The sequence below is a fragment of the Cryobacterium sp. Sr3 genome, from assembly GCF_004402835.1.
In the GTDB taxonomy this organism is placed as follows: domain Bacteria; phylum Actinomycetota; class Actinomycetes; order Actinomycetales; family Microbacteriaceae; genus Cryobacterium; species Cryobacterium sandaracinum.
The window spans coordinates 1-57,671 of the sequence record NZ_SOFA01000024.1; the positions used below are offsets into that span (position 1 = coordinate 1).

The 57,671-nt window shown below is 68.6% G+C and carries 45 protein-coding genes and 1 pseudogene (1 of these 46 running past the window's edge); 23 read left to right on the forward strand and 23 right to left on the reverse strand.

Features of this window, described 5'->3' with window-relative positions; translation table 11 throughout:
- The coding region (locus tag E3N94_RS05355; protein WP_277870672.1) for an SbcC/MukB-like Walker B domain-containing protein at positions 1–1,642 on the forward strand (1,642 nt) is incomplete at its 5' end.
- Positions 1,643–1,678: 36 nt separating this feature from the next.
- On the opposite strand, the gene E3N94_RS05360 is transcribed toward E3N94_RS05355, so the two are convergent.
- Positions 1,679–2,455 carry an HNH endonuclease family protein gene (locus E3N94_RS05360; RefSeq protein WP_104099136.1) on the reverse strand — a complete coding sequence of 259 codons (777 nt, stop codon included), beginning with the start codon at positions 2,453–2,455 and terminating at the stop codon, positions 1,679–1,681.
- Positions 2,456–2,504: 49 nt separating this feature from the next.
- Between E3N94_RS05360 and E3N94_RS05365 the strand changes: the two genes are divergently transcribed.
- Entirely contained in the window at positions 2,505–2,867 is a 363-nt protein-coding gene (locus E3N94_RS05365) for a DUF2834 domain-containing protein (protein ID WP_104099135.1), read from the forward strand.
- A gap of 131 nt (positions 2,868–2,998) precedes the next feature.
- Here E3N94_RS05365 and E3N94_RS16805 read toward each other — a convergent pair.
- Positions 2,999–3,325 (reverse strand): annotated as a pseudogene (locus tag E3N94_RS16805) (cupin domain-containing protein); the annotation flags it as partial.
- A 361-nt stretch (positions 3,326–3,686) separates the two neighbouring features.
- Between E3N94_RS16805 and E3N94_RS05375 the strand changes: the two are divergent.
- Together E3N94_RS05375 and E3N94_RS05380 are read left to right on the forward strand one after the other, a co-directional pair.
- Complete coding sequence (locus E3N94_RS05375) at positions 3,687–4,778, forward strand: TerC family protein (protein WP_104099665.1); 1,092 nt, start codon at positions 3,687–3,689, stop codon at positions 4,776–4,778.
- Positions 4,775–5,131, forward strand: coding sequence for a winged helix-turn-helix domain-containing protein (locus E3N94_RS05380; RefSeq protein WP_134569929.1), 357 nt, complete (start codon positions 4,775–4,777; stop codon positions 5,129–5,131). Before E3N94_RS05375 ends, E3N94_RS05380 begins: the two co-directional genes overlap by 4 nt.
- A gap of 13 nt (positions 5,132–5,144) precedes the next feature.
- On the opposite strand, the gene E3N94_RS05385 is transcribed toward E3N94_RS05380, so the two are convergent.
- Positions 5,145–5,837 (reverse strand): Pr6Pr family membrane protein, encoded by a 693-nt coding sequence (locus E3N94_RS05385; RefSeq protein ID WP_134569930.1) that lies wholly within the window; start codon positions 5,835–5,837, stop codon positions 5,145–5,147.
- 168 nt (positions 5,838–6,005) lie between these two features.
- Here E3N94_RS05385 and E3N94_RS05390 point away from each other — a divergent pair, with 168 nt between their 5' ends.
- The gene (locus tag E3N94_RS05390) at positions 6,006–7,034 is read left to right on the forward strand and encodes a TerC/Alx family metal homeostasis membrane protein (RefSeq protein WP_104099663.1); all 1,029 of its coding nucleotides are present in this window, start codon (positions 6,006–6,008) and stop codon (positions 7,032–7,034) included.
- A gap of 60 nt (positions 7,035–7,094) precedes the next feature.
- On the opposite strand, the gene E3N94_RS05395 is transcribed toward E3N94_RS05390, so the two are convergent.
- From E3N94_RS05395 to E3N94_RS05405, 3 genes are read right to left on the reverse strand one after another with little or no spacing between them, the layout of a single operon-like run.
- Positions 7,095–7,910 (reverse strand): amino acid ABC transporter ATP-binding protein, encoded by an 816-nt coding sequence (locus E3N94_RS05395; RefSeq protein ID WP_104099662.1) that lies wholly within the window; start codon positions 7,908–7,910, stop codon positions 7,095–7,097.
- Positions 7,897–8,565, reverse strand: coding sequence for an amino acid ABC transporter permease (locus E3N94_RS05400; protein ID WP_104099661.1), 669 nt, complete (start codon positions 8,563–8,565; stop codon positions 7,897–7,899). The genes E3N94_RS05395 and E3N94_RS05400 overlap by 14 nt, the downstream gene beginning before the upstream one ends.
- 12 nt (positions 8,566–8,577) lie before the next feature.
- Positions 8,578–9,390 carry an amino acid ABC transporter substrate-binding protein gene (locus E3N94_RS05405; RefSeq protein WP_134569931.1) on the reverse strand — a complete coding sequence of 271 codons (813 nt, stop codon included), beginning with the start codon at positions 9,388–9,390 and terminating at the stop codon, positions 8,578–8,580.
- A 258-nt stretch (positions 9,391–9,648) separates the two neighbouring features.
- On the opposite strand from E3N94_RS05405, the gene E3N94_RS05410 reads away from it, so the two are divergent.
- Positions 9,649–10,659: an ADP-ribosylglycohydrolase family protein gene (locus E3N94_RS05410; RefSeq protein WP_104099659.1), complete on the forward strand. Its 1,011-nt coding sequence runs from the start codon at positions 9,649–9,651 to the stop codon at positions 10,657–10,659.
- A 32-nt stretch (positions 10,660–10,691) separates the two neighbouring features.
- Here E3N94_RS05410 and E3N94_RS05415 read toward each other — a convergent pair whose 3' ends face one another.
- Both E3N94_RS05415 and E3N94_RS05420 read right to left on the reverse strand, forming a co-directional pair.
- Positions 10,692–12,857 (reverse strand): DEAD/DEAH box helicase, encoded by a 2,166-nt coding sequence (locus E3N94_RS05415; RefSeq protein ID WP_134569932.1) that lies wholly within the window; start codon positions 12,855–12,857, stop codon positions 10,692–10,694.
- A 135-nt stretch (positions 12,858–12,992) separates the two neighbouring features.
- Positions 12,993–13,472 carry a PPOX class F420-dependent oxidoreductase gene (locus E3N94_RS05420; protein ID WP_134342014.1) on the reverse strand — a complete coding sequence of 160 codons (480 nt, stop codon included), beginning with the start codon at positions 13,470–13,472 and terminating at the stop codon, positions 12,993–12,995.
- 81 nt (positions 13,473–13,553) lie between these two features.
- Between E3N94_RS05420 and E3N94_RS05425 the strand changes: the two genes are divergently transcribed.
- A complete protein-coding gene (locus E3N94_RS05425; RefSeq protein WP_104099656.1) occupies positions 13,554–14,276 on the forward strand; it encodes a hypothetical protein in 723 nt (240 codons plus the stop codon).
- 60 nt (positions 14,277–14,336) lie between these two features.
- Here E3N94_RS05425 and E3N94_RS05430 read toward each other — a convergent pair whose 3' ends face one another.
- From E3N94_RS05430 to E3N94_RS05445, 4 genes are read right to left on the reverse strand one after another with little or no spacing between them, the layout of a single operon-like run.
- Positions 14,337–15,128 (reverse strand): DUF6671 family protein, encoded by a 792-nt coding sequence (locus tag E3N94_RS05430; RefSeq protein WP_134401945.1) that lies wholly within the window; start codon positions 15,126–15,128, stop codon positions 14,337–14,339.
- A 47-nt stretch (positions 15,129–15,175) separates the two neighbouring features.
- A complete protein-coding gene (locus E3N94_RS05435; protein WP_104099654.1) occupies positions 15,176–15,493 on the reverse strand; it encodes a DUF190 domain-containing protein in 318 nt (105 codons plus the stop codon).
- Positions 15,490–17,973 (reverse strand): DUF2309 domain-containing protein, encoded by a 2,484-nt coding sequence (locus tag E3N94_RS05440; RefSeq protein ID WP_134569933.1) that lies wholly within the window; start codon positions 17,971–17,973, stop codon positions 15,490–15,492. The genes E3N94_RS05435 and E3N94_RS05440 overlap by 4 nt, the downstream gene beginning before the upstream one ends.
- A complete protein-coding gene (locus E3N94_RS05445; protein WP_134569934.1) occupies positions 17,970–19,496 on the reverse strand; it encodes a proton-conducting transporter membrane subunit in 1,527 nt (508 codons plus the stop codon). Before E3N94_RS05445 ends, E3N94_RS05440 begins: the two co-directional genes overlap by 4 nt.
- Before the next feature lie 106 nt (positions 19,497–19,602).
- On the opposite strand from E3N94_RS05445, the gene E3N94_RS05450 reads away from it, so the two are divergent.
- Entirely contained in the window at positions 19,603–19,911 is a 309-nt protein-coding gene (locus tag E3N94_RS05450) for a winged helix-turn-helix domain-containing protein (RefSeq protein WP_104099651.1), read from the forward strand.
- A gap of 28 nt (positions 19,912–19,939) precedes the next feature.
- Here E3N94_RS05450 and E3N94_RS05455 read toward each other — a convergent pair whose 3' ends face one another.
- Complete coding sequence (locus tag E3N94_RS05455) at positions 19,940–23,119, reverse strand: beta-phosphoglucomutase family hydrolase (protein WP_134569935.1); 3,180 nt, start codon at positions 23,117–23,119, stop codon at positions 19,940–19,942.
- Positions 23,120–23,205: 86 nt separating this feature from the next.
- On the opposite strand from E3N94_RS05455, the gene E3N94_RS05460 reads away from it, so the two are divergent.
- Entirely contained in the window at positions 23,206–24,480 is a 1,275-nt protein-coding gene (locus tag E3N94_RS05460) for a M18 family aminopeptidase (protein WP_134342019.1), read from the forward strand.
- Between the two features lie 55 nt (positions 24,481–24,535).
- Here the strand turns inward: E3N94_RS05460 and E3N94_RS05465 are convergent, their stop codons facing one another.
- The 3 genes from E3N94_RS05465 to E3N94_RS05475 form a co-directional block, all read right to left on the reverse strand.
- Entirely contained in the window at positions 24,536–24,739 is a 204-nt protein-coding gene (locus E3N94_RS05465) for a hypothetical protein (RefSeq protein ID WP_104099648.1), read from the reverse strand.
- Between the two features lie 71 nt (positions 24,740–24,810).
- A complete protein-coding gene (locus E3N94_RS05470) occupies positions 24,811–25,542 on the reverse strand; it encodes an SGNH/GDSL hydrolase family protein (RefSeq protein WP_134342020.1) in 732 nt (243 codons plus the stop codon).
- A 9-nt stretch (positions 25,543–25,551) separates the two neighbouring features.
- Positions 25,552–26,454 carry an oxygenase MpaB family protein gene (locus E3N94_RS05475; protein WP_134401949.1) on the reverse strand — a complete coding sequence of 301 codons (903 nt, stop codon included), beginning with the start codon at positions 26,452–26,454 and terminating at the stop codon, positions 25,552–25,554.
- Between the two features lie 75 nt (positions 26,455–26,529).
- Here E3N94_RS05475 and E3N94_RS05480 point away from each other — a divergent pair, with 75 nt between their 5' ends.
- Positions 26,530–27,993 carry a cryptochrome/photolyase family protein gene (locus E3N94_RS05480; RefSeq protein WP_104099645.1) on the forward strand — a complete coding sequence of 488 codons (1,464 nt, stop codon included), beginning with the start codon at positions 26,530–26,532 and terminating at the stop codon, positions 27,991–27,993.
- Positions 27,994–28,406: 413 nt separating this feature from the next.
- Here E3N94_RS05480 and E3N94_RS05485 read toward each other — a convergent pair whose 3' ends face one another.
- Positions 28,407–28,697 (reverse strand): hypothetical protein, encoded by a 291-nt coding sequence (locus E3N94_RS05485; protein WP_104099644.1) that lies wholly within the window; start codon positions 28,695–28,697, stop codon positions 28,407–28,409.
- Positions 28,698–28,887: 190 nt separating this feature from the next.
- Between E3N94_RS05485 and E3N94_RS05490 the strand changes: the two genes are divergently transcribed.
- Both E3N94_RS05490 and E3N94_RS05495 read left to right on the forward strand, forming a co-directional pair.
- Positions 28,888–29,865, forward strand: coding sequence for a Pvc16 family protein (locus tag E3N94_RS05490; protein WP_134401950.1), 978 nt, complete (start codon positions 28,888–28,890; stop codon positions 29,863–29,865).
- A 211-nt stretch (positions 29,866–30,076) separates the two neighbouring features.
- On the forward strand, positions 30,077–30,367 hold the full coding sequence (locus E3N94_RS05495; RefSeq protein WP_134401951.1) for a hypothetical protein: 291 nt from the start codon (positions 30,077–30,079) through the stop codon (positions 30,365–30,367).
- On the opposite strand, the gene E3N94_RS05500 is transcribed toward E3N94_RS05495, so the two are convergent.
- Positions 30,339–31,202 (reverse strand): DUF429 domain-containing protein, encoded by an 864-nt coding sequence (locus E3N94_RS05500; RefSeq protein ID WP_134401952.1) that lies wholly within the window; start codon positions 31,200–31,202, stop codon positions 30,339–30,341. The two genes, E3N94_RS05495 and E3N94_RS05500, sit on opposite strands and share 29 nt — an antisense overlap.
- A gap of 9 nt (positions 31,203–31,211) precedes the next feature.
- Here E3N94_RS05500 and E3N94_RS05505 point away from each other — a divergent pair, with 9 nt between their 5' ends.
- Positions 31,212–32,783, forward strand: coding sequence for a sugar porter family MFS transporter (locus tag E3N94_RS05505; RefSeq protein ID WP_255570370.1), 1,572 nt, complete (start codon positions 31,212–31,214; stop codon positions 32,781–32,783).
- Here E3N94_RS05505 and E3N94_RS17560 read toward each other — a convergent pair.
- Positions 32,776–33,486, reverse strand: a complete 711-nt coding sequence (locus tag E3N94_RS17560) for an RNase H family protein (RefSeq protein WP_134401953.1) — start codon at positions 33,484–33,486, stop codon at positions 32,776–32,778. The genes E3N94_RS05505 and E3N94_RS17560 overlap by 8 nt on opposite strands.
- A gap of 253 nt (positions 33,487–33,739) precedes the next feature.
- Positions 33,740–34,921, reverse strand: a complete 1,182-nt coding sequence (locus E3N94_RS05515; RefSeq protein ID WP_134401954.1) for a MarP family serine protease — start codon at positions 34,919–34,921, stop codon at positions 33,740–33,742.
- A gap of 162 nt (positions 34,922–35,083) precedes the next feature.
- On the opposite strand from E3N94_RS05515, the gene E3N94_RS05520 reads away from it, so the two are divergent.
- Entirely contained in the window at positions 35,084–36,280 is a 1,197-nt protein-coding gene (locus tag E3N94_RS05520) for a DUF4192 domain-containing protein (RefSeq protein WP_134375053.1), read from the forward strand.
- A gap of 67 nt (positions 36,281–36,347) precedes the next feature.
- Here E3N94_RS05520 and E3N94_RS05525 read toward each other — a convergent pair whose 3' ends face one another.
- Together E3N94_RS05525 and E3N94_RS05530 are read right to left on the reverse strand one after the other, a co-directional pair.
- The gene (locus E3N94_RS05525; RefSeq protein WP_134401955.1) at positions 36,348–37,853 is read right to left on the reverse strand and encodes an aspartate aminotransferase family protein; all 1,506 of its coding nucleotides are present in this window, start codon (positions 37,851–37,853) and stop codon (positions 36,348–36,350) included.
- Positions 37,854–37,857: 4 nt separating this feature from the next.
- Positions 37,858–38,337, reverse strand: a complete 480-nt coding sequence (locus E3N94_RS05530) for an Lrp/AsnC family transcriptional regulator (RefSeq protein WP_104099637.1) — start codon at positions 38,335–38,337, stop codon at positions 37,858–37,860.
- 596 nt (positions 38,338–38,933) lie between these two features.
- Here E3N94_RS05530 and E3N94_RS05535 point away from each other — a divergent pair.
- The 9 genes from E3N94_RS05535 (at position 38,934) to E3N94_RS05575 (ending at position 57,225) form a co-directional block, all read left to right on the forward strand.
- Positions 38,934–40,022 (forward strand): FHA domain-containing protein, encoded by a 1,089-nt coding sequence (locus E3N94_RS05535; RefSeq protein WP_166790068.1) that lies wholly within the window; start codon positions 38,934–38,936, stop codon positions 40,020–40,022.
- Between the two features lie 37 nt (positions 40,023–40,059).
- Positions 40,060–40,857, forward strand: coding sequence for a protein phosphatase 2C domain-containing protein (locus E3N94_RS05540; RefSeq protein ID WP_233191185.1), 798 nt, complete (start codon positions 40,060–40,062; stop codon positions 40,855–40,857).
- A 118-nt stretch (positions 40,858–40,975) separates the two neighbouring features.
- On the forward strand, positions 40,976–42,430 hold the full coding sequence (locus tag E3N94_RS05545) for a serine/threonine-protein kinase (protein ID WP_134343316.1): 1,455 nt from the start codon (positions 40,976–40,978) through the stop codon (positions 42,428–42,430).
- A complete protein-coding gene (locus E3N94_RS05550) occupies positions 42,427–48,372 on the forward strand; it encodes an Ig-like domain-containing protein (protein ID WP_134569936.1) in 5,946 nt (1,981 codons plus the stop codon). The genes E3N94_RS05545 and E3N94_RS05550 overlap by 4 nt, the downstream gene beginning before the upstream one ends.
- Before the next feature lie 21 nt (positions 48,373–48,393).
- A complete protein-coding gene (locus E3N94_RS05555) occupies positions 48,394–49,365 on the forward strand; it encodes a MoxR family ATPase (protein WP_104099631.1) in 972 nt (323 codons plus the stop codon).
- Positions 49,362–50,735 carry a DUF58 domain-containing protein gene (locus E3N94_RS05560; RefSeq protein WP_233191182.1) on the forward strand — a complete coding sequence of 458 codons (1,374 nt, stop codon included), beginning with the start codon at positions 49,362–49,364 and terminating at the stop codon, positions 50,733–50,735. Before E3N94_RS05555 ends, E3N94_RS05560 begins: the two co-directional genes overlap by 4 nt.
- Positions 50,732–53,146, forward strand: a complete 2,415-nt coding sequence (locus E3N94_RS05565; RefSeq protein ID WP_241987070.1) for a transglutaminase-like domain-containing protein — start codon at positions 50,732–50,734, stop codon at positions 53,144–53,146. The genes E3N94_RS05560 and E3N94_RS05565 overlap by 4 nt, the downstream gene beginning before the upstream one ends.
- On the forward strand, positions 53,143–53,766 hold the full coding sequence (locus tag E3N94_RS05570) for an FHA domain-containing protein (RefSeq protein WP_134569937.1): 624 nt from the start codon (positions 53,143–53,145) through the stop codon (positions 53,764–53,766). The genes E3N94_RS05565 and E3N94_RS05570 overlap by 4 nt, the downstream gene beginning before the upstream one ends.
- A 435-nt stretch (positions 53,767–54,201) precedes the next feature.
- Entirely contained in the window at positions 54,202–57,225 is a 3,024-nt protein-coding gene (locus E3N94_RS05575; RefSeq protein ID WP_134569938.1) for an FtsK/SpoIIIE domain-containing protein, read from the forward strand.
- A gap of 91 nt (positions 57,226–57,316) precedes the next feature.
- Here the strand turns inward: E3N94_RS05575 and ald are convergent, their stop codons facing one another.
- Positions 57,317–57,671: the end of an alanine dehydrogenase gene (gene ald, locus E3N94_RS05580; protein WP_134569939.1), read on the reverse strand. 761 nt of this gene lie beyond the right edge of the window; the window shows 355 of its 1,116 coding nt (coding positions 762–1,116); the start codon falls outside the window, past its right edge — the gene reads right to left on this strand; its stop codon occupies positions 57,317–57,319.

Sequence of the window (57,671 nt, forward strand, 5' to 3'; positions counted from 1 at the left end):
GCTGCGGGCGGCCGAGGGCGCGGCCGGCCAGGTGCGGCGTCTCGACGCGGAGCTGGAGGTGGCGCACCGGGCCGACGCGGTCGCCGCCGGCGAGAACGCGGCGGCGGCGGTGCGCTACCAGACCCTTGTGGACCGGCGGCTGGCCGGCCACGCCGTCGAGTTGGCCTCGCACCTCGTGCCGGGGGAGCCGTGCGAGGTGTGCGGCTCGACCGCGCATCCGGCTCCCGCCACCGGCGATGAAGAACCGGTCACCGAAGCCGACATCGTGGCGGCACGGGCATGCCTGAAGCAGGCGCAGACCCGACTCGATCAGACGCACGTCGCCGCAGGCACCGTGGCCACCGATCTGGCCGAGGCCCGGGCCCGGGCCGGGGAGCGCACCATCGACGAAATCGTCGCCGAAATGGCCGCGTCCGAGGTGGCCCTCGCCGCGGCCGTGAACGCGGGCGTGCGGGCGGCAGCGCTCGGCCTCGACAAGAGCCGGCTGCGGGCCGAACTCGACGAGGCCGGCCGTGCCCTGGCAGGCCTCTGCTCCGCCCGCGATGTGGCGGCCGTGCAGCTTGCCGAGCGCCGCAGCGCCCGACAGGCCATCGACGACCGAGTGTCCGCCCAGCGCGGCGACTTCGCCTCGGTGGGCCACCGGGTCGATCGGCTGCGGGCAGAGCTGGCCTCCGCGCGGGCCCTCGGCGAGGCCCTCGACCACAGCCGTGAGCGCCGGAGCCTGCGGAACGCCGCCGGCGCATCCGTTCAGGCTCAGCTGGACCGCGAAGGTTTCGTCGACGAGCAGGACGTGGCCGCCGCCCACCAGAACGACGCCGACGTGCGGCAGCTGGAAGAGCTGATCCGCGGCCACGACGATTCGCGCGCGGCGGCGCGCTCGGTGCTGGCTGAACCGGCACTCACGGGTCTTCCCGCCGGCCTGACCGACGTCGGTCCGGCCCGGGAAACCCTGGTGACGGCGGCGGCGGAACGGGATGCGGCGCTGGCCGAACGCGGCTCCCTGGGGGAGCGGGTGGCCGTCATGACCGGCCTGGTCACGGATGCCCGCGTGCACTTCGACGCCGGCGCGGAGCTTCTGTCCACGCAGACGCAGGTTAGGGAGTTGGCGGCGGCCGTGCACGGCGACGAACCCAACACGAAACGGATGCGCCTGGAGACCTACGTTCTCGCCGCGCAGCTCGAGCAGATCATTGCAGCGGCCAACAACCGGCTACGCACCATGACCGGGGGCCGCTACACCCTCGAACACGACGACTCGGTGCAGTTCCGTGGTGGCCAGTCCGGGCTCGGGCTGATGATCCGGGACGCGCACACCGGGCGGGCCCGCCCCACCCAGTCGCTCTCCGGCGGCGAGACGTTCCTGGCGTCATTGGCCCTCGCCCTCGGGCTGGCGGAAATCGTGTCGAACCAGGCCGGCGGCATCGCCCTCGACACCCTGTTCGTCGACGAGGGCTTCGGGTCCCTCGACGGCGCCACCCTGGAAACCGCGATGAGCACCCTGGACGGTCTCCGCTCCGGCGGCCGCACCATCGGTCTGATCAGCCATGTCGACTCCATGAAGGAGCAGATCCCGGCCAAGCTGGTCATCACCGTCACCGACCAGGGCTTCAGCGAGATCGACGAGGTCCTCGTGTCGGTGTAGCCGGGCTGTGCCGGTTCGTGCTGTGCCGGCGCGGGACTAGTCCAGACCGGGCGTGGCCGAGTAGGCAGGCTGGCCGGGGCAGGTCGCGAGCACGCGCACCATGGCGTCGTGCTCGGCCGGGGCCACCCATAGGCCGTAGGTGGCCTTCACGGAGATCTGGCGGGCCACATATTCGCAGCGGAACGACTTCTCCGCGGGTAGCCAGGTGGCGGCGTCCCCGTCGCCCTTCTGCGAGTTGGAGACACCGTCGGAGGCCAGCAGGTTCAGCGGGTCGTTGGCCAGGGCGATCCGCTCTTCCCGGGTCAGTTGTGCGGCGCCGGTTTGCCAGGCGTTCGACAAAGCGACCAGATGGTCGATCTGCACGAGCATCGAGGTGGTCTCGCCGCGCTCGAACGACACCGATTCGCCCGTGTACGGCGCCAGCAGCTGGCCGCTCAAGACCCGGCAGGACGCGTCGGTCACGATCGCGGCCAGGTCGCGGGCCAGGATATCGTTGCGGGTGTCGCAGCCGTTGTCGTCCACGTCGCGCCAGGCGGAGCCGAACTCGCCGGTGCGGTCGTAGCCGGTCTTCGCGGCCTTGCCCTTGACCGGCAGGGTGGCGAGCAGGTCGGCCGCGTCGCCGGTCACCGGGGCCGCGGCCGTGGATCCGACCGGGAAGGGAACGGATGTCTCGCCCGGTGTGACGCCGGGCACGCCGACCACGATCGCCCAGACCAAAGCCAGGAGCGGCAGGACCACCATCAGGGCGGTGACGGGCCGTCGCCTGGAACGCCGGCTGCGGGTTGACGCAGGCTTGCGAGATGCGTGTGGCATGGTGCTCCCAGGGTCGGCTTTCGACCCTACCGGGCGGCAATAATGACGTATGACCAAAAACTGGACCCCGCTCGCCGCCGTCTACCTGGCGCTCAGCCTCGGCGGCCTCGTGGGCACCTGGACCTTCAACCTGCTGGCGATCGTGCAGCTACGCGACTTCGTCGGTGACTGGGTGAACAGCGGTCCGGCGGTGTCGTCACTGACCGTCGACCTGCTGGTGGTGGCGGTGGCCGGCAGCATCCTGATCATCGTCGAGGCCAGGCGGATCGGGATGAAGCGGGGTTGGCTCTACGTGGTGCTCTCGGGTCTGACAGCCTTCGCCTTCACCTTCCCGCTTTTCCTCGCAATGCGGGAACGCACGCTGCAGGCGCAGCGGGTGCGGCCGGCGTCTGCCGGAGCCCGGACCCGCTAGGCGCCAGCCAGGCGGACCAGCCAGGCGGTCTCGAACCAATTCGACGGAGATTTTGCTCAAAACCGGCCCCAAACATCCGTTTCAGCCCGAAATGCTCAAAATCTCCGTCGAATTCGTTAGGCCGCACTCAGCTAGTTGGTGTCGGCGGACCGCGCCCTCGTCGAGGGGCGCTTTGCCGCCGGCTTGCGTGGTGTCTTCGCGGCGGGCTTGGCGGCCGTCTTCGACGTCGGCTTTGCCGTAGCCTGCGTGGCGGCCAGCTTCGCCTGGCGTGATTTCAACTTCGGCTTCGGCTCCGTGATCCGCAGCACCTTGCCGCCCGTGTTGAGCACATTGTGCCGCGCGCCGGCGGGCACGACCATGGCCGAGTTCTTCCTCATCTTCGTCTTGGTGCCGTCGATCCAGATCTCGCCCTTGCCCTTCTCCACCCGAAAGTACTGGTCTCGATCCGGGTGCACCTCTTTCCCCGATGTCCTCGCCCGGCTCCAGCGCCATCACGACCAGCTGCAGCCCCGGGCGGTGTACAGCACCTGGCGGAAATTCGAGTTGCGGATGGCCGCGTCCTCGATCTTGTCGACAAAACCCGTCATGGGATCCTCCGTTGTTCCAGTGCGCGGTAGTCGCGGCGGCGGAAGTGCTCAACCGCCGCAGTCAACCCCGCTGTTTGCGCCAAAGGGTGAAGTATGCTTCACTTATTTTCGGAGGGGAGTAATCCCCAGCGTGTGGTCGTCATTACGGTTCCGTCATCGGAGCCCGGCCACAGGGACCCGATCCGGGTTGGACCAGACCTCCAGTCGAAAAAGTGACTGGAAGGCATTCCCCATGGACGTTCCCCTCTACGCCTGGCTGGCGGTGTTCGGCATCATCGCCGTCATGCTCGCCGTCGACCTGTTCGCCCATCGCAAGGCCCATGTGATCGGAGTGCGCGAAGCCGCGATCTGGTCCGTGATCTGGGTGCTCATCGGCATCTCCTTCGGCGTCGTGATCTGGGTGACGGCCGGGGCCGAGTTCGGGCAGCAGTATTACGCGGGCTACCTGATCGAGAAGTCCCTCGCGGTCGACAACGTCTTCGTCTGGGCGATCATCTTCGCCGCTTTCGCGGTGCCGCGCCAGTACCAGCACCGGGTGCTGTTCCTCGGCGTTCTCGGTGCGCTCGTGCTGCGCGGCATCTTCATCGCCGCGGGCGCCGTGTTGATCGAGAACTTCTCCTGGATTCTCTACGTGTTCGCTGCGTTCCTGATCTTCACGGGCTACCGCATGATCCGCACCCGCAACGAGCACGCGCACCCCGAGAAATCCCAAGTGCTGCGCCTCTTCCGCCGCTTCATCCCGATGACCGAGACGTTCCACGGCCAGCGCTTACTCGTGCGCAAGAACGGCATTCTGCTCGCCACACCGCTGCTGGCGGTTCTCGTGCTCGTCGAGGTGACGGATGTCGTGTTCGCCGTGGACTCCATCCCGGCCATCTTCGCGGTCACCAGTGAACCGTTCATCGTCTTCACCGCCAACGCCTTTGCAATCCTCGGCCTCCGGGCGATGTACTTCCTGCTCGCCGACCTCATGCACCGATTCGTCTACCTGAAGATTGGTCTTTCGCTGGTGCTGATCTGGGTGGGCGTCAAGATGCTGCTGCTCGACGTCTTCTACATCCCGACGACCGTTTCCCTATCTGTGATCGCGCTGATCATCGCGGTGTCGGTCATGCTCAGCCTCCGGGCCACGCGGGGCCAGGGGCGGCGCGAGTTCGAGGCCGCTCCCGTCGGCTCGTTCCGCGAGGCCACCCCTGAGGAACTCGCCCAGATGGAGCCGGTCTGGCGCCGATCGGCCCGCACGCCCGAGCAGAAGGCACAGAATGCCGAGCAGAAGGCCGAACAGAAGGCTGAGCAGAAGAAGGTGAACGAGACCCTCCGATGACCGAGATGCTGCCCGAACCGCCGCCCGTTCCGCCGCCTGGACCGACGGATGCCCCCGGCAAGCCGTGGACGTTCCTCACCCACCACGCGCACCTGCTCCTGGCTATCGCGGGGAACCCCGATGCGCGGGTGCAGGAGCTCGCCGACACGGTAGGGGTGTCAACCCGGGCGGCGCTGAGCATCATGGCGGACCTGGTCAAGGCCGGCTACATCCGCCGCGAACGGGTGGGGCGGCGCAATCACTACAGCATCGAGCGGAACCGGCCGCTCCGGCATCCGTCGACCGCGGCGCACAGCGTCGACGAGATGATCGCCGCGTTCAGCACATTCGCGCCGCCGCCGCGATCGGTCTGACCGCGACAGCGGATCAGGCCACGGGTTCGGTCGTCAAAACCTGTGGCCGGAGGCGGCTCGCGGCGATTGCGGCCGCGGCGAGACCGGTGATGAAGGTCGCGATGCCGAGCACGTAGAAGATCACGGTCACGTAGCCGCCCGGCTGGGCCGGTTCGAGGAAGGGATAGGTGTAGAAGCCGGTCAGGGTGCCCCGCACCACGGCGTAAGCCACCCAAACCAGCGGGTAGATCAGGGCCACACCGAGGCGCTTCCAGGCCAGGGCCGGGCGCCCCGGCGAGAGGATCCAGTCCAGCGCGATGAAGATCGGCGCCCAGACGTGCAACACCTCGTTGGGCCAGCCGACACCGATGAAGCCATCGGAGACGACGTTGCGCAGCAGCGCGTTGTAGACGACCCCGGTGACGACCGCGTAGGTGAGTACCGACATTCGCACCACGGTGAGGAGTTGGGAATCCGTGCTTCGGCGAAGGGCGAGGGAACCTCCCACGAGCAGCACGACCACGTTCATCAGGCTCGACTGGATGGTGAAGTAGCCGAAATACTCGGTCGCCACGAAGGCGTCGTTCCAGAGCTGGTCGGTGATCTGCGTAGTGATGCTCGCGAGGAGTAGCAGTCCCATGCCGATCCGCAGCAGACCGGAAAGCTGCCGGAAGGTGGAGGGCGATGCTGAGTCGGAGCCCACCGGAGAGATCGCTGTTGAAGTCACTGGAAAAGAATAGTGCGGACGAGCTGGGGATTTAGCAAGGCAGGCCGCTTGCCCGGAAGGGGGTCAGCAGCAGAGGCAGGATACTGTTGACGTTCATGCTTATTTAGTTCCTCTTATGAGTAGGCTCACGCTGAAATTCTCGCTGAGGACACGACAGGAAGGTCACAGTTGCTGGAAGTAACTGCGCTCCGCTGGACGCTCACCATCGCCGTCATTCTGGGTCTGCTCGCGTTGGATCTGGGTTTGGCCATCGCCCGGCCGCACGTCGTCAAGTTTCGGGAGGCCGCACTCTCGTCGGTGCTGTACATCGCGGTCGCGATCCTGTTCGGTCTCGTTTTCGCGGCGCAGGTGGGCTGGGGGTTCGGCGCGGAATACTTCGCCGGGTACATCGTTGAGAAGAGCCTGTCCATCGACAACCTCTTCGTCTTCGTGATCATCATGTCGACCTTCGCGGTCCCGGAAAAATACCAGCAGAAAGTTCTCATCTTCGGGATCCTGCTGGCACTCATTCTGCGGGCGATCTTCATTGCACTGGGTTCCGCCCTGCTTTCGCTGTTCTCATTCATGTTCCTGATCTTCGGTCTGGTGCTGATCTTCACAGCCGTACAGCTCTTCCGGCACCGTAACGTCGACCCTGACGTGCAAGACAACGTACTGGTCCGGGTGGCCCGTCGGGGCCTGACCGTTACCGACGACTATGTCGACGGTCGTATGTTCACGCGGAGCGCCGGCCGCCGCGCGGTGACACCGCTGTTTATCGTGCTGATAGCGATCGGCAGCACCGATCTCCTGTTCGCACTCGATTCGATCCCGGCGATCTTCGGAATCACCGATGAGGCGTACATCGTCTTCACCGCCAACGCCTTCGCGCTGCTCGGGCTCCGGGCGCTCTTCTTCCTCGTCAAGGGGCTCCTCGACCGGCTGGTCTACCTGTCGACCGGCCTGTCCCTCATCCTGGCCTTCATCGGTGTGAAACTCGTTCTGCATTGGGCACACGGCCTTGATGGCCGAGTGCCGGAGATCAGCACGAATCTCAGCCTGATCGTCATCGGTGTGGTCTTGACCGTGACCACGGTCGCCAGCCTGATCAAGACACGCCAGGATCCCACGGTGCGAGCTCATGCCGGCTCACTCCGGGCAGCGGATCATTCCGAGACTGAACCAGCGGATCAGCCCGACTCCGGGCACAAGAGTTGATGGGCAGGTGAGGGGCTGAGCCGCTGCCCGGCGAGGTCGGCCCCACGCCTGGATGTGCACCTAGAAGGGGAACAGCAGCCGGTGCAGGAACTGCCGGGTGCGTTCCTCCTTCGGGTGGCGCAGCAGCTGATTCGGGTCGCCATGCTCGACGATCCGGCCACCGTCGACGAAGGCCACCTCGGTGGCTACCTCGCGCGCGAATTCGAGTTCGTGGGTCACGATCACCATGCTCCAGCCCTCCACCGCCAGTTCCTTGATCAGGCGCAGAACATCGCCCACGAGTTCCGGGTCGAGGGATGACGTGGGCTCGTCGAAGAGCAGCAGCTGCGGGCGCAGGGCGAGCGCGCGCACGATGCCCACACGCTGCTGCTGGCCGCCGGAGAGCTCGAACGGGTAGCTGTCCTTCTTGGCGCTGAGGCCCACGCGGTCGAGCAACGCGAGCGCCTCCGCTTCGACCTCCGCCTTCGGGCGGCGCTGCACCACCACGGGCCCCTCCAGCACGTTCTCCAGTACGGTCTTGTGCGGGAACAGGTTGTAGTGCTGGAAGACCATGGCCGACCGGTCGCGCAGAGCCGCACGCTGACTCTTCCCCGGTATGGCTGCGAAGTCGACCGACAGTTCGTCGGCCACGTCGATCGTTCCGCCGTTGGCCAGTTCCAGGCCGTTCAGGCAGCGCAGGATGGTGGTCTTGCCGGAACCGGAGGGTCCGATCAGGGCGAGCACGTGGCCGCGACCCACCGTCAGGTCGATGGATTGCAACACCTGGTTGGCGCCGAAACTCTTCTGGAGCCCGCGCACGCGGAGCAGGGCGTCGGAGGTCGCCGCGGCATCCGGGGCCGTCGGTTCGGTCGGATCAATCGGATCAGTGGGGGACATAGCGGTCCAATCGCTTCTCGAGAACGCTCTGCACCGAGGACAGGCCCAGGCAGATCACCCAGTAGACCAGGGCGGCTTCGAGGTAGAGCAGCATGAATTCCTGGCTGAAGGCGGCCACCTGCTGTGCTTCGCGGAACAGCTCCGTGACCAGGATCAGCGAGGCGAGGGAGGTGTCCTTGACCAGGCTGATGAAGGTGTTCGACAGGGGCGGAACCGAGACACGGGCGGCCTGCGGCAGGATGATCCGGGTCAGCGCGCGACGGTGCGACATGCCGATCATGTAGGCCGCCTCCCATTGTCCCTTGGGCACCGAGAGGATGGCAGCCCGAATCACTTCGGCGGCGTAGCCGCCGACGTTGAGCGAGAACGCCATCACAGCGCTCGGCCACGGATCGATCAGGATGCCCAGCGACGGCAGGCCGTAGAAGATCACGAACAACTGGACCAACAGTGGGGTACCGCGCACGATCGAGATGTAGACCCGGGCGATGCCGGACACCCACCGGCGCCGGGAGAGGCGCATCAACGCCAGCCCGAGCGCGAGCGCCAGACCGATCGTGAACGAGGCGAGCGCCAGCGGGATGGTGCCGAGAATCGCCCCCTGCACGATGGGACCGAGCGAGGTCCAGAACAGGTCCCAGGCGGATTGGTTCATGGCTGGACGGGGTTACTGGGAAACGTCGGACCCGAAGTACTTCTCCGAGATCGACGTCAGGGTGCCGGCGGCGGCGAGCTTCTCGAGGGCCGCGTCGACGGCGTCCGTCAGCTCCGTGCTTCCCTTGACGAAAGCGAACGAGGTTGCGGACTTCTCGTCGGTGTTCGCGGCGACCTTGAGCCCGGTGGCGCCGGTCTGCTTCTGGTAGTCGAGGAAGGTAAGGTTGTCGTTCACGGTCGCGTCGACGCGGCCCTGTTCGACCAGGGCGACCGACTGGGCCCAGCCCTCGACGGCCTGCACACGTGCGCCGCTCTCGGTGGCGAGGGTGTTCCAGTTGCTGGTGAGCGACTGGGCGGTGGTCTTGCCGGCCAGGGTCTCGAAGGAGGTGATCGAGGTGTTGTCGCTCTTGACCACGATCACGCCGGTCGAGAACGTGTAGGGGGTCGAGAAGTTGTACTTGGCGACGCGTTCCGGGGTGGCCGTGACCTGGTTGGCGATGACGTCGAAGCGGCCGGCCTCGAGGCCGGCGAAGATGCCGTCCCACTGGGTTTCCTCGAACTTGGCCGTGACTCCGAGCTCGGCTGCGACGGCCTCGATGATCTCGACGTCGTAGCCGGCCAGTGCGCCGGAGCCACCCTCGTGGAAGGTGAACGGGCGGTACGTGCCCTCGGTGCCGATGGTGAGCACGCCCGCGTCTCTGACGGAGGACAGCGAGGTGTCGGCGCCGGTGGTGGTTGCGTCGTCGGTGTCGGTGCTCGCGGAGCAGCCGGCCAGCGACACGGTGAGCGCTGTGAGTAATACCGCCGACAGGATCTTGAGCTTCATTTTTCTGGCCTAACCGAGGTTGCAGGTGCGTATTCATCGCCGAAAAGCGATGTCTGAAGACTAACAAGGAGTGCGCCCCGGTAAGTATTCCCGTGACGCGCCGCGTCACACACCGGTTAGGCCCCGGTCAATGGCCTTGCCGGGGATTTTGGGCCGGAATAGGCTGCGCTCATCCCGTGCACCCGACGTTCGTTCTCGGATGTGCAGGTACTCCGGTCCTTACCCGACCCGAATCGGCCCGACCCGAAGGAGCCTGCAATGAAGCTGACTGCCGACCAACACGACCGATCAGCAGCGGTGCTGCTGGGCATGGCCTGCGGGGACGCGCTCGGGGCCGGCTACGAGTTTGCCGGGCCGCTACCGGAAACCACCCCGGTCAGCATGCGCGGCGGCGGCGGCTTCCACTGGGTACCCGGCGAGTGGACCGACTACACGGCCATGGCGGTGCCGCTCGCGATCGCCGCGGCGGAGGGCGGGGATCTCAGAGACGACTCGGTCCTCGACATCGTCGTGGCCCACTGGGTGGCCTGGGCGAAATCGGCACCGTACGCGGGCGTGCAGTTGGGGGCGGTGCTCTCGGGCAGCGAGCCGAACGCCGACTCCGTGCGTCGCGGGGCGAGGGAGCAGCATGATCGCAACGGGCGCAGCGCCGGCAACGGATCGCTCCTGAGAACCGCGCCGGTGGCGCTGGCGTTCCTCGGCGATCCGGTCGCCCTGGCCGAGGCCGCGCGCCTGGTCAGCGAGCTGACGCACCGTGAAACCGAGGCAGGCGATGCCTGCGTGCTGTTCGGGCTCGCTTTGCGGCACGCCGTGCTCGAGGGCGAACTCGACATTCGGGTGGGCCTGTCCGCCCTGACGAGCGAGCGCCGCGCGGACTGGTCGACCCGGTTCGACGATGCCGAGCGTGAACGGCCCGCGGATTTCCCGGGTAACGGCTGGGTCGTGCAGACCCTGCAGGCTGCCTGGTCGGCGATCACGTACGCCCGGGGAACGGATGCCGGCCAGGTGCGTCGCGCCATCGAAGTCGCGGCGCGCGGCGGCGGCGACACCGACGCCGTAGCAGGTGTCGCTGGCGCGCTGACCGCCGCCCGCTGGGGGCTGGAAGCTGTGCCAACAACCTGGCGCCACCTGGTGCAGGGCTGGCCGGGGCTGCGCGGCGTTGACCTGGTGCGCCTGTCCATGCAGTCAGCCCACTGCGGAACGGTCGGGGGAGTCCGGGCCGACGAGGTCGGCTTGCAGCGCACGGTCAAGCTGCGCGCGCTGCGTTGACGTCAGGGCGAAAGCTTCAGTTCTCCGGCAGCTCAGGACTTCAACGCCAACGCGAACGGCAGCACGGCCGCCACCCCCTGGCGACGCAGTAGGCGGCCCGCAACCGTGAGCGTCCAGCGGCTGTCGGCGAGGTCATCGACGAGCAGGATCGGTCGGCCCTGCACCGTGTCGAGGGCCGCGGCCAGCTTCGGTCCCACCGCGAAACGGTCCCAGACGTTGGAGAGCCGGTAGGCGCTGTTGCCGCCCGCCGTGCCGGTGGGGCCGCCGTTCACGAGGTCGAGCGAGCCGAGCCAGGGCAGGCGGCCGGCCTCGGCGAACGCCCGAGCCACCGATCCGACCAGCAACGGATGCCGCCGCGAGGGCACGCTCACCACCGCGGCCGGCCGTTCGTCCCAGCCCCACTCCACCAGCACGCGGATGCAGGCCTGGATCAGGGCTGGGCTCGCCGGGGCATCCGTGGACGGCGCGTCGGAGGACTGGGTGGCGAACAGGTCGCGTAGCGGGCCGCCCCAGCCCAGATCGGTGAGGCGGGCGAGGGCGCGGCCGGGCAGCATCCGTTCGCCGGTCGGGATGTTGCCGCGCACGTTCACGCCCAGGCTCGCCACCCCGGTGGGCCACTGCGCGCGCGGCTCGAGAGCCACGCCGACCCGGTCGAGGGCTCGGGCGGCGGCCGAGGTCATCTCGGGCCGCACGTCGCCGGGGAACCAGGCCGTGGTGCAGTTGTCGCAGCGGCCGCAGGCCACCGCGGTGTCGTCGTCGAGCGCGCGCTGCAAGAATTCCATCCGACAGCCGGTGGTGCGCTCGTAGTCGAGCATCGCCTGCTGCTCGCTCACCCGGGCGGCGGCGATGCGTTCGTAGCGTTCCCGGTCGTAGAACCAGGGCCGGCCGGTGGACACCCAGCCGCCGGTGACGCGGCGCACGGCGCCGTCGACGTCGAGCACCTTCAGCAGCAGCTCGAGCGGGCTGCGCTTGAGGTCGACGCGGGCCTCGAGCGCCGGTGTGGACAGCGGGGCCAATCCGTGCTCCGTGAGCGCCCCGATCACGGCTTCCGCCTTGTGCTGGCTGGGCATCGAGGAGGTGGCGAAGTACTGCCAGATGTCTTCGTCTTCGACTCCGGGCAGCAGCAGCACGTCGGCGTTCTCGGTGGCGCGGCCGGCGCGGCCGACCTGCTGGTAGTAGGCCACGGGGGAGGAGGGGGCACCCAGGTGCAACACGAAGCCGAGGTCGGGCTTGTCGAACCCCATGCCCAGGGCGCTGGTGGCGATGAGGGCCTTGACCTTGTTGCGCTTGAGCATGCCCTCGGACTCTTCCCGCTCCGCGGTGTCGGTCTGCCCGGTATAGGCGCGCACCGGGTGCCCGGCCTCCCGCAGCAGACGTGCGGTGTCTTCCGCCGCCGAGACGGTGAGGGTGTAGATGATGCCGCTACCGGGCAGCTCGTCGATGTGGCTGAGCAGCCAGGCCAGCCGGGTGCGCGAGTCGGGCAGGCGCAGTACGCCGAGGCGCAGGGATGCCCGGGCGAGCGGGCCGCGGATGGTGACCACCTCAGCGCTTGCCACGCCGGTTGCGCCGTTCGCGACCGTCGCGCCGGTCGAGACCAGCTGTGCCGCGACATCCGTCACCACGCGGCTGTTCGCCGTGGCCGTGGTCGCCAGCACCGGCACCCCGGCGGGCATCTGGGCGATCAGGTCGCGCAGGCGCCGATAGTCGGGCCGGAAATCGTGGCCCCAGTCGGAGATGCAGTGGGCCTCGTCGACGACGAGCAGGCCCACCCGGGCGAGGAGCGCGGGGAGCTGCTCGTCGCGGAACTTCGGGTTGTTGAGTCGCTCCGGCGACACCAGCAGCACATCGACCTCGTCGTCGATCAGCTGCTGCTGCACCTCTGCCCACTCGTGCGGGTTGGAGGAGTTGATCGACACGGCGCGCACCCCGGCCCGGGCTGCCGCGGCCACCTGGTCGCGCATCAGGGCGAGCAGCGGCGACACCAGGATGGTGGGGCCGGCTCCCTGGCGGCGCAGCAGCAGCGTGGCGACGAAGTAGACGGCCGACTTGCCCCACCCGGTGCGTTGCACGACCAGGGCCCGTCGGCGCTGGTCGACGAGGGTCTCGATCGCCTCGAACTGTCCCTCGTGGAAGTCGGCGTCGTCACGCCCGACCAGGTTGCGCAGAATCTCGAGGGCGGCGGCGCGGGTGTCGGTCATCCGTCCAGCTTCGCAGATGCTGGTGACAGCGCGCCGGGCGCCAGGCCTCGCGGCGCAGGTTATGGAAGCGGGCGCACGGACGAACGTGCGCCTGCTTCCCCAGGGTGCGCCGCGACGCCGATCCTGCGAGCGCGGCTACAGTGCGTCGAGCCGGGCGGCGACGTCGGCCGGGAAGCCGCCCGTGCCGATCGGGCTCCACCGGCTGGGGGTGATGCGGATCAGGGACTTGTCCTGAAGCGCCATCGCCGCCCGGTACTCGGCCCAGTCGGAGTGCTCGCCGGAGATGCAGCGGAAGTACTCGACCAGCCCGTCGCCGGCCTCGGGCATGTGCAGCACCTCGGCGTCGCCGTCGACCTGGATCCAGCCGCCGTCCCAGTCTTCCGAGAGCACCAGTACGGAGGCAAGCACATTTCGCTCCGCGTTGCGGGTTTTCGCCCGGGCAGGATAGGAGGAGATCACGATTCGGCCGGAGGGGTCGACCCCGCCGGTCACGGGCGAGATCTGCGGGCGGCCGTCGGTGCGGGTGGTGGCCAGCAGCATCCGGTGCCTCGGGCGCACGAAAGCGAGCATCTCGGCGAGGTCGACTGTGGTGGTGGTTGCAATGTCTCTGGCCATGATCCAAGGCTACGGCAGAGCGGATGCCCGACACGATCGGTCGCATCAGGCTCCGCGGCCACACCTCGCTATGCTCGCACCGTGAAGGTCGTCCAGGAACTCGAAACACGCATGCACCCCGACTCCGTCGCCGGGTTCCGCCTGGTGCTCGCGGAGGCACGGGTGACCGACTCCATTCTGCTGCCGGTGCGGGCGATGGAGCGCATGGTGGCGCCCGTGCAGTGGATGCTGCGCCGCGTCGGTGAGCACGGTATCCGTCTGACCCAGGCCGGCTACCTCCCGCCCGCGGTGGTCGTGGAAGCCTCGACCCAGCTCGACTGGGGCTGGCCCGTCACGGCCAGCCGGGAGAGCCACTTCCTGCCTCTGCTGGAGTTGCGCGCACACCTGCGCAGCGTGGGCCTGCTCCGAGTGAGCAAGGGGATGCTGCTGCAGACCAGTCGCGGCCGGGCGCTCGTCGAGGCGCCGCGCGATCTGTGGTGGCATCTGGCCAGAACCGCGCACCAGAGCCGCGACCCGGCCGAGTCCGACGCCACCAGGCTGCTGCTCCTACTCATCGCGCGGCGGGGTTTTGACGAGGCCGAGCTGTTCAAACAGCTGCTGGCCCTCAGTTTGGAGACCATCGGTTGGGTGCGGGCCGACGGTGCCCCGCTCTCCAGTGACGCGGCCTTCAACCTGGTGCTGCCGAAGTGGCGCTTGCTGCGCCGACTCGGTGTGTTCGATGCCGGCACCAGCAGTTACACGCGCTGGATCGTCACGCCCGGTGGGGCCGCGTTCGCCCGGGCGGCCCTGCAGTCCGAGGTCTGAGGCGCGCCGCGGACCACCATGCATGAGGCCGACGGGGAGCACGAATAACGCCTGACCTCGCTACGGGTTGCAATAGTCGCACCATTGCGGGTCGGCGGTGGCCTGGCCACGCGGTATCCGGGTCCTGTGGGTACAGCGTCCGCAGCCGTGGAGGTCCGCGGCGATCAATGCGGTCGCTGATCTACAGTCGGAACAGGGAACGCCGCGTTCGATGTCTACCTGACCGAACCCAGGTGCTTGACACAGGGAGCAGGGTGTAGCGAGGCGACGAGCCATCTGATAACTCAGCCTGCGAATCGTCTCTGCCCGCGCTGGCGATTTGTGCGCTCGGTAGTCCGGCAGAATCGTGACGGTGGACTGGTCCGTCAGAAGCATGTCGACGGTTTCCTCGAGGTCGCTGAGTTGCGTGAAGTTCTTGTAGACAGTCAGGCGATTATCGTTTGTGCTCTGCACGATCACTCCCTGTTCGGGGAATCCCGCGGCTGACGCGAACGCGAGAGCGCTGTCGGCGTTGTCGACGCGTCTGCCTCCAGGCAGCGCGGAGATATTCACGGCGCCCTCGACGAGTTCCAACCCCAGGGTTTTGTCGATGAACAGGAGAATCTCCATGTTTTCAACGAGAGGACCGAATCCGGAGCTGAAGCTGCCTTCGGAGGCAAGTCCAAGAGTGGTGCCGGCGATCTGCATACCCAGTCGCGCTTTGGCGCGGGCTGCCGAGCGGGGGCTGAGGGTGCGTGGGATATCGCCGGCGAAGGTCCCGAACTGGTCAGTGTTCAGGCCCCCCGCAGCGCTGACTGTCGCGCCGAGAATGTCGTGGAATGCCTGTTGGGCGAGGTGCTCCTTGCCGTGCATGGTGGCGAAGGTGATCAGGCGCCCAGCATAGTAGGCGTGGGAGGAAGTCATTGGAAGTAGTCGGGCCTTGAGACGTAGGTCTCGGCGACGAACATGACGCCGCTGGAGGTGTTCAGCAGCTCGCGCACGGCGTTGATGAGTTCGTCGGCTTTGTCGGGGGGCAGCACGGTGATAAGCATGGTGAGGGTGTCGTACTCGTTGAAGAGCAGGGATCCAGAGTGTTGTCCGTGGTGTCCGATGCCGGAGACACCGGAGACGGAGGTGTACCCGGTGGCGCCGGCGGAGGAAACCAGCTCGCGGATGGCGGGGGCGTCGCGCGCAGGCACGACGATCTCCAGTCGGGTCATCTTGGTGAGATTGTTCATGTGTGTGGTCCTTCCATCGGGGTGGCAGTGGCGGCGGGAGTAGCGGTTGCGGTCGCTGTGAAGCCGTAGGCGGTATAGCGGTGCCAGAGGGCAGCGGGGTGATCTCGTGCGGTGAGGGTGATCCAGTCATTGTCGAAAAGATCTCGCAGGACTTGGTTGCGCGAGATGATCTCTCCGATGCGGGCCAGCGGTGCTTCGACAACGACGGTGAGGCGCATCGGCTCATGGAACAGCTCCGTGCCCAGACCCACGGATTGCCACGGCAGGCCGCGGCGGAGGTCGCCGCTGTGGCCCGAGATCACGCCGAGTGTGCCGATGGCGTTGTGGATGGTTTTCGTTCCTGCGCCGAGAGTGTCGGGGTTCAGGGCTGTGAAGTAGTACTGGTGGTTGATCCACTGCGCCACGACAAGGGGGGCGGTCATGATCGTCTCCAGGGCGGCCCCGGTGGGATCCAGTTCGGTGCGGTAAGAGTGCAGGAACACCCGCCGGCCCAAATCAACGTTCCTGGTTATATCGCGGGGTCCGATGATCATGGTGGCGTTTCCCGCCAACCCGAGCTCTGGATACACCTCAGCCCAGTCGTGGGCACGTCCGCGCAGTCGTGCGGGGGAATGCCGGGGTGATGCTCCCGGTAGGTGCCGGGCGCGTTCGGTCACCAATTTGTCCGCCGCGGTGCGCTGAAGCTGCTCGAAGCGGTCTGCCGAACTCGTGTGGCTGTCGGGGATCAGGTGGCGGTCGAGCACGGTGACCATGTCGCTGACGGTGTTGTGTTCGGCGGCCACGAAGAACGTGTCGAAGGGAATCGGCAGCCCGCGGTCGGCGAGCAGCAGTCGCACCTCGGGGGCGTTGAAGATGGCGGCGGCGGCGCGGGCGTTGGCGTGCCCCGGATTACCGCCGCACGCGCCGCAGTCCAGTGCGGACTGGTAGAGGTTGTTCTCCGATTCGGAGCCGTGACCTGCCAAAACGACCAGCGGGGCGAACTGGGACAGGCCCATCATCCGCAAGGCCGTTTCGGCCAGCGTGGCACGCTCGTCCAGCGTGAACGCGTCCGCGATCGTCACGTCACTGCGCAGGTCCCGGGGCGAGAGGGAGAGGGCGCGCACGATCCGTGCGTGGATGCGCGGGGTGAGGGTGCGCAGGATGCTGATGCCGCCGTAGAACCATCCTGCCGTTTCCGCGAACGCGAACGGTGTCGCCGCTGTCGAGTCCGCCGTATGCACGGCATGCCGCAGGGCGTCTCGGAATTTTCCAGCGGCAACGACTCTGTGTGCTTGTTCGTGGTCGACGGGGATCTCGGTGATGTGGTGGCGCGCGCTCAGCAGTGCCGGGAGCGAGTCGATTGCTCCGCGCGCCTGGTAGCGGGCGAACCGGATGGGGACGCCGAAGAAGCCGGCGAAACCGAACGTCTCGACGGAGGAGCTTTCTTCGAGGTGGCGGCGCAACCCCTCGGACCGGGGGTCGATGCACATCACCAACTGCACGTTGCGGCCGTCCCGGGTCTCGACGGTGGAGCGGAGTGCCCCGATCAGGGCGGTGCGGTAGTTCAGTTCGTAGGCTTTCTGCCAGGTGTACCGCTGGTCGGTTATCGGATGGGTGGACAGAACCCGAGCGACCGCGGCGACGTCCTCGCGGCTCGGCCGTGCGGCGGTGAGCGCCTGCGCAACCCGTTCGGCCCGCAACCAGAACGGTGCCGAGGTCAGCGTGGTGTGGTCGCGCTGTGCCGTCTGTGTTGTCTGGTCGGCTGCTGGGGTAATTCCGAGCGCAACCTGGACCGTGAATCGGACGGCCAGGTACGAGGTCAGGTCGATGTCGCCGACCTTCTCGGCCCGCCATTTGATGTGCCCGACCCACCCGGGCAGGTGCCCGAGTGCGGTCCGAAGGGCACGTGGGACGTCGGCCGCCGTGATGCCGAGGCGTTGCAGGGCGTGCGCCAGCGCCGCGTCCGGTTCGGGCGAAAGTGTGGTGAGGGTGCGCCGAACCGTGCGGGGGAGGGACGGATCGAGGCAGGCCAGGGTTCGCCAGGCCCGGTAGAACCCGTCGGCATGGTGCGGCATGGGCCACGCCGGGTCCGGGCACAGATAGCCGGCAACCCAGACGGCCAGGTATTCATCGAGCCACGTCAGCTCCGCCACCGCAACCGGTTCGGGCTCAGGTGCGGCTGCGACCAGGCGCATATCGAGTTCGGCAACCCGGACCGCGGACACGGCTGCGGTGCCGATCCGCAAGCGCCGGTCGGCCAGCTGGGGGATACGTTCGAGGAGTGCTGCGTCGATGTCATCACGGGTGATTCGACCGCGCTGATAGTCAGCCAGGTAGGCGCTCCCGGGGCGGGTGGTTGCCGCCTCCGCGGTTGTTTCGGTCTCGAATGGGTAAGATTCGCGGCCGGCCAGCGGGTTCACGGCGATGAAGGAGTCCAACGGCCAGGCCGGAACGATGTCGTGGGCGGCGGCAGCGACCTGCGCGCGTAGGATCAGACTCACAGGGGTGCTCCAGTTCTGATGGGGTTACGGGGCAGGGAGGCGGCAAGTGCGGACGTGTAGACACGATCGCGCAGCCAGACCGCACCGGTGCTGCTTCGAGCCAGCAGCTCGACGGCGATCAGGCCGACCGCGGGTAGAACGAGCAGCCAGCCAGGGGCCCCATGGACCGGCACCCCGGGTTGCAGTGCTCCCGTGAACAGGTGCAGGAAGGCTACGTAGCCGATTCCGACGGCCGCCGTCACCGTGGTGCCGACCACCATCGTGCGGATCGAGAAGTGGGTTGCCAGTGCCACGGCCAGGGTGACGCCGGCGGTCAGGGCGACGAACGCCAACAGGCCGATGCTGGAGGGCGACACGGCGGGGGAGAGCACCAGTTTGGCTGCCACGAGTACGGCAACCGTTACGGTCACGGAGATGGCCACCGCGAGGCCCGCCACCAGGCGCGACGGGGCTGTGCGGGTGGGAAGGTCGCGGTCGGTGGCGTGCTGTCGCACTCCGGTTCCCGCGCCGAGGAAGAGTGTCGATTTGTACAGGGAGTGGGCAACCAGGTGGAAGATTGCAGCCGCGAACAGGCCCAACCCGCAGGCCATGATCATGAACCCCATCTGCGCCATCGTGGAGAATACCAGTCGGCCCTTCACGTCCGGGCGTGCCAGGCGCACCGCCGACGCGAACACCAGGGTGGCCGCGCCCACCACGCAGACGACGATCATCACGGACCGGTGAGGGGCGATCGCCGGCGTGAATCGCAGAAGCAGGATGGCGCCCGCGTTGACCACCCCGGCATGCAACAGCGCAGAGACCGGTGTCGGGGCGCCGAGAGTGAACGGCAACCAGCCCTGGAATGGGATCTGGCTGGATCGGGCCAGGGCGGCGAGGACCAACATTACCGCGAGGGTGAGCTGGGCCGGCGCGCTCAGGCCGGACGCACCGGCGCCGAGCTGATCGAAGGACACGTCCCCGCCGGCACCGACGAGCAGCACTGCCACCGCGAGGAGGAACGCGGTGTCGGCGGCACCAAAGCGAACCGCGGTGCGCCACACACCCTCCCGCGCCTGTGCCAGCGGCCAGTAGGTGGCCAGAAGCAGCACAAGTGCGGCGCCGGCGCCGACCCAGGCGCACGCGAACAGGGCCACGGACCCTGCACACACCATCAGCACGGTGAACCCGGTGAGCAGGTTCGCGGTCACCACGAACCAGACCTGACGAGGATCCCCGCGCAGGTAGCGCACGGCGAACCCCTGAATGAGGGAGGACAGCCCCAGAACGAGCATCGACATGATCAGTGCCAGGGCATCGAGTTGCAGGCTTGTCTCCCCGAAGCCCACCTGGATTGAACCCGTCCACAGGGTCGACACGGCAATGGCGACGGCTGCCGTAAAGACGAACCCCAGACCGACCACCGCCGCGGCAATGCGAGCGACCAGATCACCGCTCCGGCCGAGACGCCCGGCGATCGCTGAGGCGAGCACGGCAACCCACGGCCCCGCCAGGACCATTGCCACCGTCGCATTCTCGTTCAAAGCTGCTCCTTCTCTCACGATTCATAAAACACGAAAAACATAGCACGCATCGAGTGTCGGGATTCACGTGTGAGGAAACAATGGTCAGTTGGGTGAGAATAGGAGAATGGCGCAGTGGACGTTTTTAACCAATCACGCGCACGTGCTGTTGTGCGTGGCGGAGAACCCGAATGTGCGATTGCGCGACGTCGCGGCCCAGGTGGGCATCACGGAGAGGGCGGCTCAACGCATCGTCACCGAACTCGAAGACGCCGGTTATCTCGAGCGCGAACGGGAGGGACGGCGCAACATCTATCGCCTCAACACGGGAATGCCGCTTCGCCACCCTCTGGATCGTGGTCACCGCATCGGGGAATTGCTGGCCGCCTTCGCCAACCCCGAGGCTGCCCCGAGCGGCCTTGGCCCACAGGGATAGTGGTTTCAGGAGTCCGGGACAACCGACGCTAACCGAGCGGGAAATCGCGGGTCTCGCCGGGCGCAAGCACGGCCTCTTTGCCCTCGACCCGTACCCGGATCGGAGCGGCGCCGCCTGCCCGCAGCTGCAGGCGCACGTTGCCGGGAGTCAGCTTCAGCCGGATCGGCTGTTCCCGGTAGTTGATGGCGAAGGTGACCTCCGCGAGCTCCTTCGGCAGCACGGGATGCAGCCAGAGCATGTTCTCCCGGATCTCCAGCCCGGTGTAGCAGCGCACGACCATGTCGATCGATCCGGCCATCGCGCCGAGGTGGATGCCCTCGTGGGTGGAGCCGCCGAGGATGTCGCCAAGGTCGCTGTCGAGGGCCCGGGTCAGATAGTCCCACGACCGTTCCCGGTCGCGCCGGGCGTCCAGCCAGGAGTGCACCACGTTGCTTAGCGTGGAGCCGTGCGTGGAGCGTGCCGAGTAGAACTCGACCGTTCGCACAATCGCCTCCGGCGGCAGTTCGTAGCCCATGGTCTCAAGCAGTTCGCGCAGCTCCTCGGCGGAGAGCAGGTAGAGCAGCATGAGCACATCGGCCTGCTTGGAGAGCCGGTAGTTGTTCGTGCTGTCGCCCTCGGCGTTGAGGATCAAGTCGAGGCGGGCGATCGAGGGATACCGGGCCCGGTAGGCGTCCCAGTCGAACTCGGGCAGGCCCTCGTAGCCCTCGAACTGGCTGATCACGCCGTCGGCGTGGAACGGCACCCGCAGCCGCAGGCTGATCCGGGCCCACTGGTCGACCTCGTCCGGCCGCAGTCGCAGCCGGTTCCAGAGGGGCCCGCAGTACCGGTTCTGCAACAGAGCCACGGTGTCGACCGCGCGGTGCAGTACCCACGCGGTCATCACGTTCGTGTACGCGTTGTTGCGGAGGCCGTGGCCCGACGCCCCGGGGTAACCGTCGTGGAACTCGTCCGGCCCCATCACCCCGTCAATGTCGTAGCGGTCGTCCACCTCGTCGTAGCGGGCCAGGCTGGCGAAGAAACGAGCCACTTCGAGCAGCATTTCGGCACCCTGCTGAATCAGGAATTCGGTGTTGCCGGTGGACTGGTAATACTCCCAGACGCTGTAGGCCACGGCGAGGCCCACATGCCGCTGGTTCTGGGAATTGTCGGGCATCCACTGCTGGTTCAGCGGGTTGAAGAGGTTCGTCGGGGTCTCCTCACGCCCGTCGATGCCGCTTTGCCAGGGGAACATCGCGCCCTCGCGGCCGATGCCCCGTGCGGCCGCGCGGGCCTCGCCCAGGCGCCGGTACCGGTAGCCGAGCAGGGCGCGGCTCAGGTCGGGGCGGCGCAGGGTGAGAATCGGGTAGACGAACAGCTCGTCCCAGAAGACGTGCCCGCGGTACCCCTCGCCGTGCAGCCCTCGGGCCGGCATGCTCGCGTCGAGGTCGGCGTCGACGGCCGCCACCGTCTGCAGCACGTGGAAGGTGTTCAGGTTGAGCGCGAGCGACTGGTGATCGCTCGCGCGCATGCCCACCGCGAACTCGTCCCAGAGCACCTGCCAGGCCCGTTCGTGCGCCTCCAACAGGTCCGCCGAGTGCGGCAGGCGCCGCAACCAGATGGCCACCGCCCGGGCCGGCGAGGCGATGGCCCGGTCGCGGGAGGTGGTGACGACGACCGTCTTCTCCACCCTGACCGGATGCCCCGGCTCCAGATCCAGGGTGAACTCGTGCGCCACCCAGCCGGCGTCGTCGGTGAGCAGGTGCCGCGGGGGCTCGACCGGCTGCTCGTCCCTCCGCACCCGGGTGCGGGCCGCCAGGGCGATGTGGATGCCGGACTGCGTAGTCTCCATCTCGAGCAGCACGGTCTCGGCGTCGATTTGCGTGCCGGTGTGGGGAATCAGGTGAGCGTTGGTGAGAAGCCGGTCGGCGGCAACATTGCGGTTGAAGACCCGGCCCTCGAGGGCCGAGCGCACGGTCACCGGGCCGGTCCAGTCCTCCGCCTCGAACGTGGTGTCGAGCACGGCCACATGCGGGGCGGCCTGGGACACGAACCGCCGGGAGGTCACCCGGGTGGTGCGCCCCGCCTCGTCGCGCAAACGGATGACCCGGGTCAGCACGCCGCGCCGCAGGTCCAGCTCCTGCAGATAGGTGACCAGCTCGGTGTGGCCGACGTCGAACCAGTCCCCGTCGGCCACCCTGAATCCCAGCGGCAGCCAGTTGGGGGCGTTGACCAGGTGCTCGTCTTCGACGGTGCGCTCGCCGAGGGTCGTCTGCACCCGGTTGTAGACGCCGGCGAGGTAGGTTCCGGGGTAGTGCACGCCGTCGTCGGTGGACTCGGCCGCCGCGCCGCGAGTGCCCCAGTAGCCGTTTCCAAGTGTGCAGAGCGCCTCCCGCAGCCCCTCGGTCGCGGGGTCATAGCCGATGTAGCGCAGCAACCACGGGTCGCTGCCGGTCTCGCCTCCGGCCCAGCCGCGGTTCTTCCCGGTCAGAGCGGGGTCCAGGCCGGCCAGGTCCAGGTCGGCGAGGTCGGTGAGCACGAGATCGGCGCCGGCCGAGCGCAGCCGGCTGTCGCCCGTACGCTCCATGCCGATGACCAGGGCGAATCCGCCGCGCGCCGCGGCCTGCACCCCGGCCTCGGAGTCTTCGACGACCACTGTGCGGTCCGGCGTCACGTGCAGTCGCCGGGCCGCCTCGAGGAACAGGGCCGGGTCGGGTTTGCCGGCCAGGCGCATCCGCACGGCGTCGGTGCCGTCGACCGTGACGTCGAATAGGCCCGTAAGGCGCGCCGCGGCCAGCACGGCGGCGCTGTTGCGGCTCGCTGTCACGAGGGCCACCGGCAGCCCCTGATCTTTCAACCGGCGCAGCAGCTCCAGCGTGCCGGGGAACGCCTGCACGCCGCCGACGGCGAGCTCGCGGGTGAACAGCTCCTGCTTGCGGCCGGCGAGAGCGTCGATGGTCGCCCGGCCATGCGTCGGTTCGATCCCGCGCGAGGCCAGGAACGCACGGATGCCGTCCTCCCGCGCCCGCCCGTCGACGTACCGCCGGTAGTCGCTCTCGATTTCGAACGAAGGCACCGGCGACTTCGTCAGCCCCGGCAGTGCCTCGTCGAACAGGGCCTTCCACGCCCGGGCGTGCACGGCGGCCGTGTCGGTGACCACGCCGTCGAGGTCGAAGATCACGGCGTCGAAGGCGGCGCGGGCCGGGTGCGGCGGCTGGCTCGGCTGGTTCATGGGCGCTCCTCTGGGCCGTGAATGCCTGGCCGTGACTGCTCGGCCCTGAATGTGGACATAGTACGCAGGGTGGTTGGATATGACCCATGACATCCACACCGGACTACATCGACGATTTCGCCGAGTTCATCACCGCCTCCCCGTCGTCGTACCACGCTGCCGCGGAGGTTGCCCGCCGCCTGGACACCGCCGGCTTCGACCGGGTGAGCGAAACCGAGGAGTGGTCCGGTGCGCCCGGACGGCGCTACCTCGTGCGCGACGGCGCGGTCGTCGCCTGGGTGCAGCCGGACGGGGCCGGCCCGACGACACCGTTTCGCATTCTGGGGGCGCACACCGATTCGCCCGGTTTCAAGCTGAAGCCGAAGCCGACCATCGGCGCCCACGGCTGGCTGCAGGCCGGGATCGAGGTCTACGGCGGTCCTCTGCTCAACTCCTGGCTCGACCGCGAACTCGAACTCGCCGGCCGCCTCACCACCATCGACGGCACCGAACACCTCGTGCGCACGGGCCCGTTCTGCCGCATCCCGCAGCTGGCCATCCACCTGGACCGGGACGCCAACGCCGGCCTCACTCTCGATCGTCAGCGGCACCTGACCCCGGTGTTCGGGGTGGGGGAAACGAGTCAGGCCGACCTGGTCGGGCATCTGGCGGGCCTGGCCGGGCTGGCGGGAGAAGAGGTCGCCGGCTACGACATCCTCACGGCCGACACGGCCAATCCGGCCCGGTTCGGCCTCGGCCGCGAACTCTTCGCCGCGGGGCGCATGGACAATCTCTCCTCGGTGCACGCCGGCCTGGTCGCCCTGATCGGAGCCCCGGCACCGGCCGGTCAGATCCTGGTGCTCGCGGCCTTCGATCACGAGGAACTCGGTTCCGAGACCCGAACGGGTGCGAGCGGGCCGCTGCTGGGCGATATCCTGACCCGGATCGGGGCAGGACTCGGGGCATCCGTCAGTGATCGCCTGCGCGCCTACGCCGGCTCGTGGTGCGTGTCGGCCGACGCGGGTCACTCGGTGCACCCGAACTACCCGGAGAAGCACGACCCGGCGAACATGGTCGTCGCCGGGGGCGGCCCGCTGCTGAAAATCAACGCCACTCAGCGCTACGCGACGGATGCGGCGGGTGCGGCCCTCTGGGCCCGAACCTGCGCGCAGGCCGGCGTGGAATACCAGGAATTCGTGTCGAACAACACGGTGCCGTGCGGCTCCACAATCGGCCCGCTGACCGCCACGCGGCTCGGCATCCGCACGGTCGACGTGGGTATCCCGCTGCTCTCGATGCATTCCGCCCGCGAATTGTGCCACGTGAGCGACCCGGTCGCTCTCCGGAAGGCGATCGGCGCGTTCTTCGCCTCGGAGGTCTAACGGCAGGCCGCACGTGGCTGGCCGTCGTCGAACTCGTTCGGGGTGCCGCGGGGCGTCACAGCGCGTAAGCCGACTGGCGGACTCCATGCACGGGATGCCCGGAGCGGGACTCCACGAGGTCCTTGTCATCGGCGAGTTCGCAGTCGCCCTCGTGCACGATCACCGGCCAGACGATGCGCCGGTCGGTTCCGACTTGGGCTGTGCCGCCGATCCCGCACTCCCGGCAGTGGACGGTGAGTACCCAGTCGTTTTGTCTCATGCTTGGAGGTTTCCTCACAGAGAGGAAATCATCAAGGGGGTGTACTTTCACCCCGCGATATGCAAAACAGTTCAGCGTATGCTGATGCGGCCCAGAAGGTGCTCGGCAATCGCTCGGTAGCCTGCGTCATTGGGGTGGAAACGATCGCTCGTGCCGCCGAAGACATCCCGTCCGGCGGGGCCGCGATTGGCCTCGATCAGATAGAGGTCGTAGAGGCTGACGAAGGCGCCGCCTTCTCGGGCGCACTCGTGGTCGATGATGTCGTTGTACGCGTCGGTCTCATCCGCGCTGCCCCAGGTGCCAACGCAGACGAGGGGGACGCCCGGAGATTCGGTGTGCACGCGGTCCAGGAGTGACCGGTAGCTGAGCGCGAACTCGTCGGGCGCGGTCTGGTCGAGCACGTCGTTGGTGCCCAGCTCGACCACGGCCAGGTCGAGGTTCTCCGGCACATCGACCAGCCTGGATACCGTGCGGGTGGTGGCACCGGCCCGATTCTTGTGGAATTCCTGAACCGGGCCGCCCTCTGCGAGCGCATCGACCATCAGCGGACGGAAGCCCAGGTCTTGCAGTTCCGCGTTGAGGCCGTAGCTGATCGAATCGCCCACGAACAGCACGCGCAGGGGGCGGTCAGTGGGGCGGGTCACCTGCACGTCCCCGTCGGTCTCCGAGAGGTCGGGGTTGACGGCTGCGAAGATTCCCAGTGAGGTCAGAACGAGGGCAGCCAGCCCGATCACCAGCAGTCGGAAGGGGAAGCGGCGAGTGCGAGTCGCGCCCGTACGCGAGAGGTCAGGGCGCGGAGGCATCCGTGCAGTCTAGGCGGGGTTCTCGGCGGAGAGACGCGCGATACGGGCCCGGGCGGCATCCTCTGAGGTCGACGACCGGCCAAGGAGCAGGCGCACCAGGCGGAGAACGGCTCCGGTGCCCCAGACCACCGGGAGCAGGGAGCGCCGCAGGCCGAGCAGCTCGCGGTATTCGCGGGGGATCGAGGCGACGGCGCCGGCGAACATGACCCGGTAGAAGGGCATCATGGCGGGCCGGAGCGGAGGATTGCGAATGAAGCGCACCGCCTCGGCCACGCGTTCGTCGCTCTTGAGGATGCCGGCATCCTTGAACGCATCCAGCTGTGCCTGCAGTTCGGACGCGGAGCGCGGCGGATTGTGCACGCCGACGAGTTCTCCGGCCTTGGCCCATTCGCGCACGTAGCTATCGGCCCCGCCGGGGATAGGGTCGCCCCAGAGTGTGTGCGAGGCCAGGAAGGCGTCGGTGAAAACGATGTGCACCCAGGCGAGCAGTTCGGGGTCCCCGGCGGCATAGGGGCGCTCGATACCGTGGGCGTCGCGGTAGGTGCCGGTGACCCGGTCGTGGAAGCGCCCCACGCGGGACGACTCGTGCTCGGCCAGGGTCGTGTCGGCGAAGGTCACGGTGACGAGCCACTGAATGGTGCCGGAGAGCCGTCCGAGCGGGTCTTCCCGATAGCGCGACCAATCGTGCACGCCGGCCATCGCGCCGGGATGAAGGGTCTGCATGAGCAGGGCACGGATGCCGGCGACCATCGTCGCCATCCCACCATGCACGGCCCAGGAGGCGGAGCCCGGACCGAAGAAGCCGATATCGTCGCCCTGTTCGATTTTTTCGACCCACTGCGGGCGACCAGACCCGTTCCCCGAAAAGGTCACCAGAAGATGCGACCGCCAACTGTCCACGAACCTGCCCATGGTCCGAGGCTAACCCGTCGCGGCTGGGCATCGGCCTCGAACCTTGCGTGCGGCAAAGCATCTAAACTCGAAGCCATGGCAGTGCCTCGCTTTCTGTTCGCCGACCAGCTCGGCCCGCATTTCGACGACGGCGGACCGATCCTGATGGTGGAGTCCGTCGGCGTTCTCGGTCGGCGCCCCTACCATCGCGCCAAGGCGCACCTCATTCTCAGCGCCCTCAGGCACCGGGCCAGGGAGCTCGGTGATCGGGTCGAGTACCTGCGCGCCGAGCACTACCGGGATGTGCTGGCCGGCCGGGACCTCGAGGTGGTCAACCCCACCTCGTGGGGTTCCCGCGCGCTGGTTCACGAGCTCGGCGCGCGGGTGCTACCCAGCCGCGGCTTCGTGACCAGTGAGGCCGACTTCGCCGTCTGGGCCGCGGGGAGACCGCCGTCCCGGCTGATCATGGATCAGTTCTATCGCCGTGCACGCACGGAAACCGGGCTGCTCATGCGCGGGCCCGATCCCGAGGGCGGCCGGTTCAACTTCGACCACGACAACCGTCAGCCGCCGCCGAAGGGAGCGGTGGGCCTGGGGCTGCCGGACCCCTTCCATCCGGTGGAGGACGACATCGACGAGCAGGTGCGCGCCGACCTCGACCGGTGGCAGGCCGAGGGGCGCATTCGACTGATCGGCGAAGACGGACCCCGCCGGTTCGCCGCCACCCGGGCGGAAGCGCTTGTGGCGCTCGCCGATTTCGTCGAGACGCGTTTGAGCGACTTCGGCCCCTTCGAGGATGCCTCGCTGCTCGGGGATGAGACGATGGCCCACGCCAGGCTGAGCGTTCCCCTTAATTTGGGGCTGCTGCATCCGCGGGAGGTGATCGACGCCGTAGTCGCCGCGTACGAGACCGGGGGAGCCCCACTGCAGAGCGTGGAGGCCGTGGTGCGCCAAATCATGGGCTGGCGGGACTGGGTCTGGCACCTGTACTGGCACCTGGGTGAGGACTACGTGCGGCGCAGCAACCACCTCGAGGCGCGGGTGGCCCTGCCGCGGGAGTTCCTTGAGCTCGATGGCAGTTCCGTGCGGGCGAAGTGCCTCAGCCATGTGCTCGACGAGGTGCGCCGCACGGGCTATGCGCACCACATTCAGCGGCTGATGGTGCTCGGCAACTGGGCGCTGCAGCGCGGTTACCAACCGGCCGAGCTCACCGAGTGGTTCACGAACTCCTTCGTCGACGGCGCCCCATGGGTGATGCCCGCCAATGTGGTCGGGATGTCCCAGCACGCCGACGGCGGGATCGTCGCCACGAAGCCGTATGCCTCCGGGGGCGCCTACATCTCGAAGATGAGCGACTTCTGTGGCGCGTGCACGTTCAACCCGAAGAAACGCCTGGGCGAGGACGCATGCCCGTTCACCGCCGGGTACTGGGCCTTCCTCGACCGGGTGGAGCCACGCATCCGGGGCAATCACCGTATGGCGCAACCGCTCGCCGGACTGCGCCGCCTGGTCGACCGGGAAGAGGTCGTCGAGCAGGAGCGTGCACGCACCGAGTGGTGAGCGTCGCCCGCGGGGCGCCTCGTGAGTCCGTCGCGGCCCGTAGGTCAACCACGACACCGTTAGAGTCAAACTTCTCAGCAGGTGACCTGTAACCCGAGCAGCCCTCGACTTCCCCTGAGCGAGCTGCCGCGCAAGTGTGTGGTGCTGTAGGTCAGTCAGAGCTTGAGTCCAGGCACAGGGCGGCGCGGGTCGTGGAAGCCGGCGCAGGATCCAACCTGCGCCGACCTTATAAGGTGCGCCGCGAGGCGTGCAGGGGTCTGGCCGCGGATGGCAGGCGGGAGGGAGACCTCGGGAGCGCGTCATCGGGACGCGGTCGTCGCATCGAGGTTTGCTGGGGCTTGATCCGCGTCGGGAAGGGGGGAGGAGTCCAGCGGCGGGTGGGGGTCTATCTGGGCGGGTTGCCGCGCACGCGGCTACCTGACCTCGGTCGGCCAATCGGTCACGCTGGCGAGGGCAGCCTGCAATGACAGTGCCGAAGCCCGAGCCTGCTCGGCCCCGTGGGGGTTGAAGACATCGATCGCGAGCGGCGGGCCCTCGCCGAACTTGGGGATCTCCACTTCGACGCGACCGCCGCCGACGAGGGGCACGAACGGATGCGCCGTCCCGGCATTTCGCACGGTCGACCCGGCCGCCTCCGCGATCAGCCGCAGTGCGTCGGGCTTGGTGACGTGGGTCTGGGCCACGATCGTTGCCGAGTAGTCCATGGAACTCCTTCACTGAGGCGGACATCGCGAGGAACACATCTATCGAAGCAGGCTACGGCATCCGCGGGATGGGCACCGGGCCGGTTCCGCCGTGGTGCAGCCGAACTCCTCGACCTGGTTGGTGAGCCGGAGTACCGTGGCACTGTCTGCTCACTTTCGCATCCAGAAGCTCTCAGAAGCCGGGGTCCCTATGTCGTCGCTCACCAACTACGGCCAGGCCATCGCCTCGACGACCGTCGCGCTCCAACGACTGCTGTCTTCTCCGCCGATCGGGCTGCAGGTCACGGCCTACGTGCTCGGCGCACCCCGCACCGGTGTCATCGGCCCCTCCATCAACCTGTTCCTCTACTACGACAGCCTGATCAGTTATCGGGAGGAGACCCAGAGGGGACCCAGCCGAGTGATTTCGGAGCTGCACTACCTGGTGAGTGCTTTTCCCGGCGACGACGTCGACACGGATGCCGGCAGCCACCGTGCCTTCGGTGCAGCGCGGGCCGCCATCGAACGCCATCCCGTGCTGAACGTCCCGATCGGCTCGGCAGACAACCTGCAGGTCTGGCTCTCACCCTCGCCGCTGACCAACGAGGTGCTGACCTCCCTCTGGCTGGCATCCAATGCACCGCTGCGACTGTCCTTCGGCGTGATGGCCTCGTTCACCCTGGACGCAGCCGAGCGCACGGCAGTGGTCGGAACCGTCCGTGATGTCGTGAAGCTGGCCGGGGCAGGTGCGCTCGCCGTGTTCACGGGAGCGGATGCCGTGGCGAAGGCCGAGGCCGCGGCATCCGTCGCGAACGAACTGGGCAAGCCTCTCGTGACGGTGCCCCTGAACGAGGTCGTGGGAGCCAGCGCTGCCGCCACCGAGGACAACCTCGGCCGCATCTTCGAACAGGCCGAACACCGCGGCGCCGTGCTGATGATCGCCGAGTCCGACCCTCTGTTCGGGATGCGGCCGGAGGTGCTCGATGTCGACGACCCCTACTCCGGGTTGGAGATCGGATCCATCCTCGACCTGCTCGGCCAGTCACCGAGCGTCGTGATCATTGAGTTGACTCATCCGGCCGGGGACGAGCTGGCGGACCGGACCCGGGTCGAGGTGCGCTTTCCGGGGCCGGGGCCGGGGCAGGAGCCGGAGCCGGAGCCGGATTCCGCGTCGGCCACCGGGGACTGAGCACGTCCAGCCCGAGTTGCAGAGTTAGACCTCCCGACCGGGAGGTGAGTGTCAGGAACGCCTGCAGTGCTAGAAGAGGGCCGCGCCAGATCATGGTGGGCCTCGATTCCGTCGAATCGTCGGGTCGTCGGGTCGTCGGTTCTGTCGGGACGTCGGGAAACACCTGAGACCGGTAGACACCTGTTCGTTCGCACCCGCCTACGCTGACTGGATGCCGTCTTTCCGTATCACCCTGATCATCGGTGCTCTCCATTCGGGCATCGCCCCGGACTCCGTCCTGCCGCATCTGACGGCCGCCGCCGCGGAGCTGACGACCGTGGAGGCATCCGATCTTGCCGTGGTGGCCGGTTCTCCGCGCGCGATCGTGCGCTTCACGGCGGATGACGCCGCGATGGCCCTCCGGGTCGGCGACCGAGTGCTCGTCGCGGCCCGCACCCACGTGGAGCCGGTGTCGTGGCAGGTGACCGAGCGGGTCAGGACGCGCTGGTACCCGGTGCGGTGACGAGCCGCGCCCCTTCGTCGCCGCGGCGCTGCTCCGGCCGGGCCGGCGCGATGATGGTCGGTCGGTGACCGAGCTCCGACACGTTGTCCCGGGCGCCGAGAACCTGGCAGCGCTCCGTGCCCCGGTGCCACCAGAGCGAGGCCGTCCAGGCGCAGAGCAGGGCGTCGATCAGGTCCTCCCGGTGTTTGTAGGCTCGGTCGACCAACGGTGAATGCTCCGTCACCAGGGCGTCCGAGACGGGATGGGAGCCCAGGTCGAGCGGCGGCGACGCTCGGGTGAGCCCCCAGATCCGCTGGATGAGGTCATCGCAGACCATGGCCCGCGCAGTCCGGCGTTCGTCCGGCGGAAGAGAGGTGCCCATGCGCTTGTAGCGGGGTCGCTTGTCGAGGTAGCCGAACTCCGCCGCACCCACGAGCGTCGTGTAGGGGTAGCACTCGAAGAAGCTGGGGGTGGTCTTATCCATCGGCGCGAGGCCGTCGGTGTAGGTCCAGCCGGAGGCTTCCAATCGGCGGCGGATCGTCACCCCGCCGGCCCAGGGGCGGCCGAGGTTCGACGCGTTCGCGGAGACATGCCAGCGGCCGTAGCGACTGCCGGTTTCCCGCTCGCACAGGCGCATACCGGTGGGGTTGTTCACCACCAGGGGCGCGTCAACCGCCAGCACGGCGCCGGGTTCCCACAGGGAGTCGATCCAGCGCATCACAGCATCCGTGCCGCGGGCCCAGCCGGCGTCGAGCACCCGGCCGCTCTCGTCGATGCAAGCCAGGCCGGATTCATTGGCCGGTTTCGACGTGCTGCCTTCGGCCCAGGCCAGGTCAACTCCGAGGAATCGCGTCATGAGTTATGGATAGCACAGGGAGATGGCGGGCGCAGGTTCCGCCGAGGTTCGGCACCCCTTCGTTGGGGCGTAGTCTTTTCGGATTGTTCAACAAAAAGGACAGAGGCCCTGACGATGACCCAGACTGAGAAACCATCCACGAACGGAAAGGTCATTGCGCTGGCAGTGGCGGGAGCCTTCGGCGGGTTTCTTTTCGGGTTCGACGCGTCCGTGATCAACGGCGCGGTGAATGCCATTCAAGACGAGTACGCGCTCACGGCGACCCTCACCGGCTTCGCGGTCGCGAGCGCGCTACTGGGCGCCGCAGCCGGGGCCTACCTGGGCGGCCGGGTCGGCGATCGATACGGTCGAATTCCGGTGATGCTTCTGGGCTCGATCATGTTCTTCGTCAGTTCGGTCGGTTCCGCCTTCGCCTTCAGCATCTACGACCTCGTGCTCTGGCGCATCGTCGGCGGTCTCGGCATCGGGCTCGCATCCGTGGTGGCGCCGGCGTACATCGCCGAGATCTCACCGCGAGCGATTCGGGGACGCCTCGGATCGCTCCAGCAACTCGCCATCACGATCGGTATTTTCTCTGCTCTGCTATCCGACGCCCTGTTCGCCAACACCGCGGGAGGCGCGGGTGAGCCCTCCCTGTTCGGGATCGACGCCTGGCGCTGGATGTTCCTGGCCTGCGCGCTGCCCGCCGCCGTGTACTTCGTGATCGCGAAGATCCTCCCGGAGTCCCCTCGGTTCCTGGTGCTGAAAGACCGTGAGACGGAGGCCCGCGCGGTCTTCCAGAAGGTGTGGCCCAACGGCGATGTGGACCGCGAGATCCGCGACATCCGTGCCTCGATCAAGGCCGACACGCTGGGTCAGCGTACCGGGTCACTGCGTGGCAAGGCCTTCGGCCTGCGCCCGATCGTCTGGATCGGCATCCTCTTGTCGATGTTCCAGCAGTTCGTCGGCATCAACGTGATCTTCTTCTACTCGACCACCCTGTGGAAGGCGGTCGGCTTCGAGGAGTCGAGCTCGCTCACCATCTCGGTGTTCACCGGCCTGACCAACATCGCGGTCACCTTCATCGCCATCGCCCTGATCGACCGGATCGGACGTCGGCCGATCCTGATGACCGGTTCCATCGGCATGACGCTGTCGCTGGCCACGATGGCGATCGCCTTCAGCCAGGCGGTCACTGTGGGCGGCGAGATCAGCCTGCCCGGTGCGTGGGGTGGGATCGCCCTGGTTGCGGCCAATGTGTTCGTGGTCTTCTTCGGTGCGTCCTGGGGCCCGGTGGTCTGGGTGCTGCTCGGCGAGATGTTCCCGAACACCATCCGGGTGAAGGCGCTCGGTATCGCCGCAGCGGCCCAGTGGATCGCGAACTTCCTGATCGCCGTCACGTTCCCGACACTGGCGGCAGTCTCGCTGCCGTTGACCTACGGCCTGTATGCGCTGTTCGCGGCGCTGTCATTCGTGTTCGTGCTGACCAAGATCCCGGAGACCAATGGCATGTCCCTCGACGAGGCGAACACCCTTCTGCCGCCGAAGAACGCGGCGAAGACCGCGTCGAAGAACGCGGTGAAGCAGACCGAGGTCAGATAAGCCCGTGAAGAAGTTCTCCGACGCTGACGCCGAGCCTGGCGGCACGATCGGTCAGACGGGCGTGCTCGTCGGCGGAGAGTTGCAGAGACACGGTGTGGGAGGCATCCGGATCGTCGAACGCGAACAGCTCCGGATGCGACGGGCCGGCCGGGAGCTTCGGGGTGGCGGCAGGCGAAGCGACGGCCCGTACCTTCGTGGCCGAGGTCAGCGCGGGGCGCCGAACCGGTGCGGCATCGCCCCCCCGCACCCAGCCGGGGCCGGCGTTGATCGGCGCGTTCCGCTGGTACGCCTCTGACACGGCTCGGGCCCGGCTGTCCGCGGCCTCGTTGAGCGGGTGGTTAGCGTGGCCCTTGACCCATTCGAACCGGTAGCGGCGTCCGGCCAGAGCTTCGTCGAGCTCCTGGAGCAGATCCAGGTTCATCACGGGCTTGCCATCCGCCTTGCGCCAGCCCTTGGCCTTCCAACCGCGCATCCACTTGGTGATGGAGTTGATCACATACTGGCTGTCGCACAGCACGAGAAGGTCGTCGTCGAGGTGCGCGGTGGCCCGGAACAGTTCGAGCACGGCCTTCAGTTCGCCCTGATTGTTGGTGGCGTGCTTCCAGCCGCCGGCGGCCCAACAGGAATCGTTGACGAACCAGGCCCATCCGGCGGGGCCGGGATTGCCCAGAGCCGAACCGTCGGCGGCGGCGATGATCGTCATACAGTGAGCCTTTCCTGTGGTTCCGCTGGTTCAGGACCTGTCTAGTCTGCCATCGCGGACCAGATGGGCGAGTCCTCATGGCCGCGGCCACTGAGAGTTCGCGGACGGGGGTTTTCGACTGGCTCTTCCGCCCACCCCGTCGAATTGGTTCGGTACCGGGTGCGGCGTCCGGCCCTGGAGGACCAGGGTCCACCGGGCACAGTCAGTTTTGACCGCAGGCAGCGACACAGTCAGTCGACGAGGACTCACTCAGTTAGCCACTGATGCAGGTGCCGGACGAGATCGGGGAGCCGAGCGTGGCGGCCTGCTCTACGACCGGGTCGACTTCCTCCATGGCGAGGGCGTAACCGAGGTTCTCGGTGGTGGTCGACTTCGCGAAGATGACGCCCGTTACGATACCGGCCTCGCTGAGCAAGGGGCCGCCCGATTCGCCGTGGTCGACGTCGGCAGCCAGCGTGTAGATCTGCCGGGAGGACGGGTCCTGCCCGTAGATGTCGGCTACCAGGGCCGGGGCCACGGCGACGACCTCGGCCGGCGCCGATTCGAATGGCCCGCCGAAGGGATAGCCGCTGCTCACCGCAAGGCTGCCCGGGGGAAGATTGTCGCCAATTGAGAGCGGGGGAGCATCGAGCCCCGACACTGCGATCACGGCGAGGTCCACGATCGGGTCGAAGTAGACGATCTGACCCGAACGGGACCTGCCGTCGGGCGTGACGACGACGGGCTCCTCCACCCCGGCGACGACGTGAGCGTTGGTGAGTACCCGTTCCGGAGCGACCACGAAACCGCTGCCGGACTGGTTCTGCCCGCACGCATAGGCGGTGCCGCTGATCTTCATCACCGACGCGCTCGCCGCGCGCAGGGCGTCGCTGTCGGTGCCCACGCTCGGCACGACCGGGGCCTCGCCGTTGAAGGCCTCCACGACACGCGGGATGCCCTCGGTCACCACGATGGAGCGCAGTTGGGCCAGGAAGCTCTTCACCTGGTCCGGGGTCAGGGAGTCGATCGAGCGGATCACGCTCGACGAGCTCACCGCCGACGACACCACGGGGACCCCGAGGGCACCGACGCTGAAGGCGATCATCGAGACCACGAGGGCCGACACCGCGACGGCTGCGCCGGCGCCGAGCACGCGGTCGACGACCCGGAGCTTGTTGCGAGTGCCCTGGGGAGTCAGGATCCTGCCGATGGAGCGTCCGAGCGAGAGGCCGCCGATCAGCAGAACAGCTGCGGCCGCGAGGGTCGCGGCCGTGCGCCACTCCGCGGCGGGAACCCAGGTGCCCACGAGCGGCACCAGAAAGTAGGCGGCGACGGCACCCGCCGCGAGTCCGGCGATTCCGGCGATGCTGCCGATGAGGCCGTTGCGGTATCCGGAAATCAGGTAGCCGAACAGCACGACCAGCAGCAACACATCCAGAAAAATTGAGAATGCCATCCGTGAACCTCGTCCTGTTGTCGGTGTCGTGCGCTTGCCCACCGGCCGCATCCGTCTGAACCAGAGTACGTGGCCAGTCCTCCCCAGAATGTGAATCCGCCGAGTCGTGCACCGACCCGGCTTGGATCGGGAGGTGGAGGCGGCTCCGGAGAGGGTGGACCCATGAATAGGACAATCGTCAAGACCAGGGAAGCACATGACTTCCTCGCGCTCGTGCCGCAGCTCGCCGGGTTCTTGCCCGAGAAGAGCCTGGTGCTCGTCGCCTTCCGTGGCAACCGTACCTGCGGGGCGATGCGGTTCAACCTGCCCGACCCTGCGGCACCGGAGAAGGTGCTCAAGCGCATCGCCACCACGCTCGTGGGAACGCTCTGCAAGATCCCGGACGTCGACGCGCTGGTGCCCGTCGTCTACAGCGACGAGAACATCGTGGCTGTGGCCGGCCTGCCGCAGGAACGCTTCGTCGAGGTGCTGTGCGCTCGCGCCCGGCTCTCCGGTTTCCTGCTTCGGGACGCCCTGTGCGTGGCCGCCGACGGGTGGGGCTCGTACTTCGACCCGGACTGCCCGGCCGGCGGGCATCCGCTCCGCGCGATCGCCGCCTCCGAGGTGCACCGGGCCATCCCCGACGAGGTTCGCCGCGACCTCGCGACGCTGCAGAGTCGCGCGGACTTGCCGGTGGTCGACCCGTCGATGAGAGAGCGGCTCGGCCGCCGGCTGGCGCGCTATCAACGCCTCGGCGGCCAGGCAGGCACAATGCCCGAACTGCTTGAGCTGGCCGGTGACATCCTCGACCCGGTGGTGGCCGCGGAGGCGGCGCTCGGTTTTGACCCGCAGAACCTGGGGCTTGACGACGCGGCCGCGTTGCTGTTCCTGATGCAGGGGCCGGCCTGCCGGGACCAGATGATGCTGCAATTCGCCTTCGGAGAGACGGTCGGCCGCAACACGCACTGCCTCAACCTGCGGTATGCCATCCTGCAGCGAGCCACGGGGCGGAGCCTGGACGACATCATCGCTGAGGAGCAGTCCGACGGACTCGACAGTCCGCACTCCCGGGTCACGAGCGACCTTATGCTCGGGCTCGGCCGGGAGCGCCCCGACCCCGAACGCATCGAGCCGGCGATCCGACTGCTGAAGGTGCTGGTCGCTCTGGCGCCGCGCACGGCCAGACCGGCGCCGCTGTGCATGCTGGCCTGGCTGTCGTGGGCGATGGGGCGCGGGTCGGTCGCCGGAATCTTCGTCGACCAGGCACTCGCCATTGACCGGCAGTACGGCATGGCTGAGTTGCTCCACACCGTTTTCGGTTCGGGGCACCTACCAGACTGGGCGTTTGCGGTCCCTCCGGACGAACCCGAAAACGCCTGAGCGGAATGCCGCTATCGGACTTCCGGCGGCAGGTAACCGGCTTCAGGCATCCGGTTGGCCATAGCGGCTACAGGTACTTGGGCGCCTCCGACAGCACGCCGTACAGGATGTCGCCGATCTCGCTGAATTCGGCCGGGCCGATGGTCAGCGGGGGAGCGAGCTGCACGACGGGGTCTCCGCGGTCGTCGGCACGGCAGTACAGCCCGGCCTCGAACAACGCCTTGGAAAGGTAGCCGCGCAGCAGGCGCTCAGACTCGGCGTCGTTGAAGGTCTCCTTGGTGACCTTGTCCTTCACCAGCTCGATTCCGAAGAAGTAGCCCTCGCCGCGCACGTCGCCCACGATCGGCAGGGCGAGCAGCTTCTCGAGCTCGGCCCGGAAAAGTGGCGAGTTCTCACGCACGTTCTCGTTGAGCTTTTCCTCCTCGAAGATGTCGAGGTTGGCCATGGCCACGGCCGCGGAAACCGGGTGGCCACCGAAAGTGTAACCGTGATAAAAGGTCGTGTCACCGTGCTTGAAGGGCTCGTAGATGCGGTCGCTGATAATGGTGGCGCCGATCGGGGAGTAGCCGCTGGTCATGCCCTTCGCGCAGGTGATCATGTCCGGCTCGATCCCGAAGGTCGTGGATGCGAACATGTTGCCGATGCGTCCGAAAGCGGTGATGACCTCGTCGGCCACCAGCAGCACGTCGTACTGGTCGCAGATCTCGCGCACCCGCTTGAAGTAGCCGGGGGGCGGCGGGAAGCAGCCACCAGAGTTCTGCACGGGTTCCAGGAACACCGCGGCCACGGTCTCCGGGCCCTCGAACTGAATCATCTCTTCGATGCGGTTGGCGGCCCACAGGCCAAACTTCTCCACGTCGTCACCGAGCCCGGAACCCAGCTCGTCGGCGCGGTAGAAGTTGGTGTTCGGGACGCGGAATCCGCCGGGGGTGACCGGTTCGAACATTTCCTTCATGGCCGGGATGCCCGTAATGGCCAAGGCGCCCTGCGGGGTGCCGTGGTAGGCCACGTTGCGGGAGATGACCTTGTGCTTGGTGGGGCGACCCTGCAGCTTCCAGTAGTACTTGGCCAGCTTGAAGGCGGTCTCCACGGCCTCGCCGCCTCCGGTCGAGTAGAAGACCCGGTTGAGGTCGCCGGGCGCGTTTGCGGCCAGACGATCGGCTAGTTCGATGGCGCTCGGGTGGGCGTAGGACCAGATTGGGAAGAACGCGAGTTCCTCGGCCTGCTTCGCCGCCACCTGGGCGAGCCGCTTGCGGCCGTGGCCGGCATTGACGGTGAACAGCCCGCTCAGGCCGTCGATGTACTTCTTGCCGTTCGAGTCCCAGATGTGGTGGCCGACACCCTTGGTGATGATCGGCACGCCGTGGCCGCTTTCGAGCACGGACTGGCGCGAGAAGTGCATCCAGAGGTGGTCTTTCGCCTTCTGCTGCAGGGTGGCGTTCTCTGCATCCGTGTAGACGCGGGGTGTGGCCGACGCCTCGGCTGTGGTGTCGCCGGTGCTGTCGGTGGCAACTTCGGCGGCGACTGCGGTGACGGGCGCGGCGGAGTCGGTGGTGGCTAATGTGATTGTCATTTTTTTACCGTGTTCCCCAGTTGTAGAACTGCTTGTGGAGTTTGAGATAAACGAAGGTCTCGGTGGAGCTGACGCCCTCGAGACCACGGATCTGTGAATTGAGGAGGTCGATCAGCTCGTCGTCGTCCTCGCAGACAACTTCGACCAGCAGGTCGAAGGATCCGGCCGTCAGGACGACGTAGTCTACGGCCGGAATGGCGGACAGCCGGTCCGCGAGCAGTCGAGTGTCCCCGGTCGCGCGGATGCCGATCATGGCCTGGCGGTAGAAGCCCAGCTGCATCGGGTCGGTGACGGCGACGACCTGCATGACGCCGGCATCCGTCAATTTCTGCACGCGCTGCCGCACTGCGGCCTCGCTCAGGCCCACCGCCTTGCCGATTTCGGCATACGAGCGTCGGCCGTCGTTCTGGAGCTGCTCGATGATCTTCTTCGAGACCTCATCCAGTGCTGCCGGCCTGCCCGCATTGCGCCCGTTTACGCTCATCCAGCGAGTATGCCAGCGGGAGTGACCTCAGGCAAGCGATTCCGAAGCAATTCACGTCAAACACAACGGAATCCTTGGGAGTTTGCCTGGTTCAGGCTCGGTTCCCGCCGCTGGGATGGTCGCTAATGGGGAGGTTCCGCCGGCTCATCGAACCACTCGGGAGTCCCGTGAGCGCTCGCGACCTTCGCAATTTCGTCAACGGCGGCCACCGTGGATAACCAATTCGACGGAGATTTTGGTTATAACCAGCTGCTTTGGCGGGTTCAGGGCCGATCCAGCCAGAATCTCCGTCGAATTCGTTCGGGACGGAGTTGATCCTCGGCTCGGTTCGGATCGACGTGGTGGCCGGAACGGACGTTCATCCCGCGCCGCGGCCCACTGCTCGATTGTGTCGGCGGCGGGAGCAATGGCCTCGTCGCGGAGATGCCGCACGGCGGACTCACGCACTCCGGCTACGGTAAAGACCTGTCGATGTACGAGTTCGCGGACTACGCGCAAATCACGCACGCCATGTCATACATCGGCCACCGACCTGATCGGCCACTGAATCGGCGTCCGAATATTGATCGTCAACGTAACGGAAAGGCACCATTCCCGTGGGGCGCGTCGGATACGAAACCGGTCTCGGCACCGAAGCCGCCTGGATCTTCGTCGTGGGGCGCGGCTTCATCGCCGCCCTGCCCGCCGGCACCCCGTCGGGCATCACCCTGACCCTGGCCGCGCTGGTGACGGCACCCCACGTCGAAGCCGAAGAGCTCGTCGCCCTGTTGCCACTCGGTGGCGAGCACGCCGTCGAGCATTTTGCGGTGATCATTCAGCGCGCTCCCACGGACGAAGACGGCATCCCCGTCTCCGTGGTCCTTCGCGGCGAAGTCGCGGTCGACGTGTACTCGGTCGGTGGGTCGCGCCGGTTCTCGGACGCCAGCATTCGCCCCTGGCTGCTGGCCGACTTCCGGGCCGTGACCGGTCTCACGGTGGGTTCCACCGGGCGACCCGTGGCCTCCTCGCGCGCCCTCGACTCCGGCCGACCATTCGGGCTCGGATCCGTGTTCGCGAACACCCTGTTCTGGTCGTTGGCAGAGCACAGCCAATCCGAGGCAGCGCAGGCCGACGCTGCGCAGGCCGACGCAGCGCAGGCCGACGCTGCGCTGACTGACGATTCACCTGCCGACGATGCCACGATCGTGCGCTCCGGCTCTGCGGGCCGCGCGGCGGACGCCGACACCGTTCTCGCCCGCCCGGCCGGGGCCGACACCCTGATCTCCGACGTCCGGGCGCCCGGGCAGCCCGGGCCTGCGGCCGGCGCACGGGCCCGGGCCGCCGAGGCTCGCTTTGCGTTCCGGCTGCCGAACGGGGAGGAGATCCCGCTGGACCTTCCCTGCCGGCTCGGTCGCCGACCGCGAGCGCCGCGCATCAGTGCCACCGCGCCGGTGCGGCTGATCGAGGTTGCCTCGCCCACCTCCGCCGTCTCCGGAACCCACGTGGAAATACGACAGGAGGGCGGCTCTGTCGTTGTCACCGACCTCGGTTCCACGAACGGCACCGTGGTGGCTCCGCCACGCGGGCGCAGGCAACGGCTCCATTCCGGCCAATCGCTCGCAGTGCTGCCCGGTACGACGGTGCACTTAGGGGACGGTAATATCATCGAGATCCTCCCCGCAGCCGGCAACACGCCCGGTCAGTAATCGCACGGCAATTTCGGAAGGCACAACCGTGACCCAGATTGGTCAAGGCTCAACCGGTTCCATCGTCGTACTTCCATCGGTGCAGAAAACCGTGACGCTGGCCTGGGCGGCGATCACCGACACCGGGCACCGCCGCCAGATCAACGAAGACAGCCTCGTCGCCGAAATTCCCGTCTTCGCGGTCGCCGACGGCATGGGCGGTCACTCCGCCGGCGACGTCGCCAGCGCCGCCGTCGTGACCCGGCTGGCCGAGCTCGCCGGAACGGACCACGTCGAAGCGGAGGCGATCAACGACGCGCTCAGCCGTTCCGTCGTCGACATGGCCTCGGGCGAGGGTGTGACCGACCTTGGCACCGGAACGACCGTGACGGGCGCCGCGCTGGCCGTCGTCTCCGGCGAGCCGCAGTGGATCGTGTTCAACATCGGCGACTCCCGGGTGTACCAGCTCACCTCCGGCGTGCTGGAGCAGGTTACCACCGACCACTCCGTGGTCCAGGAACTCGTGGACGCGGGCCGGATCACCAGGGACGAAGCGGATGTGCACCCGCACGGCAACATCGTCACCCGCGCCGTGGGCTTCCACGAACCGCCCGTGCCCGACTATCGCATCCGCCCCCTGCAGGCCGGGATGCGGCTCCTGATCTGCTCCGACGGCCTGACCAAGGAGCTGACGGCGTACGGCATCCGTCATTTCTTGATCTCCAACCCGCGGGCGGATGACGCGGCCAGGGCTCTCTTGGAAGCCGCGCTCGACAACGGTGGCCGCGACAACGTCACGGTGATCGTGCTCGACGTGATCACCGTCGGCGATGTCGTACCCCCAGAGTTGGGGTAGCTTTCTACCGCCCGTCCGGCAGCGAGACACCTAAAATTAGGGAGCGCCTGTCGAGTCACCCGGTCGATATGCGCCTACTCACGCACGACCCGCACTGATGATGACACCGGGAGGCGACATGGCACGGCGCTTACCCTCCACGCCGCCGAACCTGCCGGGATTCTCCTATCTCCGTCCGCTCGGATCCGGCGGTTTCGCCGACGTGTTCCTCTACGAGCAGAACATGCCCAGGCGCCAGGTCGCGGTCAAGGTACTCCTGTCCGAGATCGTCAACGATCACGTGCGCCAGCTATTCCAGGCCGAGGCCAACCTGATGGCCCAGCTGAGCTCGCATCCGTCGATTCTCACGGTTTTCCAGGCGAGTGTCTCCGCGGACGGACGACCGTATCTCGTCATGGAGTACTGCTCCTCGACCCTCAGCCAGCGCTACCGCTTTGAACCGCTCTCGGTGCCGGATACCCTGCGGATCGGTGTGAAGATAGCGAGCGCTGTCGAGACCGCGCACCGGTCCGGGGTGCTCCACCGGGACCTGAAGCCGTCCAACATCCTGGTCACCGCGTATGGGCACCCGGTGCTGTCGGACTTCGGGATCGCTGCCACCCTCGGCGAGGCCGAGAGGAGCGACGCCATCGGGCTCTCCATTCCGTGGTCGGCCCCTGAGGTGCTGCTCGGCGAGATCTCCGGGTCGGTCGCCTCGGAGGTGTGGTCGCTCGGCGCCACCCTCTACTCGCTCCTGGCCGGTATGTCCCCGTTCGAAGTGGCCGGTACCGAGAACGGTTCGGCCCAGATGATGGCCCGCATCAACAAGGCCCGCGTGCCGCCGCTCGACCGCGCCGACGTGCCGGCCCGGCTCGGCGCCATCCTGAATCGCTCGATGTCGCGGCGGCCGGAACTGCGGCAGCCGAGCGTGCTGGAACTCATCCGAGAGCTTCAATCGGTGGAGGCCGAACTCGGTCTCGCGCAGACGCCCCTCGAGGTGGAGCAGGACGGCTGGGCCGTCGCTGCCCCCGCCGACCAGGAGGACCGGACCCGGATCACGGGCATCAACTCAGTCGACGCCTACGCCGGCCGCCGCCGCCGGAAGGCGTCGCCAACCGGCCTCGGCGCGCGCTCGGCGACCTCGGCACTGCTGAGTACAGGGCAGCTGACCACCGGCCCGCAGGGGGACACTGTGACCACCCGGCCCAAGAAGCGGAGGCGCACGCTTACGGTATGGGGACTCGTGTCTGCGGCGGTGATCATCGTGGGACTCGCGACCACGGCGGCGACCGTGCTGGTGACCCAGGCCGGCACCGACATCCCTCTGGTCAGTGATGTGGATGGCGCGCTCCGCTCTGGAACCATCGTGTTCAGCTGGGCCGACCCCGGGGTCCGGGACGGCGACACCTTCGTGGTGACCCTGCGCAGCGGTCAGAGCAGCATCCAGCGGGGAACGGAATTCCGGGTCGACCCGCAGGGACAATCTCGGGTCTGTGTGACCGTCACGGTCAACCGGGACGGCAAGCTCGGCGCTCCGAGCGGGGAAAAATGCGTCGACACCGGCCTTCCGGGCGCGTCCGGCGGCGCCGGGTGATCCGTCGCTGGCTCGCCCGCCACCGCTCGCTCTTCGCCACCGCGCTCAGCGGCACCGTGGTCGTGGCCGTCATTGCCACCGTGGCCATCGCCTCCGGTGGATACACCGCGCAGCGCCTCGACCTCGGAGACGCGGCCGTCTGGGTGAGTAACGAGGCGCGCCAGGTCGTCGGGCGAGCGAATACGGCCGTCTTCGAACTGAACACGGTGGTCAGCGCCGGAAGCACCAGCCTCGACGTGGTGCAACGGGGCGCCACCGTGCTGGTGCTGGACCGTGGCAACAGCGCCCTCGACATCCTCGACCCCGCGACCGCGGAGGTGGCCGACAGCGTGGCCCTGCCGCCGGACGCTGCTTCGGTCTTCTTGGCCGGCGACCGGGCGGTGGTCACCGCGAACGGCGACGTCTGGAGCGTGGCCGCGAGCCAGCTGTCCGAGTTCGACAGCACCACCGAGCCGACGCTGGCCTTCGGTGCCGGCTCCGTGGTCAGCCTCGACGAGGCCGGCGTGCTGTTCGCCTTCACGCCGGCGACGGGGGAACTCTCCCAGGTCGACCTGCTCACCGCGGACACCATTACCAGTACGGTCACGCTCACGGCCGGCGAAAAGGATGACCGCTACCAGCTGACCAGCGTCGACGGCCGGTGGGCGCTGCTCAACGCCTCGAGCCGGCGACTGTTCCAGGCGGAGGGGGTTGAAGACCTGTCCGGGAGCATCCGTTCCGGGGATGAGCCCGTCCTGTCGGAGCCGAGCGTGACGGGCGACCGCGTTCTCATCGCCCACCGTGAGGGGCTCATTGCGGTGCCCCGTGCCGGCGGACGCCTGACTCCGCTCGTCACCGGCCGGAGCGGGGACGCCGCCGCGCCTGTACAGGACGCCTACTGCGCCCATGCCGCCTGGTCGGACGGCACCGTCTGGCGCGACTGCGCGGCGGCCGGCGCGGAGGGCGGCACCGGAAGCGACGGCGCCACCGCCACCCTGTCCGGCGTCGCCGGGGACGCCCGGCTGGCCTTCCGCCGGAACGGAACCGGACTCGTGCTGAACGACGCCCGCAACGGCACGACCTGGGCAGTGCAGCAGGGCAACGAACTGATCGACAACTGGGCCGAACTGATCGACACCGACCCCGATCAGCAGCAGGTCGAGCAGGCGGCTGACGACACCCCGCCGGAGTTCGAGAAGTCCCAGGTGCCACCCGTCGCTGTCGATGACGCTTTCGGCGGCCGGCCGGGACGCACCGTCACCCTGCCCGTACTGCTCAACGACTTCGACCCCAACGGCGACGTGCTGGTGATCTCGGCGCTCACCCCCGTGCCCGAGTCGGCCGGGCGGCTCGAGCTCGTGGCGGACACTCAGCAGGTGCAGCTGACCCTCACGCCGGAGGCATCCGGATCACTGAGCTTCGACTACATCATCGACGACGGGCGCGGCGGGAGCGCCTCGGCGACGGTCACGGTCGCGGTGCGCTCCCCCGAGGAGAACGCCGCACCCGTGCAGGCCCGCACGACGAACACCACGGTGCGCGCCAATGGACGGGTGACCACGGCGGTGCTGGGCGACTGGGTCGACCCGGACGGCGACCCGTTCTATCTGGCGGCGGCGACCGCGCCCGCACCGGACCAGGTCAGCTTCACGCCGGCCGGGTCCGTCGTCTACACGGATGCCGGCGCGGGCGGGGGCGCGAAAACGGTGGGCCTCACCGTCTCCGACGGCCGTGCCGGCGGGGCCGGCGCGCTCTCGGTGATGGTGCGGCCGAGCGGCTCGGTGCCCATCGTCGCCGAGGCGTTCGTGGTGCTTGCGACCGCCGGCAGCGAGGCGACCGTGTCGCCGCTGGAGCATGTGCGCGGTGGATCGGCGCCGCTGCGCCTGAGCAGCGTGCCGGCCAAACCCGAGGTGAACATCACCGCGGACTTCGACGCCGGCACCTTCCGGTTGCAGAGCAGCGTGGTGGGGGTGCACGAGATCGAGTACGCGGTGACGGATGGCGAACTCACCGCCACCGGGCGCATCCGCGTTAACGTGACGGCCGCGCCCGACGCCAGCAGCGCCCCCGTCACCGTGCCGCACACCGCATTCATCCGCGGCCAGCAGGCCACCCTCGTGGACGTGCTCGCCACGGACTCCGATCCGGCCGGTGGGGTACTCCTGGTGACGGGCATCACGGATGTCCCCGCCGACAGCGGGCTTCGAATCGAGATCCTCGACCAGCGCATCCTGCGCGTGACCCTGACCAAACCCCTCGAGGGCGGTACGGCCGTGTTCGGCTACCGGGTCAGCAACGGCCTCGCCGACGCCGCGGGCACGGTGACCGTGATCGAGATCCCGCCGCCGGCCCAAAAGCAGGCCCCGATCGCCGTGCCGGACTCGATCTCCGTGCGCGTCGGCGACGCCATCGACATCCCCGTGCTCGCGAATGACGAGCATCCCGAGGGCGACACCCTCACCCTGGCGCCGGAGCTCGCGACCGAACTGCCCGCTGGCGGCGGTCTGCTCTTCGTCTCGGGCCGGGTGCTGCGGTTCCTGGCGCCGGACACGGCCGGCAACGTCACCGCCGTCTACCGAGTGAACGCCCCAGACGGCCAGTTCGCGAACGCCGAGGTCAGCATCGCGGTGCGGGAAGCCGATCCCACCTCGAACAGCGCCCCCGTGCCGAAAACCGTGACGGCCCGTGTGCTCGCCGGGGACACGGTGAGCATCCCGATCCCGCTGTCCGGCATCGACACCGACGGCGACTCCGTGCAACTGGTCGGCCAGGAGACCAGTCCGGAGAAGGGGTCGGTCACGGTCACAGGCGTGGACTCGCTCGACTACACGGCCGGGGAGTACTCGGCCGGCACGGACACGTTCAGTTACTCGGTGGTCGACGCGCTCGGGGCCCGGGCCGTCGGCACCGTGCGGGTGGGGATCAGCCCGCGCCTCGACGGCGCCCGCAACCCGGTCGCCACTCCGGATGAAGTCGTGGTGCGCCCCGGCAGCACGATTGCCGTGCGGGTGCTCGAAAACGACTCCGACCCCGACGGCGGCACCCTGAGCATCACCGGCGTGGAGGCGAGCGGCCAGGCGAGCGGCCAGGCGAGCGGCGAGGCCGACTCGGGCACCGCCGTCGTCGACGGCGACACCGTGGCCGTGACCTCACCCGTGACACCGGGCCGCTACGGCTTCATCTATGAAATCCAGAACGTGCGGGGCGGAACGAGTTCCACCTTCCTCACGGTCGTGGTCCGCGAGGACGCCCCGCGCTCGCGTCCGGATGCACGCGACACTCACGTGCCGCTGTCCGACGTGCTCGAGGCCCGGACCGTCGACGTCGACGTGCTGGCCAACGTCTTCTTCGCGGAAGGGCCGGCCACCGCATTGGCTCTGACGGTGCCCGAGCGTTTCTCGGGAATCGCCGAGGTGACGCCGGCCCGGCGCATCCGGGTCACGGTGGGCTCGACCAGCCAGATCATCCCGTTCGCGGTGACGCACCCGGAGGACGCGAGCATCGTGTCCTACGCGTTCATCTGGGTTCCCGGGACCGACGACGCCCTACCCCAGGTGCGCCGCGGTGCCCCGCCGCTGACCGTGCAGAGCGAGGCGCTGCTCTCCATCGACATCAACGACTACGTCGTCGCGGTCGGCGGAAAAAAGGTGCGCCTCACCGACCGCAGCCTCGTGCGGGCGACGCATTCGGACGGGGCCGACCTGGCCCGGAACGACACCAGCCTCGCGTTCGCGAGCACCGACAAATACTTCGGGCCGGCGTCCATTTCGTTTGAGGTCACCGACGGTTCGGGGCCTGAAGACCCGGATGGGCGCACGGCGACCATCGTGCTGCCCATCGAGGTCACGCCCCGCGAGAATCAGCCGCCCGGTTTCAATGGAGCGGTGCTCGAGTTCGAGCCCGACCAGGAGAAGGTCATCGACCTGACCCGACTCACCAGTTACCCGTATCCGAACGACCAACCTGAGCTGGCGTACACCGTGCTCGACCCGCTTCCGACCGGTTTCAGCTACGCGCTCGACGGGCAGACGCTCACCCTGCGCGCCACGGAATCCACCCCGAAGGGCGCGCGGAGCACGATCACGATCGGCGTGCGCGACGGCGTTCAGGAGGGCCGAGCCGGCCGGGTCGACCTGCGCGTGGTCGCGTCAATGCGACCCGTCGCCATCCCCGTGACGGATGCCGCGGTCGCTCCCCGCGGTCGCACGACCGTCGTCGACGTGCTCGCGAACGACGGCGCCACCAATCCGTTCCCGTCCGTGCCGCTGCGCGTGCTCGCGGTGCGCGGCCTGGACGGCGGCGCCGTTCCGGCCGGGGTGAGCATCACGCCCAGCACGGACCGAAGCCGGCTGTCGGTCCGGGTTGCCTCGGATGCTGCGCCGACCGACCTGACCCTGCAGTACCAGGTGGCCGACGCGACGAACGACCCTGCCCGCTACGCCTGGGGCACCGTGCGCATCTCGGTGCAGGACAAACCTGACCCGGTGTCCAGCCTGCGCGTCACCGGCTTCTTCGATCGGGGCCTGTCCTTCTCGTTCAACGCCGGGGCCTTCAACAACTCGGCGATCACCGGGTATCAGATTTCCCTCCTCGACGCCGCGTCGGGGGCCGTGCTGTCCAACTCGCTCTGCTCAGCGACCTCCTGCCAGGTCGCGACGCCCGGCAACGGCCAGGGCAATGCTCTGCGAGTGTCGGTCGCCGCGCAGAACGGGATCGGGCTGTCCGAGGCGACCGTGCTGTCCGATCGGGTCTGGTCCGACTCGGTGCCGACCGCGCCGACCGGCCTGGTTGCGGAGCCGCTCGACGGCGGGCTGCGCCTGCGCTGGAACACCGTTGCCCCGGTGGGCGGCGGGACGGCGATTCGCGGCTATGTGGTGACCTGGAACGGCGCCGTCCAGGAGGAGGTCAGCGCTTCCGGATCGAGTTGCGCGGCGGGAACCTGCTCCGTCGACGTGATGGGCCTCGTCAACGGCGTGAACACTCCCTTTACGGTCAGCGCCCGCAACGACGCCTACCCGGCCCTGGCCGGTTGGAACAGCGCGGTGGGGAGTGCGACGCCGTTCGGCCCGGCCCGCGCCGGCGCGATCACGGCCAGCGCGGCCGACGCCGCCGGAGCGGTGACCGTGACGTGGGACGGGTTCGACGGCCGCGGCGCCCTCATCGGCGGCTACTTCGTGCAGCGGCTGCGCGAAGATCAGGTTCCGACGGGTGCGCAGGCGTGCACGGTGTCCGCGTCGGGGGAGCTTCAGCCACCGACAGAGGGCGGCATCGTCGCCCAGCAGAAGGCGCTCGGCGGTGACGCGACCAGCACCGTGTTCGACAGCCTCCTCGCGGACAACGGCCGCTACTACTTCGCCGTCTGGGGGTATAACAAGGCCGGCTGTGCCCCGACGGCGGTGGCGAGTGTTCTCGTGCGCCCAGCGCCCGGACCGGTCACCGATGTGCAGAGCACCATGGCGGCTCGGGGCGATGCTTGGGATCTGCGCGTCGACGGGATCAACCCGAGTGCGGGCATCCGGGACTACCGGCTGCGCGCGGTCGACGGCTCCGGCGGGGTCGTTCCGAGATCCGAGGTCGTCTTCGGCGGGGCCGGCTGGCCGCGCGAACTTCTGAGTCTCCCGTTCGGTGAGATCGTGCGTTATCAGGTTTCGGCCTGTACCGACTGGGGGTCGTGCGGGCCGTGGTCGGGCACGCTGACCGCGCCCGAGGCCTCCGTCAGCTTCACCGTGACCGGGCTTGCCTACGACCCGGCCACCGGAGTCATCAGCTGGACCAATGGGCCTCAGAACAACGGCCTTCCCGCCGCCTATAGCTGCTCGGTGCCCGGTGACGCCACGGTGACCCCGCGGGATGCCGACTCCCCGAACACCTGCAGGTTCGGCACTGGCGCGCCGCCCCCGCCAGCCGGTGCCGTGCTTCTGGCGGTGACCGTGAATAATCAGACCTATACCTATGCGCCGTGAACCAACGAAAGTGATCACCCCATGACGATGACCGCGGAGCAGGCGGCCCAGTTCGCCGACGTTTTCGACCGACTGGTGACCGGGGTCGAGCAGGTGCTGCTGGGCAAGCACCACGTCATCCGGATGTCGTTCACCGCGCTTCTCAGCGGCGGACACCTGCTGCTCGAGGATGTGCCCGGCACCGGCAAGACCTCGCTCGCGCGCGCCATCGCACAGAGCGTGCGCGGTACCAGCAACCGGGTGCAGTTCACCCCCGACCTGCTGCCGGGCGACATCACCGGGGTGAGCATCTACGACCAGCGCAGCGGGGCGTTCGAATTCCACCGCGGGCCGGTCTTCGCCAACATCGTTCTGGCCGACGAGATCAACCGGGCCAGCCCGAAGACCCAGGCCGCGCTGCTCGAGGTGATGGAGGAGGGTCAGATCACCGCCGACGGCGTCACCCACCCGGTGGCGGCCCCGTTCATGGTGATCGCCACCCAGAACCCGATCGAGCAGGCCGGCACATACCGGCTACCCGAGGCGCAGTTGGACCGATTCATCATGAAGGCCTCCATCGGCTACCCGGACCACGCCTCGACCATTCGCATCCTCGAAGGTGCCGGGCAGCGCGCGCACGAGGTGACCGTGCCTCCGGTGGTGTCCGCGGCGACCGTCGTCGAACTCGCCGCCCTGGCCCGCACCGTCTACGTCGACGCCACCATCAACGATTACGTGGCGCGACTGATCGACGGCACCCGCACGAGCTCCGAGGTACGTCTGGGCGTCAGCGTGCGCGGGGCGCTCGCGCTGATCCGCACCGCGAAGACCCTCGCCGCCGCGAACGGCCGCCATTATGTGGTGCCCGATGACATCAAGGAGCTGGCTCACGCCGTGCTCGGGCACCGGCTCGTGCTCGACCCCGAAGCCGAATTCGACGGCGTCACCGCCTCCAGTGTGATCGCCCGGGTGCTGATCGAGACTCCGCCGCCCAGCGACAGGCAGGCTGCGTGACGCAGATCGTGCCGGGTCCGGGCGCAGGCACAGCTACCGCGCCTGCGCTGCTCGCGCCCGCGCCGCCCGCTACTCTGCCGGTCGCAGTCTCCGGTGACGGCCGGCTGGCCGACTTCGTCGCGGCGGGAGTCCGGTTCGGGTGGGAATGCGGTGCTCGTGTCGCTGGCGCCCTGCGTGCGGTCTTGTCCGTGGTCACCCCGCTCGGCTGGGCCGTCCTGGCGGTCGTGGGGGTCTCGTTCCTGTTCGGCTATGCGCTGGGCTGGACCGAGCTGATCGTGATCGGCTGGGCCGGGCTCGTGCTCCTGGTGGCGGCATCCTGTTTCCTGATCGGTCGGAACGCGTTCGAGATCAACCTGCACCTGCCCGTGGATCGGGTGGTCGTGGGGGAGCGGGTGCCCGGCCAGGTGAGCGTGCGGAACCCGACCCGCCGGAGACTGCCGGGCGTGGGCGTCGAGGTGCGGGTCGGCTCCGGGCTGGCCGAATTCTCGATGCCGAGCCTCGCCCGCGGTGAGGACTTTTCGGACGTCTTCATCGTGCCGACCCGCAGACGCGGCGTGATGCCGATCGGTCCGGTGCGGACGGCGCGCGCCGACCCGATCGGGCTACTGCGCCGGGAGATCGTCTGGGCCGAACAGGTCTCGCTGTTCGTGCACCCGCGCACGGTCTCGATCCCGAGCATGAGCACGGGCTTCATCCGCGACCTTGAGGGCAATCCCACCCGTGACCTGACCAACAGCGACGTCTCGTTCCACGCGCTGCGCGAATACGTGCCCGGGGATGAGCGGCGCACCATCCACTGGAAGAGCACCGCGAAGACCGGCCGCTACATGGTGCGCCAGTTCGAGGAATCTCGCCGCAGCCACCTCATGGTCGCTCTCAGCCTGGCGCAGTCCGATTATGCCGGCGAGGACGAATTCGAGATGGCCGTCAGCGTCGCCGGCAGCCTGGGGGTGCGGGCCATCCGCGACGCGCGCACGGTCTCCGTTGTCGCCAGTGCGGTGCCGCCGGACTCCAGCCGACGACGGATGCCGGGACTCCGTCCGCTGAGCACCCTCACCCGCACCCGGCTGCTCGACGATCTCAGCGGCGTGGAACGCTCCCTGGCCGCCCTGCCGGTCAGCGAGCTGGCCAGGGCCGCAGCGGACACCGTGGCCGGCATCTCGGTGGCCTTCCTGGTGTGCGGGTCGGCCACCACCCTCACGCAGGTGCGCACGGCCGCCAGCCGTTTTCCGGCCGGCGTCGACGTGGTCGCCGTGATCTGCGCCCCGGAGACCGTCCCCAGCCTCCGCCGCGTGGCCGAGTTGAGCGTGCTCACCATCGGCTACCTCGACGACCTGCAGCACAGTCTCGCCCGAACGAAGGCGGCATGAGCGCGCGGTGGGTGAGGAGCGGAGGCGCGCGCCGAGGCGGCATGGCGGTCCGCGGCATCCGTCTGGACTGGCGCTTCATCGTCGGCAACACCGTCGGGCTGCTCCTGGCGACCCTGATCGCGAGCGCCTCGCTCTGGCCGGTCTATCAGAGCCGCGAGTTCATCGTGCTGGTCGGCGTCACCTTCGGGCTGGGTACCGTCGTCGCCATACTGGGGGCGCTGTTCCGCTGGGGCACCTGGCTGGTGGCGCTTTCCACCGTGGGGGTCTACCTACTCGCCGGGGTGCCACTGGCCGTTCCTGGTCGGGCGGTGCGCGGCATCCTGCCCACCCCGGACGGCCTGCTCGACCTGCTCGCCGCGACCGCGCTGAGCTGGAAACAGCTCGTCACCATCGTGCTTCCGGTCGGTTCCTATCAGGCGCTGCTCGTGCCCGCCTTCATTCTGGTGCTGCTCAGCACCGTGATCGGGCTGTCGGTCGCCCTCCGCGCCCCGGTCGGCGAGCTCGGCACACTGGCCCCCGCCATCCTGTTCGTCAGCGGCATCGTGCTGGGCCCGACGGTCGCGACCATGCCGATCGGAACCGGTCTCGGCCTCTTTGTCGTGCTCCTGTTCTGGCTGCTCTGGTTTCGCTGGATGCGCCGCCGTTCCGGCGTGCGGCTCGCCCTGCAGCAATCCCGCCGCAGCACGGCGTCGTCGTCCGACCGGCGGCTCGCGGCGGCCCGCGGGCTGGTCAGCGCAGCCGTGATCGTGGCGGTGGCGATCGCCGCGGGAACCGGAGCCGCGGTCGTGCTGCCGGCCGACGTGCCGCGCGACGTGCTGCGCGCTCGGGTGCAGCAGCCGTTCGACCCTCGGGCCTACCCGAGCCCGCTGAGCGAATTCCGCGGTTACCTGCAGGCCGGGCGGGCGGATGCGGTGCTCCTCGAGGTGACCGGCCTCCCGAGCGGCGGCCGCCTCCGCTTGGCCACCCTGGACAGCTACGACGGGATCGTCTACTCGGTCGGCAGCGACCAGGTCAGCAGCGCGTCCGGCTCCTTCACCCGGCTGCCGGACCGTCTCGACCAGTCCCTGGTCGACGGCGACCCGGCCACCCTCACGGTGACCGTCGAGGGCTACACCGGCGTCTGGGTGCCCGGCGCCGGCCAGCTCGAACGCATCACGTTCAACGGCCCCACCCGGATCCTGCGCTCCGACTCCTTTTATTACAACGACAACAGCGGCACGGCCGCGGTGCTCACCGGGCTGGTCCGGGGCGATGGTTACCAGAGCGTGGGCGTCATCCCGCGGTCACCGGACAGCCTGACCGACCTGCGACCCGGCAGCGCCGTGCTGCCTGCGCCCGCTGTTCTGCCGGACGAGGTCGAACAGACGCTCGCCCGCTACGTGCAAGCCGGCGACCCGCCCGGTGTGCAGCTGCAGGCCATGCTCGACGGCCTGAAAACGGATGGTTACATCAGCCACGGCATCCTTCCGGACGAACCGGCGAGCCGGTCCGGGCACGGCGCCGACCGCATCAGCGAGCTGTTCACCGACCAGCCCATGCTCGGCGACGCCGAGCAGTACGCCGTGGCCGCGGCCCTGATGGCGCGCCGGCTCGGCTTCCCGGCCCGGGTCGTCATCGGCTTCGTGCCGCAGGCGGCCGCCGGCGCCGAGGCCGCCTCCGGGGCCGAGGCGGTCCCCGTCGTCGGTTCCGACATCTCGGCGTGGATTGAGGTTTCCTCTACCGAGGGCTGGGCCACGATCGATCCGAACCCGGCCGTGCGGGACATCCCGGCTCGGGCCCCCGATGACCCGTCGGTTGTTTCCCGGCCGCAGTCGGTTGTGCCCCCGGCCCTCCCCGACCCGGTGGAACTGCGCGAGCCAGCCCCGCCGGAGAGCACCAGCGACGACCCGCCGGAACCGCTCAACCCGCTGCTGGTCTTCCTGCTCGCCGCGGCGACCATCGCCGCCTGGACGCTCCTCGGTCTCGGCGTACTGATCTCGCCCCTCCTGCTGATCGCCCTGGCCAAAGCACGCAGGCGGCAACTGCGCCGCACCCGGTCCACACCGCTCGACCGGATTCGGGGCGGCTGGCGAGAATTCACCGACGCCGCCGTGGACCATGGCATCGATGTTCCGGTGGGGGCCACCCGCACGGAAGTGGCCGCGCTGGTGCCGGGAGCGGAACCTCTGACACTGGCCGTCGCCGTTGACCGTGCCGTATTCTCCCCGGAACGGCCGGGCAATGCCGCCGCCGAGGACGTGTGGACCGCGGTCACCGACCTGCGTCGCTCGCTCAACGCGGGGAGCAGGCGCACCGACCGGCTTCGGGCCCTCGTGTCGTTGCGTTCGCTGGGTCGGTACGCTGGAGGGGCATCCGTTCGCCGATCTGCCCCGAGCGGGAGCGGCCCTGCACCGGGAGGAGCCCGCCCATGAACTGTCTGATCTGCGGTGCGCAGCTTCCCGTCGGCGCCATGTTCTGCGGCGAATGCGGCAGCTCGAGCACGGCCACCCCGCTCACCCGGAAGCGACCGGACCCGCGGCCCAGTGACACAACGGTCATCCTGCCGCTCCGTCGGCGCTCCGTGATCTCGGTGCCGGTCGTGTCGGTGCCGGTCGTGGTGCCGGTCGTGTCGGCTCCGGTCGAGTCGGTGCCGGTCGTGTCCGCCCCGGTCGACGCTCCCGCCCCAGTGCCGCTCCAGGCTCCGGAACCCGCCCCCGCCCCTACCGCGTCCCTGTTCGTGCTCCAGTTCAGCACGGGGGAGACGATCTCGGCCCTCGGCACCGGCCTGATCGGTCGCCGGCCGCTGCCCCAGCCGACCGAACGCGTCGACATCCTGGTGCAGATCAACGACCTCGGCCGTTCGGTGTCGAAGAGCCACCTCGAGTTCGGCCAGTACGATGGCGAGTTCTGGGTCAGTGACCGGTACTCGGGCAATGGCACCATCATCCGTCGCCCGGATGCGGTGGCGGTGCGCTGCGAACCCGGCCGGCGCTATCTGGTGCCGCGTGGTTCCCGGGTCGAGATCGCGGACCAGTTCTTCATCCTCAATTAGTCCCTCACCAACTGACCCCTCCCCGGCCAGATGAGTGTGCCCAATGACCGTGGGCGCTGAAGGTCCGCGGATTGGAGTGTTCCGAGGCGATTATGCTCGGTGCCGGTGCCGGTGCCGCGCCGGTGCTGCCGCCGCTGCCGCCGCTGCCGCCGCTGCCGTCGCCGAGCCGCCGCCGAGCAGACGCCGAGCCGCCGCCGATGCGGACGCGATCGACCCGAACGAATTCGACGGAGATTTTGCCCAAAACAGCCCGAAATACTTTGCAAAAGCAGTCTTAAACGAGATTCTCCGTTGAATTCGTTCGACGCTGTGAGCGATGCAACCGATCGATCCGGACTCACTCAGCCGGCCCCTCCCCAACCCGGCCGGCCGTCATCCCGGGACGGATGCCGGCGCCCGCGGTGGCGCCTGCCTCCGGAGTGATGGACTGATGCGGTGATCCGAGCCGATGTCCCGCTGACCCTCCCCACCCGCCCGGCCGACCTGCCGCCGCCTGGCTTCCCACTCATCGCGAGCGTGGCGCCGCTGGCCGCGGCCGGGGCGATCTGGCTGATCACGGGCTCAGCCTTCGTGCTGATCTTCGCGGTGCTCGGCCCGGTCATCGCCGTGGCCGGCATGCTCGACGCGCGGCGCACGGGCCGCCGCACCCGGCGTACCAACGCCCTCGACCAGGGGCAGGCACTGGCGACACTGCGGGCCGAGGTGGCCCTGCGCCATGAGGAGCTGCTTCGCGCGCACTGGCGGCGCACGCCCTCGGCCAACAGCATCGTCGCCGCCCCGCACGCCGCCATCCGTTGGACCGGTTCGGGAGCAGACGTGAGCCTGGGCTCCGGTGCGGTGCCCAGCGGGCTACGCCTCGACGGTGGCGCCGCTCCCGACGAGCATCGCGATGTGCGCGACTGGGCGGCCACGCTCACCGAGGCACCGATCGACGCTGATGCCGGCGGTGGTATCGGCATCGTCGGACCGCTGTCGCTCGGGCAGGCGCTGGCCCGCGGGCTGCTGGTGCAGCTGGCCTGCTCCCTGGCTCCAGACCAGGTCGGACTCACCGTGCCTGATCGCGGTTGGGAATGGGCGGTCGCCCTCCCGCATGACACCGGGCAGTCCTGCGCCCGCCGCCTCGTGATCTGCCAGGCGCCGTCGGGCGGGGCACCCAAGTCGGGCGGGGCACCCCTGGGCGGGGCACCCAAAGGGTCGGGGTTGGTCGTCGCCCTGGCCGGCACTCTTGCCGAATTGCCGTGGGGCTGCGACACCATCGTGCGGTTGCAGGGTCCCGGCCGGGCTGAGGTGCTGCGCTCCAGCGTGCACGCCTGTGGGAGTGGCTTCCGGCCCGAGCTGATCACCGTCGAACAGGCGATCGTGGTCGCCCGCGTGCTAAGCGCCCGGGCCTCGGCGGCTGGATTGGTCCAGAATGCGCGGCGAGTCCCCGCATCCGTTGCCCTTGGTGAGCTCTCTGGCTTCCAGCCCGGGTATCGGGCACCGCATGGGCAGCCCCAATCGCCGAACCTCCGTTGCGTCATCGGGGTGGGAGAAGCGGGGGAGGTGTCGCTCGACCTGGTCGGGGCAGGGCCGCACGCGGTCGTCGGCGGCACGACCGGCAGCGGCAAAAGCGAACTGCTGGTGACCTGGGTGGCGGCGATGGCGGCGGCGGCCGGCCCCGACGAGGTGACGTTCCTCCTGGTCGATTTCAAGGGTGGGGCCGCGTTCGCCCCGCTCTGCGCCCTTCCCCACTGCGTGGGTTTGATCACCGACCTGGACGTGCACCAGGCCGCCCGGGCGCTGGCCAGCCTGGCCGCCGAGCTGCGGTATCGCGAACGCGTACTCGGGCATGCCGGCGCGCGTGACATCGTGGACTTGCGGAGGCAGGATGCCGGCGGGGCGCTTCCGCGGCTCGTGATCGTGGTCGACGAATTCGCGACCATGCTCACCGCATTCCCCGACCTGCACGCTCTGTTCGTCGACATAGCCGCGCGGGGCCGGTCGCTGGGCGTGCACCTGATCCTCTGCACCCAGCGGCCCACCGGTGTGGTGCGTGACGCCCTGCTCGCCAACTGCACGCTGCGGGTGTCGCTGCGGGTGAACAACCGCGCCGACAGCGTGGCGGTGCTGGGCACGGATGCGGCCGCGGCCCTCGGCGCGGACCAAGCCGGCCGCTGCCTGATCGCCGCGGACTCCTCGGGGCCCGTGCTCTGCCAGGTGGCGACGACCTCGCCGCGCGAGATCCGCTCCCTCGCAGTCGCGGACGCCGATGCGCCGAACCCTCGGCGCCCCTGGCTCGACCTGCTGCCTCAGACGGTAAGCCGCGAGGACCTCCTCGCCCTCGTCGCGGGCGGAACGGCGGCAGACGAGAGTGCGTTCGGCGGCGCCGCGGTGGCGGCCGGGCACGACCGTGCCGTTCCCGACGCTCGTGCCGCGCCCGGCGGTCTGCTGGGCTTGCTCGACGAGCCGGAACTGCAGCGCTACCGGGTGGCCCGCTACGAGCCGATCGCCGAGGGCAGCCTGCTCGTGATCGGCGGTCCCCGCTCGGGCAAGTCAACTGCGCTTGCGTCGGTCGCGGCGGGGTTCGCGCCCGTTGGAGATGCCGTGCTGCTCGGAGCGGACGTCGAGGCGGTGTGGGACTGCCTCGTCAAGGCGCGCCAATGCCTCGACGCCGGCGGGAGTCCGGCTGCCAGGCTGCTGCTTCTCGACGACTTCGATAGCGTGCATGCCCGCTGGGACCAGGAGCACCGTCCGGCGGCCCTCGAACTGCTCGCCGGGCTGCTCCGCGACGGCGCGGAGGGCGGCCTGCGGATCGTCATCGCCGCGCAAAGGCTCACCGGATCGCTGCAGTCCCTGCCTGCCCTGTGCCAGAGACGGCTGGTGCTGCGCCTGCCCGATGTCGCCGAGCACGTCGCGCTCGGAGGAGTGGCTGCCCTGTTCGACGACCGCCTTCCGCCCGGCGGCGGGAGCTGGCAGGACCATCGCATCCAGCTCCTCGCGCCGGAGCAGAGCGGTGCAATCCCGGATGTCGCGGCGCAGCGGGACATCGAGCCACGCACGGATGCCGCCGCGCTCCTGGGGCGGCCCGGGCAGACCCTTCTCGTCGTGTCGGACTCGCCGTCCCGCTCGGCCGCAGTGCTGGGAACGGTCCCCGGCGCGCGGGTCGTCGACCTCGCGGCGGTGTCCCACGGCGAGCTGGCGGAGGCCGCGCAGGCAGGCGCGTCGCTCCGGCTGAGCGAGTCACAATCAGGCACCGCCTTCGTCGGAGACGTGGACGCGTGGCAGGCGCAGTGGTCCCTGCTGGGTGCCCTGCGCCCGCACGCGGACCTGGTCTTCGACGGCTGCAGCCTGGCCGACTACCGGGCCATCAGCCGACGCCGGGACCTGCCTCCGCCGTTGGCACCCAACCGAGGTCGGGTGTGGGTACTGCGCCCGGACGGCGCCGTGCACCGGGCCACGCTGCGGGCCCAGGTCGTGTAGCCGCCGGCCGCGAAGTCCCGGAGCGAAGTCCCGCAGCACAGTCCCGCAGCACAGTTCAGCGGTGCCGGCCCCGCCGCCGTCCCGCCGTGGATCAGGCCAGCGCGTCCACCAGACCGCGGAGCGGCAGCGAGTGCGCACTCGCGACCGGGCCGCTGGTGATGAGGCCGCCGACCGTGGACAGGCCTAAAGCGAGCGCGGCATCCGTTCGGAGCGCGTCCTTCCAGCCTCGGTTCGCGATCAGCCGAACATAGGGAAGCGTGGCGTTGGTGAGCGCATAGGTGGACGTGCTCGGCACGGCCCCGGGCATGTTCGCCACGCAGTAGAACAGGGACTGATGCACAGTGAACGTCGGATCGGCGTGCGTCGTCGGGTGGGAATCGGCGAAGCAGCCGCCCTGATCCACAGCGATGTCCACGAGCACGCTGCCCGGCTTCATCCGGGACACG

Bases quoted from the DNA above. Each gene is read 5' to 3' on its own strand.
- E3N94_RS05360 (WP_104099136.1), bottom strand. From the start codon at position 2,455: ATGCCACACGCATCTCGCAAGCCTGCGTCAACCCGCAGCCGGCGTTCC.
- E3N94_RS05365 (WP_104099135.1), top strand. From the start codon at position 2,505: ATGACCAAAAACTGGACCCCGCTCGCCGCCGTCTACCTGGCGCTCAGC.
- E3N94_RS05375 (WP_104099665.1), top strand. From the start codon at position 3,687: ATGGACGTTCCCCTCTACGCCTGGCTGGCGGTGTTCGGCATCATCGCC.
- E3N94_RS05380 (WP_134569929.1), top strand. From the start codon at position 4,775: ATGACCGAGATGCTGCCCGAACCGCCGCCCGTTCCGCCGCCTGGACCG.
- E3N94_RS05395 (WP_104099662.1), bottom strand. From the start codon at position 7,910: ATGTCCCCCACTGATCCGATTGATCCGACCGAACCGACGGCCCCGGAT.
- E3N94_RS05400 (WP_104099661.1), bottom strand. From the start codon at position 8,565: ATGAACCAATCCGCCTGGGACCTGTTCTGGACCTCGCTCGGTCCCATC.
- E3N94_RS05405 (WP_134569931.1), bottom strand. From the start codon at position 9,390: ATGAAGCTCAAGATCCTGTCGGCGGTATTACTCACAGCGCTCACCGTG.
- E3N94_RS05410 (WP_104099659.1), top strand. From the start codon at position 9,649: ATGAAGCTGACTGCCGACCAACACGACCGATCAGCAGCGGTGCTGCTG.
- E3N94_RS05415 (WP_134569932.1), bottom strand. From the start codon at position 12,857: ATGACCGACACCCGCGCCGCCGCCCTCGAGATTCTGCGCAACCTGGTC.
- E3N94_RS05420 (WP_134342014.1), bottom strand. From the start codon at position 13,472: ATGGCCAGAGACATTGCAACCACCACCACAGTCGACCTCGCCGAGATG.
- E3N94_RS05430 (WP_134401945.1), bottom strand. From the start codon at position 15,128: ATGCACGGCAAGGAGCACCTCGCCCAACAGGCATTCCACGACATTCTC.
- E3N94_RS05435 (WP_104099654.1), bottom strand. From the start codon at position 15,493: ATGAACAATCTCACCAAGATGACCCGACTGGAGATCGTCGTGCCTGCG.
- E3N94_RS05450 (WP_104099651.1), top strand. From the start codon at position 19,603: ATGGCGCAGTGGACGTTTTTAACCAATCACGCGCACGTGCTGTTGTGC.
- E3N94_RS05455 (WP_134569935.1), bottom strand. From the start codon at position 23,119: ATGAACCAGCCGAGCCAGCCGCCGCACCCGGCCCGCGCCGCCTTCGAC.
- E3N94_RS05460 (WP_134342019.1), top strand. From the start codon at position 23,206: ATGACATCCACACCGGACTACATCGACGATTTCGCCGAGTTCATCACC.
- E3N94_RS05465 (WP_104099648.1), bottom strand. From the start codon at position 24,739: ATGAGACAAAACGACTGGGTACTCACCGTCCACTGCCGGGAGTGCGGG.
- E3N94_RS05470 (WP_134342020.1), bottom strand. From the start codon at position 25,542: ATGCCTCCGCGCCCTGACCTCTCGCGTACGGGCGCGACTCGCACTCGC.
- E3N94_RS05475 (WP_134401949.1), bottom strand. From the start codon at position 26,454: ATGGGCAGGTTCGTGGACAGTTGGCGGTCGCATCTTCTGGTGACCTTT.
- E3N94_RS05480 (WP_104099645.1), top strand. From the start codon at position 26,530: ATGGCAGTGCCTCGCTTTCTGTTCGCCGACCAGCTCGGCCCGCATTTC.
- E3N94_RS05485 (WP_104099644.1), bottom strand. From the start codon at position 28,697: ATGGACTACTCGGCAACGATCGTGGCCCAGACCCACGTCACCAAGCCC.
- E3N94_RS05490 (WP_134401950.1), top strand. From the start codon at position 28,888: ATGTCGTCGCTCACCAACTACGGCCAGGCCATCGCCTCGACGACCGTC.
- E3N94_RS05495 (WP_134401951.1), top strand. From the start codon at position 30,077: ATGCCGTCTTTCCGTATCACCCTGATCATCGGTGCTCTCCATTCGGGC.
- E3N94_RS05500 (WP_134401952.1), bottom strand. From the start codon at position 31,202: ATGACGCGATTCCTCGGAGTTGACCTGGCCTGGGCCGAAGGCAGCACG.
- E3N94_RS17560 (WP_134401953.1), bottom strand. From the start codon at position 33,486: ATGACGATCATCGCCGCCGCCGACGGTTCGGCTCTGGGCAATCCCGGC.
- E3N94_RS05515 (WP_134401954.1), bottom strand. From the start codon at position 34,921: ATGGCATTCTCAATTTTTCTGGATGTGTTGCTGCTGGTCGTGCTGTTC.
- E3N94_RS05520 (WP_134375053.1), top strand. From the start codon at position 35,084: ATGAATAGGACAATCGTCAAGACCAGGGAAGCACATGACTTCCTCGCG.
- E3N94_RS05525 (WP_134401955.1), bottom strand. From the start codon at position 37,853: ATGACAATCACATTAGCCACCACCGACTCCGCCGCGCCCGTCACCGCA.
- E3N94_RS05530 (WP_104099637.1), bottom strand. From the start codon at position 38,337: ATGAGCGTAAACGGGCGCAATGCGGGCAGGCCGGCAGCACTGGATGAG.
- E3N94_RS05545 (WP_134343316.1), top strand. From the start codon at position 40,976: ATGGCACGGCGCTTACCCTCCACGCCGCCGAACCTGCCGGGATTCTCC.
- E3N94_RS05555 (WP_104099631.1), top strand. From the start codon at position 48,394: ATGACGATGACCGCGGAGCAGGCGGCCCAGTTCGCCGACGTTTTCGAC.
- E3N94_RS05565 (WP_241987070.1), top strand. From the start codon at position 50,732: ATGAGCGCGCGGTGGGTGAGGAGCGGAGGCGCGCGCCGAGGCGGCATG.
- E3N94_RS05570 (WP_134569937.1), top strand. From the start codon at position 53,143: ATGAACTGTCTGATCTGCGGTGCGCAGCTTCCCGTCGGCGCCATGTTC.